The sequence below is a fragment of the Phaeobacter italicus genome (genome assembly GCF_001258055.1).
In the GTDB taxonomy this organism is placed as follows: domain Bacteria; phylum Pseudomonadota; class Alphaproteobacteria; order Rhodobacterales; family Rhodobacteraceae; genus Phaeobacter; species Phaeobacter italicus.
The window spans coordinates 111,040-166,424 of sequence record NZ_CVRM01000032.1 but is presented as its reverse complement, the minus strand read 5'-3'; the positions used below and the strand labels follow the sequence as shown (position 1 = coordinate 166,424).

56 protein-coding genes (2 of these 56 only partly in view) are annotated in these 55,385 nt (G+C 58.0%); 23 read left to right on the top strand and 33 right to left on the bottom strand.

The features are described from left to right. Positions 1-578, top strand: partial view of a peptide-methionine (S)-S-oxide reductase MsrA gene (gene msrA, locus NIT7645_RS14375; protein ID WP_037303022.1) — the 3' portion only. The gene continues 88 nt to the left of window position 1, outside the view; 578 of the gene's 666 nt are visible here — the last part of the coding sequence; its start codon lies beyond the left edge, outside the window; the stop codon is at positions 576-578. An 80-nt stretch (positions 579-658) separates the two neighbouring features. Here the strand turns inward: msrA and NIT7645_RS14370 are convergent, their stop codons facing one another. Next, complete coding sequence (locus tag NIT7645_RS14370; RefSeq protein WP_050687345.1) at positions 659-1,531, bottom strand: ribokinase; 873 nt, start codon at positions 1,529-1,531, stop codon at positions 659-661. A 4-nt stretch (positions 1,532-1,535) separates the two neighbouring features. Further along, on the bottom strand, positions 1,536-3,791 hold the full coding sequence (locus tag NIT7645_RS14365; RefSeq protein ID WP_008560909.1) for an NADP-dependent malic enzyme: 2,256 nt from the start codon (positions 3,789-3,791) through the stop codon (positions 1,536-1,538). 160 nt (positions 3,792-3,951) lie between these two features. Here NIT7645_RS14365 and mutS point away from each other — a divergent pair, with 160 nt between their 5' ends. After that, positions 3,952-6,570: a DNA mismatch repair protein MutS gene (gene mutS, locus NIT7645_RS14360; protein WP_173644440.1), complete on the top strand. Its 2,619-nt coding sequence runs from the start codon at positions 3,952-3,954 to the stop codon at positions 6,568-6,570. A gap of 113 nt (positions 6,571-6,683) precedes the next feature. Here the strand turns inward: mutS and NIT7645_RS14355 are convergent, their stop codons facing one another. Next, on the bottom strand, positions 6,684-7,247 hold the full coding sequence (locus NIT7645_RS14355; protein ID WP_008559732.1) for a nucleotide exchange factor GrpE: 564 nt from the start codon (positions 7,245-7,247) through the stop codon (positions 6,684-6,686). A gap of 9 nt (positions 7,248-7,256) precedes the next feature. Next, on the bottom strand, positions 7,257-8,321 hold the full coding sequence (gene hrcA, locus NIT7645_RS14350; RefSeq protein WP_037303021.1) for a heat-inducible transcriptional repressor HrcA: 1,065 nt from the start codon (positions 8,319-8,321) through the stop codon (positions 7,257-7,259). A 155-nt stretch (positions 8,322-8,476) separates the two neighbouring features. Between hrcA and rph the strand changes: the two genes are divergently transcribed. From rph to NIT7645_RS14330, 4 genes are read left to right on the top strand one after another with little or no spacing between them, the layout of a single operon-like run. Beyond that, a complete protein-coding gene (gene rph, locus NIT7645_RS14345) occupies positions 8,477-9,190 on the top strand; it encodes a ribonuclease PH (protein WP_050687341.1) in 714 nt (237 codons plus the stop codon). Beyond that, positions 9,187-9,801, top strand: coding sequence for an RdgB/HAM1 family non-canonical purine NTP pyrophosphatase (gene rdgB, locus NIT7645_RS14340; protein WP_050687338.1), 615 nt, complete (start codon positions 9,187-9,189; stop codon positions 9,799-9,801). Before rph ends, rdgB begins: the two co-directional genes overlap by 4 nt. Further along, positions 9,794-10,948: a radical SAM family heme chaperone HemW gene (gene hemW, locus NIT7645_RS14335; protein WP_050687336.1), complete on the top strand. Its 1,155-nt coding sequence runs from the start codon at positions 9,794-9,796 to the stop codon at positions 10,946-10,948. Before rdgB ends, hemW begins: the two co-directional genes overlap by 8 nt. 4 nt (positions 10,949-10,952) lie before the next feature. Next, positions 10,953-11,306 (top strand): YbaN family protein, encoded by a 354-nt coding sequence (locus tag NIT7645_RS14330; RefSeq protein WP_008560067.1) that lies wholly within the window; start codon positions 10,953-10,955, stop codon positions 11,304-11,306. Here NIT7645_RS14330 and NIT7645_RS14325 read toward each other — a convergent pair. From NIT7645_RS14325 to NIT7645_RS14295, 7 genes are all read right to left on the bottom strand, one after another. Next, the gene (locus tag NIT7645_RS14325; protein ID WP_037302621.1) at positions 11,296-12,189 is read right to left on the bottom strand and encodes a ParB/RepB/Spo0J family partition protein; all 894 of its coding nucleotides are present in this window, start codon (positions 12,187-12,189) and stop codon (positions 11,296-11,298) included. The two genes, NIT7645_RS14330 and NIT7645_RS14325, sit on opposite strands and share 11 nt — an antisense overlap. Positions 12,190-12,212: 23 nt before the next feature. Then, a complete protein-coding gene (locus tag NIT7645_RS14320; protein ID WP_046211461.1) occupies positions 12,213-13,022 on the bottom strand; it encodes a ParA family protein in 810 nt (269 codons plus the stop codon). Then, positions 13,015-13,629, bottom strand: coding sequence for a 16S rRNA (guanine(527)-N(7))-methyltransferase RsmG (gene rsmG / locus NIT7645_RS14315; protein ID WP_050687335.1), 615 nt, complete (start codon positions 13,627-13,629; stop codon positions 13,015-13,017). Before rsmG ends, NIT7645_RS14320 begins: the two co-directional genes overlap by 8 nt. After that, complete coding sequence (mnmG, locus tag NIT7645_RS14310; RefSeq protein ID WP_050687333.1) at positions 13,629-15,503, bottom strand: tRNA uridine-5-carboxymethylaminomethyl(34) synthesis enzyme MnmG; 1,875 nt, start codon at positions 15,501-15,503, stop codon at positions 13,629-13,631. The genes rsmG and mnmG overlap by 1 nt, the downstream gene beginning before the upstream one ends. 12 nt (positions 15,504-15,515) lie before the next feature. Continuing rightward, the gene (gene mnmE / locus NIT7645_RS14305; RefSeq protein WP_050687331.1) at positions 15,516-16,802 is read right to left on the bottom strand and encodes a tRNA uridine-5-carboxymethylaminomethyl(34) synthesis GTPase MnmE; all 1,287 of its coding nucleotides are present in this window, start codon (positions 16,800-16,802) and stop codon (positions 15,516-15,518) included. Between the two features lie 34 nt (positions 16,803-16,836). After that, positions 16,837-18,108 (bottom strand): transcription termination factor Rho, encoded by a 1,272-nt coding sequence (gene rho / locus NIT7645_RS14300; RefSeq protein WP_008562590.1) that lies wholly within the window; start codon positions 18,106-18,108, stop codon positions 16,837-16,839. 132 nt (positions 18,109-18,240) lie between these two features. Continuing rightward, a complete protein-coding gene (locus NIT7645_RS14295; RefSeq protein ID WP_050687330.1) occupies positions 18,241-18,696 on the bottom strand; it encodes a CopD family protein in 456 nt (151 codons plus the stop codon). A 405-nt stretch (positions 18,697-19,101) separates the two neighbouring features. Here NIT7645_RS14295 and NIT7645_RS14290 point away from each other — a divergent pair, with 405 nt between their 5' ends. Genes NIT7645_RS14290 through dnaQ form a run of 4 tightly spaced genes read left to right on the top strand, consistent with a single transcriptional unit; the run spans position 19,102 to position 21,848 of the window. Continuing rightward, positions 19,102-19,701, top strand: a complete 600-nt coding sequence (locus NIT7645_RS14290) for a Maf family protein (protein WP_046211457.1) — start codon at positions 19,102-19,104, stop codon at positions 19,699-19,701. Then, complete coding sequence (locus NIT7645_RS14285; RefSeq protein ID WP_037302620.1) at positions 19,698-20,531, top strand: shikimate dehydrogenase; 834 nt, start codon at positions 19,698-19,700, stop codon at positions 20,529-20,531. Before NIT7645_RS14290 ends, NIT7645_RS14285 begins: the two co-directional genes overlap by 4 nt. Next, entirely contained in the window at positions 20,528-21,121 is a 594-nt protein-coding gene (gene coaE, locus NIT7645_RS14280; RefSeq protein WP_050687319.1) for a dephospho-CoA kinase, read from the top strand. Before NIT7645_RS14285 ends, coaE begins: the two co-directional genes overlap by 4 nt. Next, entirely contained in the window at positions 21,114-21,848 is a 735-nt protein-coding gene (dnaQ, locus tag NIT7645_RS14275; protein ID WP_008562630.1) for a DNA polymerase III subunit epsilon, read from the top strand. The genes coaE and dnaQ overlap by 8 nt, the downstream gene beginning before the upstream one ends. Positions 21,849-21,919: 71 nt before the next feature. Here dnaQ and secB read toward each other — a convergent pair whose 3' ends face one another. Both secB and NIT7645_RS14265 read right to left on the bottom strand, forming a co-directional pair. After that, positions 21,920-22,414: a protein-export chaperone SecB gene (gene secB / locus NIT7645_RS14270; protein WP_046211454.1), complete on the bottom strand. Its 495-nt coding sequence runs from the start codon at positions 22,412-22,414 to the stop codon at positions 21,920-21,922. Between the two features lie 63 nt (positions 22,415-22,477). Continuing rightward, on the bottom strand, positions 22,478-22,984 hold the full coding sequence (locus NIT7645_RS14265; RefSeq protein WP_008560766.1) for an FxsA family protein: 507 nt from the start codon (positions 22,982-22,984) through the stop codon (positions 22,478-22,480). 115 nt (positions 22,985-23,099) lie between these two features. Between NIT7645_RS14265 and NIT7645_RS14260 the strand changes: the two genes are divergently transcribed. From NIT7645_RS14260 to NIT7645_RS14250, 3 genes are read left to right on the top strand one after another with little or no spacing between them, the layout of a single operon-like run. Further along, complete coding sequence (locus NIT7645_RS14260) at positions 23,100-23,756, top strand: Tim44/TimA family putative adaptor protein (protein ID WP_037302619.1); 657 nt, start codon at positions 23,100-23,102, stop codon at positions 23,754-23,756. After that, positions 23,756-24,808 (top strand): murein transglycosylase A, encoded by a 1,053-nt coding sequence (mltA, locus tag NIT7645_RS14255; RefSeq protein ID WP_050687318.1) that lies wholly within the window; start codon positions 23,756-23,758, stop codon positions 24,806-24,808. Before NIT7645_RS14260 ends, mltA begins: the two co-directional genes overlap by 1 nt. Then, positions 24,808-25,410 (top strand): Smr/MutS family protein, encoded by a 603-nt coding sequence (locus tag NIT7645_RS14250; protein ID WP_008560714.1) that lies wholly within the window; start codon positions 24,808-24,810, stop codon positions 25,408-25,410. Before mltA ends, NIT7645_RS14250 begins: the two co-directional genes overlap by 1 nt. A 2-nt stretch (positions 25,411-25,412) precedes the next feature. On the opposite strand, the gene NIT7645_RS14245 is transcribed toward NIT7645_RS14250, so the two are convergent. The 4 genes from NIT7645_RS14245 to hslV form a co-directional block, all read right to left on the bottom strand. Beyond that, entirely contained in the window at positions 25,413-26,561 is a 1,149-nt protein-coding gene (locus NIT7645_RS14245; RefSeq protein WP_370728693.1) for an alpha/beta hydrolase, read from the bottom strand. An 81-nt stretch (positions 26,562-26,642) separates the two neighbouring features. Further along, on the bottom strand, positions 26,643-27,953 hold the full coding sequence (hslU, locus tag NIT7645_RS14240; RefSeq protein WP_008560331.1) for an ATP-dependent protease ATPase subunit HslU: 1,311 nt from the start codon (positions 27,951-27,953) through the stop codon (positions 26,643-26,645). A gap of 13 nt (positions 27,954-27,966) precedes the next feature. Then, positions 27,967-29,037, bottom strand: coding sequence for a hypothetical protein (locus tag NIT7645_RS14235; RefSeq protein WP_050687315.1), 1,071 nt, complete (start codon positions 29,035-29,037; stop codon positions 27,967-27,969). A 1-nt stretch (position 29,038) separates the two neighbouring features. Beyond that, complete coding sequence (hslV, locus tag NIT7645_RS14230; RefSeq protein ID WP_008562653.1) at positions 29,039-29,602, bottom strand: ATP-dependent protease subunit HslV; 564 nt, start codon at positions 29,600-29,602, stop codon at positions 29,039-29,041. A 478-nt stretch (positions 29,603-30,080) separates the two neighbouring features. On the opposite strand from hslV, the gene NIT7645_RS14225 reads away from it, so the two are divergent. Then, entirely contained in the window at positions 30,081-30,275 is a 195-nt protein-coding gene (locus tag NIT7645_RS14225) for a DUF1127 domain-containing protein (protein ID WP_008562016.1), read from the top strand. Positions 30,276-30,333: 58 nt separating this feature from the next. Here the strand turns inward: NIT7645_RS14225 and NIT7645_RS14220 are convergent, their stop codons facing one another. From NIT7645_RS14220 to regB, 10 genes are all read right to left on the bottom strand, one after another. Next, complete coding sequence (locus tag NIT7645_RS14220; RefSeq protein ID WP_008561089.1) at positions 30,334-30,699, bottom strand: Lin0512 family protein; 366 nt, start codon at positions 30,697-30,699, stop codon at positions 30,334-30,336. Continuing rightward, positions 30,699-31,043 (bottom strand): Lin0512 family protein, encoded by a 345-nt coding sequence (locus NIT7645_RS14215; RefSeq protein WP_008559022.1) that lies wholly within the window; start codon positions 31,041-31,043, stop codon positions 30,699-30,701. Before NIT7645_RS14215 ends, NIT7645_RS14220 begins: the two co-directional genes overlap by 1 nt. A 91-nt stretch (positions 31,044-31,134) precedes the next feature. Beyond that, complete coding sequence (trxA, locus tag NIT7645_RS14210; RefSeq protein WP_008561412.1) at positions 31,135-31,455, bottom strand: thioredoxin; 321 nt, start codon at positions 31,453-31,455, stop codon at positions 31,135-31,137. A 61-nt stretch (positions 31,456-31,516) separates the two neighbouring features. Further along, on the bottom strand, positions 31,517-34,894 hold the full coding sequence (gene addA, locus NIT7645_RS14205; protein WP_050687313.1) for a double-strand break repair helicase AddA: 3,378 nt from the start codon (positions 34,892-34,894) through the stop codon (positions 31,517-31,519). Further along, the gene (addB, locus tag NIT7645_RS14200) at positions 34,891-37,824 is read right to left on the bottom strand and encodes a double-strand break repair protein AddB (RefSeq protein WP_008563107.1); all 2,934 of its coding nucleotides are present in this window, start codon (positions 37,822-37,824) and stop codon (positions 34,891-34,893) included. Before addB ends, addA begins: the two co-directional genes overlap by 4 nt. Continuing rightward, the gene (locus NIT7645_RS14195) at positions 37,814-38,482 is read right to left on the bottom strand and encodes a nucleotidyltransferase family protein (protein WP_050687311.1); all 669 of its coding nucleotides are present in this window, start codon (positions 38,480-38,482) and stop codon (positions 37,814-37,816) included. Before NIT7645_RS14195 ends, addB begins: the two co-directional genes overlap by 11 nt. 14 nt (positions 38,483-38,496) lie before the next feature. Further along, the gene (locus NIT7645_RS14190; protein WP_008563108.1) at positions 38,497-39,504 is read right to left on the bottom strand and encodes an aminoglycoside phosphotransferase family protein; all 1,008 of its coding nucleotides are present in this window, start codon (positions 39,502-39,504) and stop codon (positions 38,497-38,499) included. 1 nt (position 39,505) lies between these two features. Continuing rightward, on the bottom strand, positions 39,506-39,985 hold the full coding sequence (gene tsaE, locus NIT7645_RS14185; protein WP_008562478.1) for a tRNA (adenosine(37)-N6)-threonylcarbamoyltransferase complex ATPase subunit type 1 TsaE: 480 nt from the start codon (positions 39,983-39,985) through the stop codon (positions 39,506-39,508). 111 nt (positions 39,986-40,096) lie between these two features. Further along, the gene (locus NIT7645_RS14180; RefSeq protein WP_037303019.1) at positions 40,097-41,647 is read right to left on the bottom strand and encodes a PAS-domain containing protein; all 1,551 of its coding nucleotides are present in this window, start codon (positions 41,645-41,647) and stop codon (positions 40,097-40,099) included. A 92-nt stretch (positions 41,648-41,739) separates the two neighbouring features. After that, positions 41,740-43,137 carry a sensor histidine kinase RegB gene (regB, locus tag NIT7645_RS14175; protein WP_008558935.1) on the bottom strand — a complete coding sequence of 466 codons (1,398 nt, stop codon included), beginning with the start codon at positions 43,135-43,137 and terminating at the stop codon, positions 41,740-41,742. Positions 43,138-43,536: 399 nt separating this feature from the next. Between regB and NIT7645_RS14170 the strand changes: the two genes are divergently transcribed. The 3 genes from NIT7645_RS14170 (at position 43,537) to NIT7645_RS14160 (ending at position 46,011) form a co-directional block, all read left to right on the top strand. After that, on the top strand, positions 43,537-44,157 hold the full coding sequence (locus NIT7645_RS14170) for an SCO family protein (protein ID WP_008562086.1): 621 nt from the start codon (positions 43,537-43,539) through the stop codon (positions 44,155-44,157). Positions 44,158-44,235: 78 nt separating this feature from the next. Next, positions 44,236-44,790, top strand: coding sequence for an ActR/PrrA/RegA family redox response regulator transcription factor (locus NIT7645_RS14165; protein WP_008561662.1), 555 nt, complete (start codon positions 44,236-44,238; stop codon positions 44,788-44,790). Positions 44,791-44,796: 6 nt separating this feature from the next. Then, positions 44,797-46,011 (top strand): glycosyltransferase family 61 protein, encoded by a 1,215-nt coding sequence (locus NIT7645_RS14160; protein WP_008561090.1) that lies wholly within the window; start codon positions 44,797-44,799, stop codon positions 46,009-46,011. 7 nt (positions 46,012-46,018) lie between these two features. On the opposite strand, the gene NIT7645_RS14155 is transcribed toward NIT7645_RS14160, so the two are convergent. Continuing rightward, entirely contained in the window at positions 46,019-46,615 is a 597-nt protein-coding gene (locus NIT7645_RS14155) for an HD domain-containing protein (protein ID WP_050674275.1), read from the bottom strand. Positions 46,616-46,864: 249 nt separating this feature from the next. Between NIT7645_RS14155 and NIT7645_RS14150 the strand changes: the two genes are divergently transcribed. The 4 genes from NIT7645_RS14150 (at position 46,865) to NIT7645_RS14135 (ending at position 50,167) form a co-directional block, all read left to right on the top strand. Further along, positions 46,865-47,179, top strand: coding sequence for a hypothetical protein (locus NIT7645_RS14150; RefSeq protein WP_008559377.1), 315 nt, complete (start codon positions 46,865-46,867; stop codon positions 47,177-47,179). A gap of 149 nt (positions 47,180-47,328) precedes the next feature. After that, positions 47,329-48,717, top strand: coding sequence for an adenosylhomocysteinase (gene ahcY / locus NIT7645_RS14145; protein WP_037303018.1), 1,389 nt, complete (start codon positions 47,329-47,331; stop codon positions 48,715-48,717). A 228-nt stretch (positions 48,718-48,945) separates the two neighbouring features. Then, complete coding sequence (locus NIT7645_RS14140; protein ID WP_008563059.1) at positions 48,946-49,602, top strand: PRC-barrel domain-containing protein; 657 nt, start codon at positions 48,946-48,948, stop codon at positions 49,600-49,602. Positions 49,603-49,825: 223 nt separating this feature from the next. After that, the gene (locus NIT7645_RS14135; protein ID WP_008560250.1) at positions 49,826-50,167 is read left to right on the top strand and encodes a DUF2853 family protein; all 342 of its coding nucleotides are present in this window, start codon (positions 49,826-49,828) and stop codon (positions 50,165-50,167) included. Positions 50,168-50,453: 286 nt separating this feature from the next. Here NIT7645_RS14135 and NIT7645_RS14130 read toward each other — a convergent pair whose 3' ends face one another. The 5 genes from NIT7645_RS14130 to tsaD all read right to left on the bottom strand — a co-directional run bounded on the left by NIT7645_RS14130 (position 50,454) and on the right by tsaD (position 53,676). Further along, the gene (locus NIT7645_RS14130) at positions 50,454-50,849 is read right to left on the bottom strand and encodes a DUF1761 domain-containing protein (protein WP_008563217.1); all 396 of its coding nucleotides are present in this window, start codon (positions 50,847-50,849) and stop codon (positions 50,454-50,456) included. 74 nt (positions 50,850-50,923) lie between these two features. Next, entirely contained in the window at positions 50,924-51,346 is a 423-nt protein-coding gene (locus NIT7645_RS14125) for an EVE domain-containing protein (protein ID WP_037302616.1), read from the bottom strand. After that, entirely contained in the window at positions 51,346-51,618 is a 273-nt protein-coding gene (locus NIT7645_RS14120) for a YciI family protein (RefSeq protein ID WP_008558698.1), read from the bottom strand. The genes NIT7645_RS14125 and NIT7645_RS14120 overlap by 1 nt, the downstream gene beginning before the upstream one ends. A 1-nt stretch (position 51,619) precedes the next feature. Beyond that, complete coding sequence (locus NIT7645_RS14115; RefSeq protein WP_008560169.1) at positions 51,620-52,582, bottom strand: NAD(P)H-dependent glycerol-3-phosphate dehydrogenase; 963 nt, start codon at positions 52,580-52,582, stop codon at positions 51,620-51,622. Then, the gene (gene tsaD / locus NIT7645_RS14110; protein WP_050687309.1) at positions 52,579-53,676 is read right to left on the bottom strand and encodes a tRNA (adenosine(37)-N6)-threonylcarbamoyltransferase complex transferase subunit TsaD; all 1,098 of its coding nucleotides are present in this window, start codon (positions 53,674-53,676) and stop codon (positions 52,579-52,581) included. Before tsaD ends, NIT7645_RS14115 begins: the two co-directional genes overlap by 4 nt. A gap of 74 nt (positions 53,677-53,750) precedes the next feature. Between tsaD and NIT7645_RS14105 the strand changes: the two genes are divergently transcribed. Both NIT7645_RS14105 and NIT7645_RS14100 read left to right on the top strand, forming a co-directional pair. Further along, positions 53,751-54,476 (top strand): uroporphyrinogen-III synthase, encoded by a 726-nt coding sequence (locus NIT7645_RS14105; RefSeq protein WP_050687307.1) that lies wholly within the window; start codon positions 53,751-53,753, stop codon positions 54,474-54,476. A gap of 56 nt (positions 54,477-54,532) precedes the next feature. Next, a protein-coding gene (locus tag NIT7645_RS14100) for a COG4223 family protein (RefSeq protein WP_074964261.1) crosses the window boundary here: on the top strand, positions 54,533-55,385 show its 5' portion. It continues 470 nt past the right edge of the window; 853 of the gene's 1,323 nt are visible here — the first part of the coding sequence; it begins with the start codon at positions 54,533-54,535; the stop codon falls past the right edge of the window.

Below are 55,385 nucleotides of genomic sequence, written 5' to 3'. Positions count from 1 at the left end.
AGACCACAGAGACCCTGACTGTCGCAGGCGGGTGTTTCTGGTGTGTAGAAAGCGACTTCGAAGGCGTTGATGGCGTGCGCTCTGTTATTTCCGGCTACACTGGCGGCACAACCGAGTCCCCGACCTATAAACAGGTGACAGGCGGCGGCACCGGCCATTATGAGGCGGTCCAGATCCATTTTGATCCCACACAGGTCACCCGCGCACACCTGCTGAACCTCTTTCTGCGATCGGTTGACCCAACAGACCCTGGTGGTCAGTTCTGTGACCGTGGCGACAGCTACCGCACCGCCATATTCGTCTCTAACAAGGGCGAAAAGTCTCTTGCCGAAGCTGCAAAGGCTCAGGCGCAAGCGGATCTTGGGCAACCCATCGTGACCCCAATTCTGAACGCAGGCCGGTTTTATCCGGCAGAGGCCTATCACCAAGACTACTACAAGGGTACAAAACTGGTTTTCACCCGCTTTGGCCCGAAACGTCAGTCAGAGGCCTACAAACGCTATCGCGCAGCCTGCGGCCGTGATGCGCGCGTCGCGCAACTTTGGGGCGATGCCGCACCTTTTGCCAAAGGGCACTAAGAGCACCCGGAACAGTACCTGAAAGGGCGCGGTAAACCCGCGCCCTTTTTGGTGTGTTCATGTCTGGTTTTGGCTCTGCATCAGAACGTGGCGTCCTGGACCTCTTTCAGATCAGGGATCACATCTGCGGTCCCCTTGCGCGTTACCATCAGCGCCGCTGCACGGTTTGCCTGGGCCAACGCTTGCGCCATCGGCAACCCCCGATCCAACGAGGCAAGCACATAGCCCGTAAAGGTATCGCCTGCGCCGGTTGTATCCACTGGCGTCACCTTATGGGCCGCAACCTCCTGCATCGTGCCCGCCTTCGTGTCGTAGTGGCGCGCACCTTTTGACCCAAGGGTCACAATGACATCTGCCACGCCAAGCGCATCAGCTGTCTTGCCTGTCGCCTGCTGAAGCTGCTCTGCCTCGACCTCATTGAGAAACAGATAATCGAGATAGGGCAAAACAGCCTGCACCGCTTCAGCATTAAAGGGCGCCGCTGCATAGGCGACCTTCAGCCCCAGGTCCCGTCCCATCCGGGCCGCCTCGGCCTGCATGTTTGTTTCGTTCTGCATAACCAGAATGTCCCCGGCACTGGCACTGGACAAGGCGGCGCCAACCTGATCCTCGGTGATCTGACGGTTCGCGCCGGGAAACAGGATGATCTGGTTTTCACCGCTGGGATCAACAGCGATGATCGCGTGACCGGTCGGCACATCAAGCCGCGCGATATGGCGTGTATCCACGCCATATTCCAACATCCGCGTGACTGCCCAGGCCCCTTCGGGACCAATCGCCCCAAGGTGGCAGACATGACTGCCTGCGCGGGCGGCTGCGACCGACATATTCGCACCCTTCCCGCCCAGAAACTGCTCCAACCCATCCGCAGCGAGGGTTTCCCCCGGCTGCGGCATATGCGGCAGTGCATAGATCATGTCGGCATTGATAGAGCCCAGATTCCAGATTGCCATCAGTTCACCCGATATTGCAGGCGGCCAGAACCGCCATGTTCAGAATGTCATTTGCGGTCGACGTGGTAGAGCAGATCTGGATCGGCTTATCGACCCCTGACAAGATCGGGCCAACAACGGTCGCACCGCCCATTTCCTGCATCAGCTTGACCGAAATCGACGCTGAGTGGCGGGCTGGAACAATCAAAATATTGGCCGGACCGGTCAGGCGCTGGAACGGATATGCTTCCTGCGCCTTGGCATTCAATGCCACATCCACCGTCATCTCGCCTTCATATTCGAAATCAACGCCGCGCTGATCAAGCACGGTGGGCGCGATATGCATCTTTTCGGCCCGCTCAGATACCGGATACCCAAAGGTCGAGAAGCTGACAAAAGCCACGCGAGGCTCAAGCCCCATGTGGCGGGCAACACCGGCGGCATGTTCAGCAATGTTGGCCAGATCATTCTCATCAGGCCATTCGTGAACCAGCGTATCCCCGATCAACACGATACGGCCATTGTGCAGCAGCGCGGTCACGCCTGCAGATCCGTTATCGGCGTCGGCGTCAAAGACGTGGTTGATCCGATCCAGAACATGCGCCGACTTGCGGGTTGCACCAGTGACCAGACCATCCCCATGACCATGCGCCAGCATCAAGGCAGAAAACACGTGCCTGTCACGACCGACCAGGCGGTGAATGTCCTTTCGGTCAAACCCCTTGCGGTTCAGCCGGTTATAGAGAAAGTCCTTGTAGGTCTCGAAATGCTGGGTATTCGCAGCATTGACGATCTCCAGCTCGCGCACGGCATCCCCCATGCCGGCGGCGTCCAGTTTGCTGCGCACATCATCCGGACGCCCCACAACCAGCGCCTTACCAAAACCAGAGCGCTGATACATCACCGCCGCGCGCAGAACACGAGGATCATCTCCTTCGGCAAAAATCATCCGCGACTGCGCTGCCCGAGCACGGGCATTCAGGCCCCGCAGAACCGACTGCGTCGGATCCATCCGTCCCCGCAGACCATGTTCATAGGCATCCATATCGATGATTGGACGGCGTGCAACGCCAGTGTCCATTCCCGCCTTGGCAACGGCCGGCGGGATGCGATGGATCAGACGCGGGTCAAACGGGGTCGGGATGATGTAGTCCCGCCCAAAGGACAGGGATTTGCCATAGGCAAGCGCCACCTCATCCGGAACATCCTCACGCGCAAGACGCGCCAGCGCATGGGCACAGGCAATCTTCATCTCGTCGTTGATGGCGCGGGCATGGATATCCAGCGCCCCCCGGAACAAATAGGGAAAGCCCAGAACGTTGTTGACCTGGTTCGGATAATCCGACCGGCCGGTGGCCACGATGGCGTCAACGCGCACTTCATGCGCTTCTTCCGGGGTGATCTCCGGATCGGGGTTGGCCATGGCAAAGATCACCGGATTGTCGGCCATGGATTTCACCATGTCCTGCGTAACCGCCCCTTTGACCGAAACGCCAAGGAACACATCGGCATCCTTCATCGCCTCTTCCAGCGTGCGCAGCTCAGTCTTGACAGCATGGGCTGATTTCCACTGGTTCATACCCTCGGTACGGCCCTGGAAAATCACCCCTTTGGTGTCACAGACGATGCAGTTCTCATGCCGGGCGCCCATCGCTTTCAGCAATTCAATGCAGGCAATGCCGGCGGCCCCCGCACCATTGAGAACGATCTTCACATCCTCGATCTTCTTGCCGGAAATATGCAGCGCGTTGATCAAACCCGCCGCACAGATCACAGCAGTGCCGTGCTGGTCGTCATGGAAGACAGGAATATCCATCTCTTCCTTGAGACGCTGTTCAATGATGAAACATTCAGGCGCCTTGATATCCTCAAGATTGATGCCGCCAAACGTCGGACCCATCAAACGCACGGCTTTGATGAACTCATCCGGATCCTCGGTATCCAGCTCAATATCGATGGAATTCACATCGGCAAACCGCTTGAACAGGACAGATTTGCCCTCCATCACCGGCTTGGAGCCCAGCGCCCCCAAATTGCCAAGACCCAGAACAGCTGTCCCGTTGGAGATCACCGCAACCAGGTTGCCCTTGTTGGTGTAATCATAGGCTGTTTCGGGGTTTTCCGCGATCGCTTCGCAGGGGACGGCAACACCGGGGGAATAGGCAAGCGACAGATCGCGCTGCGTGGTCATGGGGACCGTCGCATTGATCTCCCATTTGCCGGGTGTTGGCTCCAGGTGGAAGGCAAGCGCCTCTTCGTTGGTAATCTTGGCTTTGGGCATCGGGGGTGGTGTCCTCTCTCTCTCCCAAGCGTCATAGCCCAGCGCGCGATCCTTCTCAACGAAGTTGCGTTTTCACCTTTCGTCGCAGTCGCCTGATTTGTAAGGTCGCGCCAATCAAATCCCCCACAAACGGAGCCGAACTTTGTCCACAGTCACGCCCATGATGGCCCAATACCTCGACATCAAGGCGCAGTACCCGGATGCTCTCTTGTTTTATCGCATGGGCGATTTCTACGAGATGTTCTTTGAGGACGCCGTAAACGCTGCCGAAGCACTGGACATCGCGCTGACCAAACGGGGCAAGCACGATGGCAATGACATCCCGATGTGTGGCGTGCCCGTTCATTCCGCCGAAGGCTATCTGCTGACCCTGATCCGAAAAGGATTTCGCGTCGCAGTTGGCGAGCAGCTGGAAAGCCCGGCTGAAGCCAAGAAACGCGGATCCAAATCGGTTGTGAAACGCGATGTGGTGCGGCTGGTCACCCCCGGCACCATCACCGAGGATTCCCTGCTGGAAGCCCGGCGGCACAACTTTCTCACGGCCTATTGCGAACTGCGCGATGAGGCGGCGATTGCCTGGGCAGATATTTCAACCGGTGCGTTCCACGTGATGCCTATCGCCCGCGTCCGTGTCTCACCCGAACTCGCCCGCCTCGCCCCGTCAGAGCTCTTGGTGCCGGACGGCCCCTGTCTCGACCAGCTGCGCCCGATCGCAGACGATCACCAGATCCCGCTCACACCACTCGCGAAATCCAGCTTTGACAGCACCGCAGCCGAGAAACGGGTCTGCGAGCTGTTCAAAGTGTCGACCCTCGAAGCGTTTGGCACCTTCAGCCGTGCTGAAATTTCCGCCATGGGTGCCGTGATCGACTATCTTGAGATCACCCAGAAAGGCAAACTGCCGCTGCTCCAGCCCCCAGTACAGGAAGCCGAAGACCGCGTGGTGCAGATCGATGCAGCCACCCGTCGCAATCTGGAACTGACCAGATCCCTTAGCGGGGGTCGGGCCGGCTCGCTGTTGTCGGTTGTGGATCGGACGGTCACACCGGCCGGCGCGCGGCTTTTGGAACAACGTCTCTCCAGCCCTTCCCGAAATCTGGATGTCATCCAGACCCGGCTGGCAGCCCTCGACTTTGCAGTAGAGCAGACCCAGCTCTCCTCTGATCTGCGCGCGGCGCTTCGCAAAACACCTGATCTTGATCGCGCGTTGTCGCGCCTCGCCCTGGAACGCGGTGGACCCCGCGATCTTGCAGCCGTGCGCAACACATTGATCCAGGCCGAGGCGATCTCTGACCTCTGCTCGGGTCAGAACATGCCGCCCCTTTTGCACGAGGCACTGACCGCGCTGACCGGTTTCGACGCGCTCCTGCCGCTACTTGATGCAGCCCTGATCGCAGAGCCACCACTCTTGGCCCGCGATGGCGGTTTCATCGCGGAAGGCTACGACAGCGAGTTGGACGAGGCCCGCACCCTGCGCGACGAAGGCCGATCCGTGATTGCAGCACTGCAAAAGAAATACTCTGATCACACCGGCATCACCTCATTGAAGATCAAGCACAACAACGTGCTGGGCTACTTCATCGAAACCACCGCCACACACGCTGAAAAAATGCTCTCTGCTCCTCTGTCAGAGACATATATCCACCGTCAGACCACGGCGAACCAGGTGCGTTTCACCACCGTAGAGCTGAGCGAGATCGAAACCCGGATCCTCAATGCTGGCAACCTTGCGCTTGAGATTGAAAAACGGCTCTACACAAGGCTTTCAGACGCTATTCTGGCCGAAGCGGGGGCTCTGAACGGGGCGGCGCGCGGATTGGCTGAACTGGATCTCGTTACGGCATTGGGTGATCTCGCCCGCGGTGAAAACTGGCAACGCCCGACTGTCGACAATTCCCGTGCCTTTGACATCACCGGTGGACGCCATCCAGTCGTGGAACAGGCGCTGCGCCAGCAGGGCGGCAACGCATTCGTGGCAAATGATTGTGGCTTGACCGCCAATGACGGTGCGGCCGCGGTCTGGCTGCTAACCGGTCCCAACATGGCTGGTAAATCGACCTTTCTGCGCCAGAACGCCCTGATCGCGCTTTTGGCTCAGATGGGCAGCTACGTTCCCGCCGACAAGGCCCATATCGGACTCATCAGCCAGCTTTTCAGCCGCGTTGGCGCCTCTGATGACCTTGCCCGCGGACGGTCGACCTTCATGGTCGAAATGGTGGAAACCGCTGCAATTCTCAATCAGGCAGATGATCGGGCCTTGGTTATTCTCGACGAGATCGGCCGTGGCACGGCCACCTACGACGGTCTGTCCATCGCTTGGGCAACGCTCGAACATCTGCACGAGGTCAACCGCGCGCGGGCCTTGTTTGCGACCCACTACCACGAACTGACCCAGCTCGCCGGCAAACTCGCCGGCGTGGAAAACGCCACCGTATCCGTCAAGGAATGGGAGGGCGAGGTGATCTTCCTGCACGAGGTCAAGAAGGGGGCCGCAGATCGATCCTACGGGGTGCAGGTCGCTCAGCTTGCCGGCCTCCCCGCCAGCGTCGTCGCCAGAGCGCGCGATGTGCTCGACATGCTGGAAGAAGGAAGCCGCAGCGGCGGCGGAAAAATCCAGATCGACGATTTGCCATTGTTTGCTGCCGCACCTGCGCCACAGCCTCGTCCGGCGGCAGGCCCCTCCCCCGTGGAAAAGCTGTTGTCGGAAATCCACCCGGATGACCTGTCCCCGCGCGAAGCCCTGGAAGCCCTGTACCGGCTCAAGGAAGCGATCGACTGATCCACGTTTGACACGAAAAAGCGGCCCCCCAATGATTTCGGGAGGCCGCCTGTCATCTTTCCATAAATACTCGCGCCGCAGGCATGGGCCATCAGGCCCATCTGCTACATCGATCAGCTTGCCGGGGTCGAGGACACGCCAACCTGCGCCGGGCGCAGCAAACGGTCGTGGAGCATGAACCCTTCGGCCGAAACCTGAATGATGTCGCCGGCTTTTGTGCCTGGCACCGGGGCTTCGAACATGGCCTCGTGAACCTGAGGGTCGAATTTGTCACCAACTTCCGGTGCGATCACCTGCATGCCGTGCTTTTCGAACACACCCAGCAGGGCGCGCATGGTCAGCTCGACACCTTCGATCAGCGCGGCAGAAACTTCGCGCTGTTCATCGGTGGCGGCCTCTACCGCGCGTTTCATGTTGTCATAGACCGGCAGCATGTCGCGTGCCAATTTGGAGCCACCGTATTGCTCTGCTTCACGGCGGGCCTTGTCGCCACGCTTGCGGGCATTTTCCGCATCGGCAAGCGCGCGCATGAAACGGTCTTTCAGCTCATCGCGCTCGGCACGCAGGCTGTCCAGCTCCAGCGCGACATCGTCGAATTCTTCAGTCTGCGCAGAGAGCTCTTCTGCTTCGGCTTCTGTGATGTCGTCCAAAAAATCGTCGTTCTTGGGCTCTGCCATATTTCACCTCTAACTCCGGTCGGAAAGCAGCTTCCCGACCAGTTGCGCCGTATAGTCCACAATCGGCACGATCCGGCCGTAATTCAGGCGGGTCGGGCCAATCACGCCCACCGCACCAATGATCTTTCGATCCGCGTTCATATAGGGAGAGACCACCAAAGAGGAACCCGAAAGTGAAAAAAGTTTGTTCTCTGAGCCGATAAAAATGCGCACACCTTCGCCATCTTCGGTCAGCTGAAGAAACTCTTCGATATCCCGCTTGCGTTCCAGATCATCAAACAGGTTCCGGATGCGGTCCAACTCTTCTGCGGCGCCTGCTTCGGCAAGCAGATTCGCCCGTCCCCGCACGATCAGACGCGCAGCATCTGTTCCCTCATCCTCCCAAGCGGCAAGACCACTCTCGATCATTTCACGGGCAAGGCCGTCGATCTGCTGCTGGCGCGCCTTGATTTCTTCCTGAATGACGCCGCGCACATCGCTGAGGGTGCGACCCTCGATCAGCGCATTCAGAAAGTTCGCTGCCTCACGCATAGAGCTGGGCGTCTGACCTGGTGGCGGCTTGAACAGCCGGTTTTCCACGTGGCCGTCGGAAAACACCAGGACGACCAGCGCCCGATCGTGGCCCAGGGTGACGAACTCGATATGCCGGATCTCAGCCTCGTGCTTCGGGGTCAGAACGAGGGAGGCGCCCTGTGTCACGCCCGACAAGGCAGCGCCGACGCGATCCAACATGCTGCCGACACCAGACGTATTTCCGCCCATCGTCTCGTCTATTTTCTGGCGGTCCTGCACGTTCAGATCGCCGACCTCAAGCAAGCCGTCCACGAACATCCGCAGCCCCATCTGCGTTGGCACGCGGCCGGCGCTGGTATGGGGACTGTTCAACAGGCCAAGATACTCCAGATCCTGCATCACATTGCGCACGGTTGCTGCGCTCACCTTCTCGTTCAGGGAACGTGTCAGCGTACGGCTGCCAACCGGGTCGCCATTTTCCAGATAGGACTCAACAACCGCGCGAAACACATCCCGCGAGCGGTCATTCAGGTCCTTGAGGATATCGGTCGTGTTGCTCATCGGCCTATATTTGTGGTCATCCGTCAGGTTCTGCAAGGGATCACGTCCCGCCCCGTTCCCCGTCATTAAAGAGCGCAGGACCAAAAGGTCAATCTTGCTTGCATCGCCATCCCTGCGGACGCTATCCCGATGGGTAAGCAAACAAAGGATGACCAATGCGACCCTCTGGACGAGATCTGAACCAAATGCGCGCCGTTTCCATCGAAACAGGCTTCACCAAACACGCCGAGGGATCCTGTCTGATCAAGATGGGTGACACCCACGTTCTGTGTACCGCCACCATCGAAGATCGTGTCCCCCCCTTTATCAAGGGCACCGGCCTTAGCTGGGTCACCGCAGAATATGGCATGCTGCCGCGCGCAACCAACACCCGCATGCGCCGCGAGGCCGCGATGGGCAAACAAGGTGGGCGCACCGTGGAAATTCAGCGCCTGATCGGCCGTGCCCTGCGTGCGGGAGTTGACCGTGTCGCCCTTGGTGAACGTCAGATCAGCATCGACTGTGATGTTCTGCAGGCCGACGGCGGCACCCGTTGTGCGTCGATCACTGGTGGTTGGGTTGCGCTGCGCCTTGCGGTGAACAAACTGATGAAAGCCGGCGACGTGACGATCGATCCGCTGGTTGATCCGGTTGCCGCTGTCTCTTGCGGAATCTACGCCGGCCAGCCAGTTCTTGATCTCGACTATCCTGAAGACTCCGAAGCGGGGGTTGATGGAAACTTCATCATGACGGGATCGGGCAAACTGATCGAAGTCCAGATGTCTGCAGAAGGCTCTGTCTTCAGCCGCGATCAGATGAACGAACTGATGGATCTGGCAACCAAAGGAACCGCCGAACTGGCCGAAATCCAGAAGGCCGCGTGCGCATGACCCGCAAGTTTGAGGGAGACCGGCTGCTGGTCGCGACCCACAACAAGGGCAAACTGGAGGAGATGACTCATCTCCTCCAACCCTTTGGAGTGACGGTTGTTGGTGCCGGTGAAATGAACCTGCCCGAGCCAGAAGAAACCGAAGATACCTTTGTCGGCAACGCACGTATCAAGGCCCACGCAGCGGCAAAGGCAACCGGACTGCCGGCCCTGTCGGATGACTCTGGCATCACCATAGATGCCCTGGATGGCGCCCCCGGCGTCTATACTGCTGACTGGGCAGAAACGGGCAATGGTCGGGATTTCATGATGGCCATGACCCGCGCCCATACCGAGCTTGAAGCCAAGAACGCGCCCTACCCGCGCCACGCACAATTTCGCTGTACGCTCGTCCTTGCGTGGCCCGATGGCCATGACGAAGTGTTCGAAGGCGTGATGCCCGGGCAGCTTGTTTGGCCCATTCGCGGAAAAGATGGGTTTGGCTACGATCCGATGTTCCAGCCCGACGGTCACGAACAGACCTGCGCGGAAATGGATCGCTGGGAAAAGAACAAGATCAGCCACCGTGGTCAGGCAGTGGCAAAATTCGTCGAGGCCTGTTTCGGTGGATGATTGGCGCAACGGGGGATTTGGGCTGTATGTGCACTGGCCGTTTTGTCAGGCCAAATGCCCCTATTGCGATTTCAATAGCCACGTCACAGCCCGGATAGACCAGACAAAATGGGCCGAAGCTTACCGCCGGGAACTGCTCCGTGCCGCACCCCAGCTGTCTGGCCGGGTGCTGAACACGATTTTCTTTGGCGGTGGCACCCCTTCCCTCATGCATCCCGACACAGTTGCGACTGTCATCGACGCTGCACGGGAAATATGGCCTTTTTCCAATGACATAGAGATATCACTTGAAGCAAATCCGACCTCTGTCGAGGCTGGTCGCTTTGTGGGTTATCGGGATGCCGGCGTAAACCGGATCTCTATGGGTGTTCAGGCCTTGAACGATGAAGATCTGCGCCGACTGGGCCGAATGCACAGTGTCTCAGAGGCGCGCGCAGCCTTTGATGTGGCTCGAAACTGCTTTGATAGGGTCAGTTTTGACCTGATTTACGCCCGCCAGGGTCAGACGATCGAGACCTGGAAAGCTGAGCTAAATGATGCCCTTTCGATGGCGATTGATCATCTGTCCCTGTATCAACTGACAATCGAAGCTGGCACCGCCTTTGGAGATCGCTACGAACGCGGCACCCTGCGGGATCTGCCAAGCGACGACAATGCAGCAGACATGTATCTGGCGACGCAAGAGATCTGCGAAGCACATGGCCTCCCTGCTTATGAAGTTTCCAACCATGCACGTCCCGGCGCGGAATCTCGCCACAACCTGATCTACTGGCGATATGGTGATTACCTCGGGGTCGGTCCCGGCGCCCACGGCCGTCTGACCCTGGGCGGAGACCGCTACGCGACCGAAACCTACCTCCAACCCGGCGCCTGGATGGAGGCTGTCATCTCGGGGAGTGGCGAGGCACAGCGCACCCTGCTGTCAAAGGACGATGCCAGCGCCGAATTCCTAATGATGGGGATGCGACTGGTTGAAGGACTGGATATGGGTCGTTACCGCAATATATCGGGTAAAGACCTACCTGCAGACCGAATTGCACATCTGGTGGACCTCGGGATGGTCGAAACACGCGACGACCGATTGATTGCAACAGATGATGGTCGGGCCGTTCTGAACGCGATCCTGCGCGAGTTGTTGGTGGAGTAGCCTCATGCGATACCTTTATGCCAGCCTCGGCCTGCTATGCGTTGGTCTAGCATTGCTTGGTATCGCTCTACCTCTCTTGCCAACTGTCCCTTTCCTTCTGCTGGCCAGCTTCTTTTTTGCAAAATCATCCGAGCGGATGCATAACTGGCTGATCAGCCACGCTATATTTGGCCCCATGATCCTGGATTGGCGCGAACACGGCGCCATTCGACCGGCCGCAAAAAAGGCGGCAACTGCATCAGTCGCCGCCGTATTCATGATCTCAGTTCTTTTCGGAGCCCCCAGCCACGTGCTGGTTATCCAGCTTGTGGTTCTTGGGGGTGTCATGGTTTTTATCTGGACCCGGCCTAACGGCTAAGACGTCCGCAAAGATCGTCCAGTTCATCCAAAGTCGAATAGCTGATCGTGACTGTGCCGCTTTCCCCGCCAGCGCGGTGGTCAATCGACACCTTCATCCGCAAAGCAGCAGAGAGGTCACCCTCCAGCGCCCTGGTGTCGGCGTCCTTTTCCGCCGGCTTTTTGGCAGACCGCGCCTGCGCTGTCTGAAGGCCCGCTGCGTCCTTCTTCACCAGCGCCTCGGTCGCACGCACAGACAGCCCGCCCTTGACGATCTTTTTCGCAAGATCGGACGCATTATCAGAAGTGATGAGGGCACGTGCGTGGCCGGCTGACAGCTTACGTTCCTGGACCAGTGTCTGAACATCATCCGGAAGATGCAGAAGGCGAACCAAGTTTGCGATGTGACTACGGCTCTTCCCAAGGGCTTCTGCCATTTTTTCTTGGGTGTGGCCAAACTTGTCCATCAGCTGCTTGTAACTCTGCGCTTCCTCCATAGCGTTCAAGTCAGACCGCTGAATGTTTTCGATGATGGCAACTTCCATCATCTCTACATCAGAATAGTCACGAATAATAACGGGGACTTCGTGCAGTTGCGCGCCCTGGGCGGCACGCCAGCGGCGTTCACCTGCAACGATCTCATACTGCCCACCAGGACGTGGACGGACGATCAGAGGCTGCAACACCCCCTTTTCCCGAATAGAGGCCGTCAGATCGTCCAGGTCTTCCTGCAAGAACTGGCGACGCGGCTGATCCGGGTTCGCGATAACTTTTTCAATTGGCACCAGAACTTCGGTGCTTCGGTTTGCCTGTTTTTCTGTGCTGACAGGTTCCGGGTTCACATCGGCCATTAGAGCTGACAAGCCTCTTCCCAATCCTCGGGGTTTGTTTTTCTTATCGGACATTACTGCGCCTCCAGATGCTGCTGTTAGGCTGCGAGTTTCTGATGTCTCGCAATCAGTTCTTCTGCCAGGGCACGATATGCATTCGCCCCCAGAGAGTTTGTGTCGTAGTTCAACACAGGCAAAGCGTATGAAGGCGCTTCGCTCACCCGCACATTGCGCGGGATCTTTGTTTCGAACACCAGCTCACCCAAATGGCTGCGGGCGTCCTGCTCAACCTGTTGGGACAGATTGTTCCGGCGATCAAACATCGTCAGAACAATCCCCTCAATTCGAAGGTTGGGGTTGGCTGTCTGCCGGACTTCGCGAATGGTCAGCATTAGCTGAGACACCCCTTCCAGTGCAAAAAACTCGCTTTGCAGCGGGACCAGAACGGAATGGGACGCGACCATCGCATTGACAGTCAGGAGGTTCAGAGAAGGCGGGCAATCGATCAGGACATAATCCCAGTCGTATTCGTCCATTGCAGGCTGACGCAGCGCATCGTGCAAAAGAAAGCTGCGCTTTTCATTGCTGAAGAGTTCAATATCAGCCGAGCTCAGATCGACGGTTGCCGGAATAATGCACAGGTCTTCAATTTCGGTCTCGCGAATGACATCTTGAAGAGCCACATCGCCAATCAGCAGATCATAGGTTGTGTTGGCGCGGTCGTTCGCCTCGATCCCCAAACCGGTAGAGGCATTCCCCTGCGGGTCCAGATCAACGACAAGTACGCGATATCCCAATTCAACCAGGCCAGCTGCAAGATTGATCGCGGTTGTTGTCTTTCCAACGCCACCTTTTTGGTTGGCAACTGCGATAATGCGAGGCCCAGTTGGCCGAGACAGATCAGACACGCGCTACTCCCTCAATCTTCAGAACAACCGCATCGGGTTCAGTCCAACTATTAGTGGATTCCAGCTCGAAACGCCATTGGCTCCTTGCGTTATCCACTTCTTTTTTCCACTGAACCCCTTTTGAAAACAGCGCGATACCATCCTTGGACAGATGTCTTTCTGCAAATTCCAACAGCAGACTAAGATCAGCAAGGGCACGGGCTGATAGAACCCCAGCACCCATCGGCGCAACCTTCTCAATCCGGTCGGAAATCACCCTGCCCTTAACCCCGCATTCGCGCAACGCGGTCCGAAGAAACGCACATTTTCGCTGATCGCTTTCAATGAGCGTCACTTGGCAGTCCGGCGCCTTTTCCGCAGCAATGATCGCGACAACGACACCAGGAAAGCCACCTCCACTGCCGATATCCACCCATGTCTCTGGGAAGGTAACCAGATCGCACACCTGGACAGAATCCACGATGTGGCGCTCCCATACGTCCTCAAGCGTGCTTTTCGCCACCAAGTTGATCTTGGGGGACCACTTCTGAACCAGAGATTCGTAGTGCTTCAGGCGGTCGTATGTTTCACGTGAAACATCCACACCCGCGATTTCAACTCGGTCCATTATGCAGTCTTCTCCTGACCCGCTGATGTACGCTTTCGCAAGCGGGCCAAAATCAAGGCCAAAGCCGCGGGGGTCATCCCATCAACCCGGCCTGCCTGAGCAAGCGTTTCGGGTCGAGCGCGTTCCAGCTTTCCTTTGAGTTCATTGGAAAGCCCCTCAAAATCATAAGAAAAGTCGCGCGGAATGTGGTGCCCCTCATCGCGCTTCAACGCCTCAATCTCGCGTTTCTGCCGGGTGATATAGTTGGCATAAAGCGCATCGCGTTCCAATTGGCGGCGAATGGGATCTTCACAGGTCGTCAACTCAGGCAGCAGCGGGAGAATGCCGTCAAATCCCACATCGGGGAACGCAAGGACATCGGTCGCAGTACGCTTATTTCCATCTTGGTTGACGGCAATACCTGCTGCATTCACTTCCTTGGGTGTGAATGTCCGAGCATCCATTACCGCGCGCGCAGCATCGAGTTTCTCCATTTTCTCAGAAAACTCCACCTTCCGCTGCTCTCCGACACATCCAATCTCGATGCCCAGTCCGGTCAGCCGTTGATCGGCATTGTCGGCACGCAGTGATAGCCTGAACTCGGCGCGCGAGGTGAACATGCGATAGGGTTCGGTCACGCCATTGGTCGTGAGGTCATCGATCATAACGCCAATATAGCTCTCCGACCTGCTGAAAGTCAGAGCCTCCTCCCCCTTCGCAAAGCGCGCGGCGTTCAAGCCAGCCACCAAACCCTGGGCGGCTGCTTCCTCATATCCTGTTGTCCCATTGATCTGGCCCGCAAGATATAGACCGGTATGGGATTTCAAGCCAAGGTCGAGCCCCAGTGCCCGCGGGTCGACGTAATCATACTCAATCGCATAGCCCGGCTGCAGGATCTCGGCCTTTTCAAGCCCAAAGATGGAATGGACATATGCCTCCTGAATTTCAACGGGAAGACTGGTAGAGATACCGTTCGGATAAACCGTGTGGTCATCGGCTCCCTCGGGCTCCAGAAAGATTTGGTGGCTTGTCTTATCCGCAAAACGGACAACCTTATCCTCGATCGATGGACAGTAGCGCGGACCTACCCCTTCAATATGGCCGCCATACATCGCCGATCGCTCAAGATTCTGGCGGATGATCTCGTGGGTTTTTTCATTCGTATGCGTGATTCCGCAGTCGACCTGGGGTGCGTACAGCTGGTTGGTCATAAAGCTGAAGAACGTCGGTTCATCATCGCCCGGTTGCGCGTCCAGCTGGTCCCACGCGATTGTGCGCCCATCAAGCCTGGGTGGCGTGCCTGTTTTCAGCCTGCCCAAGGGCAGCTCGAAGCTGTCCAATCTCTCCGCGAGACGGACCGAAGGCTTGTCGCCCATGCGCCCACCGGGCTTGGACACATCGCCGATATGAATGACCCCGCGAAGGAAGGTCCCTGAAGTCAGGATGACCGACTTCGCCGATATCTCGCTATCATCGGCCAGGCGAACACCATGGATGGTAGACTCGGTGATGAGGAAATCGACAACCTCTCCCGCAACAATGTCGAGGTTCTCCTGCGCTTCGGTCTCGGCAAGCATTTCTCTGCGATAGATCTTTCGATCAGATTGGGCGCGAGGGCCTTGCACGGCAGGGCCTTTACGACGGTTCAAAAGCCGAAACTGAATGCCGGCTTTATCCGCTACTCGACCCATCACACCGTCGAGTGCATCAATTTCCCGGACCAGATGCCCTTTACCCAATCCACCGATCGCAGGATTGCAGGACATCACACCGATGCCGTCCTTGGTTAGGGTGACCAGTGCAGTCCGCGCACCCATTCGGGCGGAGGCGTGTGCTGCCTCAGTTCCAGCGTGACCGCCGCCGACAACAATGACGTCGTAGTTCGGATGTTTCACGTGAAACACTCCTTATTTTCCCAAACAGAAACTCGAGAAGATCTCATCCAGGAGGTTCTCTACCCCCACCCGTCCGACCAACATTTCAAGCGATCTAATGGCGGAACGCATATCTTCTGCTGCTATATCATAGAACTCAGGTCCGCGTTTCAAGATTTCCTGAGCTGACATCAACCGGTCAGAGGCCGCCTTCATCGCATCGCGATGTCGTGCGCGTGTCGCAATTCCAGCTTTCCCAGCTCGGTCCTTGAGAATACGCCCGATTTCCCTGACCAGATCGTCCACCCCCTGCCCGGTTTTTCCGGAAATCGCACCCGGTACACCAGAGAGAAGATCGGCTTTCGGCTTCAACATGATATCCTGCTCCCGTATCGGAAGGTCGATATCGTTCCGGTCTTCCGCGAGGAATACACGGAGATCTGCGGTTTCTGCACGCTTTTTGGCCAACTCAATACCGATACCTTCAACATGGTCATCGGTTTCTCGCAGGCCGGCAGTATCCAGCAAGGTCACCGGCAAACCCGCAAGGTCCATGCGCACTTCGATCACATCGCGGGTGGTGCCGGCATATTCCGAAGTAATCGCGGCCTCGCGGCCGGCCAGAGCGTTAAGCAGCGTGGATTTACCTACGTTGGGCGCGCCAACAATCGCGACCTCAAAACCGCTTCGAATCCGTTCAGCGATCTGAACACCTGTGATCTGAGGTTGAAGATCAGAAACCACGCCGGCCAAGAGCGCCGTGACTTCATCGGTCACATCTACTGGCACTTCTTCATCGGCAAAGTCGATTGTCACTTCAATCAAGGAAGCGGCGCGGATCAGATCAACGCGCCAACGCTCGGCTAGCGCCCCCAACCCGCCGGCAAGGACAGTTTGTGCCTGAATGCGTTGGGCCTCGGTCTCTGCATCGATGAGGTCAGCGAGGGCTTCGACCTGTGACAGGTCGAGCTTTCCGTTCTCCAATGCCCGGCGCGTGAACTCACCTGGATCTGCAAGGCGCACCCCGTCAAATTCAGCCAACAACGCGAGCATTGCACTTACGACAGATGTGCTGCCATGTACTTGAAATTCAACAGTATCTTCGCCGGTAAAGCTGTTCGGACCTGAAAAGGTAAGAACAAGAGCTTCGTCAATGCGCTCGCCAGATTGATCCGACAAAACGCGCAATGCGCGGCCGGCGGTCGGGAGGTCGCCACCGCTGATTTTCGAAGCTGTCGGTAGCGCCTGAGGACCGGACAGCCGAATGACAGAAACGCCGGCCTTCCCTTGGGCGGAGGCCAGCGCAAAAATCGTGTCCATAAGATGACCTTCCTTTCGTGCCGGCCCGTCTGATTTAGGTATTCATGGAGTCGAAGAACTCAGAATTTGTCTTTGTTTGCTTCAACTTAGACAACAGGAACTCGATCGCGTCTGTGGTGCCCATCGGGTTGAGGATACGGCGCAGGACAAATGTCTTGGCCAGATCACCCTTATCGACCAGCAAGTCTTCTTTCCGGGTACCGGACTTGAGGATGTCGATGGCCGGGAACACGCGTTTGTCGGCAATCTTGCGATCCAGCACGATCTCGGAGTTACCGGTGCCTTTGAATTCCTCAAAGATCACCTCATCCATGCGCGAGCCTGTGTCGATCAGTGCGGTTGCGATGATCGTCAGTGAGCCGCCTTCCTCGATATTCCGGGCCGCACCAAAGAAACGCTTGGGGCGTTGCAGCGCATTGGCGTCAACACCACCGGTCAGAACCTTACCCGAGGATGGGACAACAGTGTTGAAGGCCCTACCAAGTCTTGTGATCGAGTCGAGAAGGATCACAACATCTCGTTTATGTTCAACCAGACGCTTTGCTTTTTCGATCACCATCTCGGACACGGCAACGTGGCGGGTGGCCGGTTCGTCAAAGGTAGAGGACACGACCTCCCCCTTTACCGAACGCTGCATATCGGTCACCTCTTCCGGGCGTTCATCGATCAGCAGAACAATCAGATAGCACTCTGGGTGGTTCTTTTCGATCGAATTGGCGATGTTCTGAAGGATGACGGTTTTACCAGTCCGCGGCGGCGCCACGATGAGCGAACGCTGACCTTTGCCGATTGGTGCCACCAGGTCGATCACACGGGCGGAACGGTCCTTGATGGTAGGATCTTCGATCTCCATCTTCAGGCGCTCATCCGGGTAAAGCGGTGTCAGGTTGTCGAATGCAATCTTGTGACGTGCTTTCTCCGGATCCTCAAAGTTGATCTTGGTCACGTTTGTCAGGGCAAAGTAACGCTCTGTCTCCAGCGGCGCCTTGATCTGCCCCTCAACCGTGTCACCGGTCCGCAGCGAATACTGGCGGATCATTTCGGGAGAGACATAAATATCGTCCGGACCCGGCAGATAGTTTGCTTCGGGCGAGCGCAGAAAGCCAAAACCGTCCTGCAGCACCTCAAGCACACCGTCGCCACCAATGTCCCAGCCTTCATCTGCGCGTTCACGCAAGATCTGGAACATCATTTCGCCTTTGCGCATGGTCGAGGCGTTTTCGATTTCCAGCTCTTCGGCCATAGCCAGGAGCGCCTTTGGGCTCTTCGCCTTCAGGTCAGACAGGTTCAGGGATTGTTCGGTCATAAATATACGGCCTTTTTCCTTCCCGCAGGATGGGGGAAGAGCTGTGACATATAATAAGGAAGATACGGAATCCCGGACGGGCCCGTTTGAGTCGATATGTAGTCGCTCACTTCTTCTGAGTCAAATCCGCACTCAGAACTTGAAGATGACCGAAATAACGATGACCACCATCAGCAACGTCGGGACTTCGTTCATCATCCGATAGCGTCGACCGGTTCGTGTATTCTCACCCGCTGCAAACTCTCTGTGACGGGCGAGAAGCCAGTGTTGGAACCAGGTCATGCCAAGAACGCTCAGACCCTTGCTCCAGGGCCACAGAGAGCTCCAGTCGACGATACCAGGGGTCAGAACCATAATCACCCCTGCCAGCCAGCTTACAATCATCGCTGGGCGCATGATGATGCGCAGCAGCTTCTCCTCCATCATGACAAAGATGGGGAGACTGTCAGGGACCTTCTGCGCCTGTTCCACGTGATAGACAAAGAGACGTGGCAGATAGAACAGACCTGCCATCCAACTGATCACCGCCATGATGTGCAGTGATTTGGCATATGGGTAAATTTCAAAGAGCAGGTCAGTCAGATCCATGGCTTTGCCTCTCGGTTCCCTCTCTCCCCTTAAAATAAAGGATTTTAAAAGGATGATGTTTTAGTAGAGCACCTGTTTTTCCGTGGATAAGTGACTCTTCCACTGGCTTATCCTCACTGTGGGAAACTTTCCAGCTTTACCCCCAAAACAAGATGCCCCTTGGCGTTGAGGTCATAAAAACAAGGAAAAAACACTGTGTTTTATTTGCGTTTTATTCGGGGATAACCTTGGGGTGAACTTGGGGTAAGTGACATATCCACTGATGAGAAGTTATCCCTATCCTCTCAGGGCGAATCTGCCGGCAAGCAAACCGAGATTTCAGACTTCTCCCCGGCTTGCGATATGGCGGAAATTTCATACAAACCATCCTGAGAACATCTTACTCTTGCCCACGGGGTTTTCCACATGGCTACCCACATCCTATTGGCTTCAGGTTCACAGATCCGGGCCGCTCTGCTTCGGCAGGCGGGGATACCGTTTGAGGTCTCTGTCGCCCGCATCGACGAGGATGCGATCAAGGCAGCCCTCCTTGCAGAGGAGGCAAGCCCCAGAGATATCGCTGACACATTGGCAGAGGCCAAAGCCCGCAAGGTCAGTTCGAAACATCCAGGCGTGTTGGTCCTGGGATGTGATCAGGTCTTAGACTTTGATGGAAAATTGTTATCAAAACCAAAAGATCCTGACGATGCTTTGCGTCAGCTCAAGGAAATGCGCGGTAAGCGGCACATGCTGTTGTCTGCTGCTGTGATCTATCGCGACGGAGAGCCGATCTGGCGCCATGTCGGTCAGGTTCGCTTGCGGATGCGGGCCAGTTCGGATGCCTATCTGCGCAGTTATGTTGATCGCAACTGGGAGAGCATCCGTCATGCGGTGGGCGGCTATAAACTGGAAGAAGAAGGTGTTCGCCTGTTCACGCAGGTTGATGGCGACTACTTTAATGTCCTGGGGCTGCCGTTGCTGGAGCTCATCAACTATCTCGCCCTTCAGGGAGTAATCGAACAATGAGTGATGCAAAGATCCCTTTGGCTGGAGTGATCGGCAATCCGGTGGCGCATTCCCGTTCGCCCCTGGTACATGGCCATTGGTTGAAGAAGTACGGCATCGCCGGCCACTATGTGCCGCTGCATGTCGAGACCACAGAATTGGAACAAGTGCTGCGCACACTGCCCAAAATGGGATTTGTCGGCGCCAATGTCACCATTCCGCACAAAGAGCAGATCATGGAAATTGCCGATCAGGTTACCGATCGGGCGACATTGATCGGGGCGGCCAATACGCTGATCTTTCGTCCGGATGGTTCGATCCTTGCGGATAATACGGACGGCTATGGCTTCCTTACGAACCTGCATCAATCCGCACCTGACTGGGATCCTGCATCGGGGCCTGCGGTTGTCTTTGGGGCCGGCGGGGCCAGCCGTGCTGTCATTGCCTCCCTGCTCGAAGCGGGGGTGCCTGAGATCCTTCTCAGCAACCGTACCCGCGAACGCGCGGATCAGTTCCGCAACGAATTTGGCTCTCGTATCAAGGTGGTTGATTGGGTGCAGGTCGGCAATGTGGTGGAACAGGCGGCGCTTTTGGTGAACACCACGTCCCTGGGCATGGTTGGCAAACCCCGCTTGCGGGTTCCACTTGATGGTTTGCGCAAGGATACGGTTGTTACCGATCTGGTATACACCCCCCTCAAGACAGAAATGCTGCAATGGGCAGAGGACGTTGGCTGCACAACGGTTGATGGCTTGGGCATGTTGCTGCATCAGGCGGTTCCGGGATTTGAACGCTGGTTCGGCACCCGTCCTGAAGTGGATGACGACACGCGCGAAGCGGCGCTGGCATGAGCTTTTCACTTGGCCTGACCGGGTCCATCGGCATGGGCAAAAGCACGACAGCCACCCTGTTTGCAGAGCAGGGCTGCGCAGTTTGGGATGCGGATGCCGCTGTTCACCGTCTATATGATGTCGGCGGAGCCGCGGTTGAGCCGCTGGCGGCGGCCTTTCCGGATGCGGTGGTCTCGGGCGCGGTAGACCGTGGCCGGCTGCGTCAGGTCGTTGTCGGTGATGCCGCAGCCCTGCCCCGGATCGAGGCGATCGTTCATCCGCTTGTTGCGGCGGATCGCGCGATATTCCGGAAAACTGCAGATCGGCCCGTGCTGGTCTTTGACATCCCACTTCTTTTCGAAACCGGTGGCGACACAGAGATGGACGCTGTTGCCTGTGTGTGGATCGATGCGGAAACGCAGCGTCAGCGGGTTCTGGATCGTGGCACGATGACGGTTGAGCAATTCGAGCAGATCCTGCAAAAACAGATGCCAATAGCGGACAAAAAAGCCCGATCCGACTATCTGATCGAAACCGACACGCCCGAGCACGCCCGAGAACAGGTGCGTGAAATCTTGCGGGACATCGAAAGGCAGATGCAGAATGCGTGAAATCGTACTGGATACAGAAACAACGGGCTTTGATCCGTTTTCAGGCGACCGGATCGTGGAAATTGGTGCGGTTGAACTGCTCAACCACATGCCGACAGGCGAAACCTTTCATGTCTACATCAACCCTGAACGGTCGATGCCGGCGGAAGCGTTTGGCGTTCATGGCATCGGTCCCGATCTGTTGGAGCCGCCGCAACAACCTGCGCCCGGCGCTGTGACGCTGCGGGACAAGCCGGTTTTTGCCAAAGTTGGCAAGGCGTTTGTCGATTTTGTGCGTGATTCCAAGATGATCATTCACAACGCCTCCTTTGACATGAAGTTCTTGAACTACGAGCTGGAGCGCATGGGGCTGGCAGCACTGCCGATGGATCAGGCCGTCGATACGCTGGCAATTGCCCGCAAACGCTTCCCTGGTTCGCCGGCCACGCTTGATGCACTGTGTCGACGGTTCAATATCGACAACAGCAACCGGACATTGCACGGGGCGTTGCTCGACTCTGAGATCCTGGCAGATGTCTATCTGGAGTTGATTGGCGGTCGCCAGCCGGACTTTGGCCTGTCCACCGCCAAGAGCGAAAAATCCAGCACTGTACAGGTTGATGATTGGCGGCCTACTGCCCGGCCAAGCCCCCTGCCCCCGCGGATCACGGAGCAAGAGAAAGAGGCACATGCCGCGTTTGTCGCCAAAATGGGCGAAGGTGCGCTTTGGAATGGGGCCGGCGACTGACGCCAGCGCCGGCAAGGCAAAAGAAAAGCGCCGCTGATTTCAGCGGCGCTTTTTGTCGTCTTACGACCAGATTACTGCTGCGGCTGCTCTGCCGCGCTCGCCTGCTGGCGACGGGCCAGCTCGTTGCGATAGATCGCCACGAAATCGATGTTGTCCAGGTTAAGCGGCGGGAAGCCACCGTCGCGGGTCACGTCAGATACGATGCGACGCAGGAACGGGAAGAGCATGCGGGGGCATTCGATCAGCAGGAACGGATGCAGCTGGTCTTCGGGCACGCCGGCAATGTTGAAGATACCGACATATTCCAGTTCCAGAACAAACAGAACGACGGAGCCGTCTTTGCTCTTGGATTCAATGTTCAGCTTGGTGATGACTTCATACTGGTTTTCAACCGAACGCTTTTTCGCGTCGAGTGCAACCTGCACGCTGACGTCGGGCTGAACATCTGCACCAACGCCTTTTTGCGCCATCACGTTTTCAAACGACATATCGCGGATGAACTGACCCAGAACGCTCATCTGGACCTGTGGCTGCTGTACGCCTTCGGGTGCGCCGTTTTCGGCCATGAAGCTACTCCTAAAATAAGTTTCGCCTGTGCTTAGCAGCTTGGAGAGCGTATCTCAACGGTGTCAGCGTGGGCCATCGACCCAACCAGAAGGACCACTGCGGGGCCGTTCTGTATTGACCTCTTCATATTCACCATCAATCACATCTCCGCGGGGATCGCGGCGTCCGTCACCGGGATAGCTGCGTCCGTGCATTGTGCCCGGCCCCATCTGAAACTTGGCCACCGTCACCTTTGAACGCAGGTAACGATAGACCGACATGCGGACCTGCGGGATCAACAGGGCAAACCCGACCGCATCGGTGAAAAAGCCCGGCGTCAGCAGAAGCGCGCCGGCGACAAGGATCATGGCACCATGGGCCAGGGGCTCTGTCGGGTCATTCAGCTGTTCAAACGATGAACGCAGCTGGCCAAGGGCAAGCCGCCCCTGTGTCTTGACCAGCCAGGTTCCCAGAACAGCCGTCAGAACAACAATAGCCAATGTCGGCCAAAGACCAATGGCACCCCCCACCTGAATGAACAGTGCGATTTCGATGATGGGAACCATCAGGAAAGCGAGAAAAAGATACATGCGGGGTTTCCTTAGAACTTTTGCGGCAAGGTGGACTTGGCCCTGCCCGTCACCTACATAAGGTTGGAACGTCTTAGTTTCAAACGAAGCATGAACATCTACCGTAGAGGTCCGAATGGAGTCGCCTGTGATTCAGCTGTTGGTATTGGCGGGTATCGCCGTCTTTTTGATCCTGCGCCTGAAGAGCGTCCTGGGCACCCGTGAGGGGTTTGAGAAGCCGATCGCGCCGCCTGCCGAACGTCCGTCGAAACGGCCGGAGTTCGAAGTGATCGAGGGTGGTCCTGATCAGGACATCACCGATTACGTTCCCGAAGGTAGCGCGCAGGCCGAAGATCTGGCGGCAATGAAGAAAGTTGAGCCGTCGTTTCAGGTCCGTGACTTCGTGCAGGGCGCGCGCGGCGCCTATGAGATGATCCTGATGGCATTCGAGCGCGGCGAACTGGATGATATCCAGCCCTATCTTGCGCCCGACGTATTCGACAGCTTTGTCACCGCAGTTGCGCATCGTGAAGATCAGGGGCTGACCATTGAGGCCGATTTCATCGGCGTGCGTGAAACGACCCTGACCGATACCAGCTATGACTCTGTGACCGGAGAGGCCCAGATCACCATGCGGTTTGTTGCGGAGATGACTTCTGTTGTGCGCAATAGCGCCGGCGAGATCGTCGAGGGGGACCCCAAGGCCATCAAGCGCCAGAAGGATACATGGGTCTTTGGCCGCACCATGGGCAGCTCTGATCCGAACTGGTTCCTCGTCGCTACGGACGCGTGATGTTCGGGCTTTGGCGGGCACTCTGTGCGCTGGTCATCTCGACTGGCGCATATTTGTTTCCGCAGGGCGGAGCGGCAGAGACGACATATACGATGCTGTCATTTGATCAGCTTGATGGCTGGGAAGATGACAACCACGAGGCGGCCTTGGCCGCCTTTCTGCAGACGTGCCGTGACCTTGATGACCCGGATTGGCGTGCGTTGTGCGCTATGGCTGCTGCCCAAGAGACCACGGCGGCCAAGGGATTTTTCCAGCTGTTTTTCCGGCCTGTCCTGATCGAGGACGGCGCGCCCGCCCTGTTTACCGGCTATTTTGAACCTGAATTGTCAGGTGCCCGGCGCCCCAGCGCTCGCTATCGCTATCCGGTCTACCGCCTGCCGCCCGAAGCCCGCAAGGTCAGCCAGTGGCTCAGCAGACGAGAATTGCTGACCAGCGGCGTGATGGAAGGCAGAGGTCTGGAGATTGCTTGGGTTGATGACCCGGTTGAGCTGTTTTTCCTCCAAATTCAGGGATCTGGCCGTATTCGACTGCCTGATGGATCTTCAATTCGCGTCGGCTATGGCGGTGCAAATGGGCACGAGTATCGCTCTATTGGCACAGAGCTGGTCAGGCGCGGCATCTACAACATCCATCAGGTCAGCGCCGCTGTCATCAAACGGTGGGTCCGGCGCAACCCTGTCGCCGGCGAAGAACTGCTGATGCATAACCCGTCCTATGTGTTTTTCCGGGAGGTGAGCCGCGTTCCGGCTTCTGCGGGTCCCTTGGGGGCGATGAATCGCTCTGTGACAACACTGCGCAGTCTTGCTGTTGATCCGCGCTACACCCCCCTCGGAGCGCCAGTATGGCTCGAGAAGGATGGGGCCAAGCCAATGCGGCGCCTGATGATCGCTCAGGACACCGGGTCGGCCATCAAGGGAGCGCAGCGGGCCGATGTTTTCTTTGGGAGCGGAGATGAGGCTGGGATCGAAGCTGGTAAGCTGCGCGATCCGGGCCGCATGGTGGTTCTGCTGCCCATACAACGCGCATATGCTCTCTTGCCGGAGGATTACTGATGACCCGGCGCAAATTGACATCCGGTGAGATCGAGCTTTGGCATCGCGTCGCAAAGCAGACAGAGCGGCTCCATCCCGAGGCACGGCCATCGCCGGCGACCAATCCCCTGCCCAAACCCAAGCCGAAAAAATCGCCTCCCGTGCCGTCAGAGCGTTTCAAACCTGAGATGTTTGAATTGGGCGCCCACGCCAAGCCCAAGTCAGCCCGGCATGATCTGAAACCCACAGTGGCCAGCGGTTTGCGGGCTGCTCCGGTGCAGATGGATGGCAAGGCCTATCGCAAGATGACGCGTGGCAAATTGAAACCAGAGGGTAAACTGGATCTGCATGGTATGCGCGTAGACAGTGCACATCCTGCGCTGGTGCGGTTTGTCATGTCGGCTCACGCGTCGGGCAAGCGGTTGGTTCTGGTGATTACCGGCAAGGGTAAGGACCGTGATGAGCCGGGCCCCATGCCCGTTCCACGTGGTGTATTGCGCCATCAGGTGCCGCAATGGTTATCGCTGCCCCCGCTCGCCAACGTCGTGCTTCAGGTGACACCCGCCCATGTCAGCCACGGCGGTGGCGGTGCCTACTACGTCTACCTGCGTCGGCACCGCTGAATTCAGCGATTTTCAGAATTGTAGCTTGCCCACTGACTGCCCTTCTTCAAGGCTACTGAGGTCGCAGAAGAACCATGATCAATCACCAGTCGGCCCGGCAAAATCCGCTGCAACGGATTGGTTTCCCTGTCAAAGGCCGCCGCGCTCTGGCGGGCGGATTTCAGGATGGACAAAACTGCCGGCGAGGTCGCAGCAACAAAATGGCCAGATTCTGCCGTATCGGCGTAGTCGGTTGTATCAACCACCTGAATGGGCAGATCGGACACTTCCTCTAGGGAGGCGATATTGCCGAGCCGGCCGCGGTTATGGGTGCCACGCAGCCGTTGAGAGAGATTCAGCACGCCATCCTTTCGTGACACCATGACGATGAACGGCTCTGGCGGTGGGTCGATACGGTTCATCTGGCTACGAAACACCTCAACATCCAGATCGGGCGACATCAGCACAACCGCGCCAAGGGTTTTTTTGCTCCAGCCCGGTGTCTTGATTTCGATTTGGCGCAGGGTCTCCATGACCAGTTGCGATCCCATCGAGTGGGCCACTAGGACAATGCGGTTGGATTGACCGGGCCGCAGGTTTCTAAGCAGCTGTTCCAACCCATCACGGGCAAAGAGCACGCTGTCCCCGTCATAGGCGTAGCCGAGCGGATTGCCCTGGCTGGGCCATGAATAGATGATGGTCGCACCCGGTATGCCAATGTCGTTGCTAAGCTGCGCCGCACGAAATGCAGTTTCGGCTTGGGTGGAATTGAACCCGTGCACAAAGACGGTGATATCCCGTTCATTCGGTTTGTAATCCGCCAGCTCGCCGGCAACGCGGCGATTGAGGTCGCCCATGTTTGCCAGCATTTGCCGGCCTGCCATCGTGAATTCCGAGCTTGGATCCGGATTGGCATAGCCAAAATCCAACTGTCCCGGCTGGTGATCGGGGGGAATGGAAACGGTCAACTCCAGCAAATCCAGCCGGTCAGACCGCTCTGGCCCGTAGTTGCCATTTTCCAGTCGAACGCGGGTGGTGGCGGCGAAAATGGTCTTTGGTTGACCGATGTCCAGGGCTTCGGGGACGGTGGGGCTAAAGGACCGGTCCGTGCAGCCAGCCAGAATAAAAACCGCCATGAGACAACAGGAAATCGCGGGAGACAGACGCATCATGGCACCGTTCAATAAAAGAATGGCGGCAAGCTACTGATCGCTTGCCGCCATGTCCAGCTAGCACGGATTTGCCGGCGATGATCAGAGCACGTAGCGGCTCACATCGGCGGATTTCGTCAATTCGCCCAGGTTTTTGCGAACGAAATCCGCGTCGACTTTGATCTCCTCGCCGGCCCGGTCTGGGGCAGAAAAGGACAGTTCCTCAAATACGCGCTCAATCACGGTATAGAGCCGGCGGGCACCGATGTTTTCAACGGTTTGGTTCACTTCTGCCGCGATCTTGGCGAGAGAGGCGATCCCGTCTTTGGTGAAGCTGACAGTCACGTCTTCAGTGCCCAACAGGGCCGTGTACTGCAGCGTCAGCGCGTTGTCGGTTTCAGTCAGAATACGAACGAAATCGTCCTCGCTCAGCGCGCGCAGGTTGACACGGATTGGCAGGCGACCCTGCAGTTCGGGCAACAAATCAGATGGTTTGGCGATGTGGAAGGCGCCGGATGCGATGAACAGGATATGGTCGGTTTTGACGGGGCCATGCTTGGTCGAGACGGTGGTGCCTTCGATCAGAGGCAGCAGGTCGCGCTGCACGCCTTCGCGACTGACATCACCGCCCCGGGCATCCTGGCGCGCGCAGACCTTGTCGATCTCGTCGAGAAAGACAATGCCGTTCTGCTCGACCGATTCCAGAGCCGCCTTTGTCACGGTTTCATCATCCAGGAGCTTGTCAGCCTCTTCCCCGATGAGCACGTCATAGCTTTGTGCGACCGTCATTTTCTTGCGGGTGGTGCGCCCACCCATCGCTTTGCCGAACAGGTCGCCCAGGTTCATCATGCCCATGTTTCCACCAGGCTGTCCCGGAATTTCAAACATGCCACCCATCGGGTTGGACGTGTCAGTGATATCCAGCTCAATAACGGTATCGTCCAGCTCGCCGGCTTTCAGTTTTTTGCGGAACATCTCGCGGGTCGCATCACGGGCATCTTCGCCGGCGATGGCGGTCAGGACGCGGTCCTCGGCAGCAGTGCGCGCCTTGGCCTTAACATCCTCGCGCATGTGTTCACGCGTCTGCACGATGGCGACATCCACCAGGTCGCGGACAATCTGTTCAACATCGCGCCCGACATAGCCAACTTCGGTAAATTTTGTGGCCTCGACCTTGATGAAGGGCGCACGCGCCAGTTTTGCCAGCCGGCGAGAGATCTCGGTTTTACCAACACCGGTGGGCCCGATCATCAGGATGTTCTTGGGGTAGACCTCATCGCGCAGGTCGTCACCCAGTTGCTTGCGCCGCCAGCGGTTTCGCAGGGCAACGGCGACTGCACGCTTGGCATCGGTTTGCCCGATGATAAAGCGGTCCAGCTCCGAAACGATTTCGCGGGGGGTCAGATCAGTCATTTGATTTTCCATTTCAATGGGCGGGCGGAAGCCGATCCAGCGGCAACACCCGGGAAAGTGGAGAGAGAAGCAGGGCCCGGATCCGCGCCCAAAAGGCGCCGAGGATCACCAGGAACAGGCCCAGAATGAGAATGGTCATCGCCGCACCTTCGCCGTCAAAGACGGTTGCAGCCAAGGTTACGCTGTAGCCGATTGCTGCAATGAGAAATGACCTGCGGTCGATGATGATTGCCACAAGAGCAAAGGCAACAAGCACAGCCATCAGCATCATGTTTGCATCGGAGGTGCCGCGCTCAAGCAGGCTGAGTGCGATGGTGTTGACCAGTGCCGGCGCCGCCACCACGTGCAGCCAAAATCCCTGTGCAGACCGCCGTGTGACGCGGTGTGGATCGCTTAGATCAAACATCATCGCAACTGCGAAAACCGCGGCACCGACCAGTAGGGTGACCCAGGCAAACGGGCCGGATGCGGAGAACAGGAACAGATCCGCAAACCCATCCGGGCTGCCGGCCTGCTGTGCTGCCAGCATCAGGGCAATCGCAAAAACACCCAGCGCCATCAGCGCCATCGCAAAAGGCACGCGGAACCGCAACCAGAACACCCCGATGGTCGCGGTGGTCAGGGCCATCGGCAAAGGCAGGCTGGAATAGTCGTTTTGCATCAGCATGAAGACCTGAGAGAACTCGGCCGTCATCCCGATCGAAGCGTTGATCGTCCATAGGATAGATAGTGCAATCGCAGGCGCCACCATTCGCCGGCGACGAATGAAATACTCACTCAACACCCACAGGATTGCCGCGCCGATCAGGGACCACATCGTGGCCTTTTCCAACACGCCCCCCAAATTGCCAGCAACGGAGAGACCAGTCACCGCCCCCCATCCGGTGGCGAGAATGATCAGCCCGATCACGATGAAGATTTCATTGAAGCCGCGGAACAGCTCAAACGGTTCATCTCCGGGTGCCAGGTTCTCTCGCGCGCCGTGGCGGCTATGTGCCAAAGCAGTCAGCGACGCGGCTTGCGCCTCGCTCAGCAGGCCAGAGCCAACAGCCGCGCGAATATCATCCTGGGTGATCTGGCTCATCTCAGTCCTTTCGGCTGATACTTTCGACGGTCAGGCGGCCGTTGGTATAAACGCAGATATCGGCGGCAATGGCCATTGCATCGCGGGCCACGGTCTCGGCGTCGCGGTCACTGTCCATCATGCCCCGCGCCGCAGCCAGGGCAAAGTTGCCACCGGATCCGATAGCGGCCACGTTGTGTTCGGGTTCCAGCACGTCGCCGGCCCCAGTGATAACAAACATATCGCTGCCGTCGGTCACGATCAGCATCGCTTCCAGTTTTTGCAGGTATTTATCGGTGCGCCAGTCTTTGGCGAGTTCCACACTGGCCCGGGCTAGCTGCCCTGGTGTGGCTTCCAGTTTGGCCTCCAGTCGTTCCAGCAGGGTAAACGCATCGGCGGTCGAGCCGGCAAACCCAACCACAACATCAAACCCGCCGGGGGACAGGCGACGTACCTTGCGGGCTGTTCCCTTGATCACCGTTTGGCCCAGGGACACCTGACCGTCGCCGGCGATGACGACCTCATCGCCCTTTTTCACGCCGATGATGGTTGTGCCATGCCAACCTGGGAATTGATCGTCTGCCATCGTGTTCTCCTTGTTTGCAGGCCTATATGGGCACTTGGCTTTTCCACCTCAAGCGGGTGCTATCCGTTGGGGGTGGCGGGGATCAAGGCAATAGCCGTGAAATCGGCATCAATGTGCAGGGGATTTCGTTGTTCTTGTCGGAAAATGGATTGGTTGCCCGGGCATCAATGTGGCTGCCATGTTCTGGCTGCAACGAAAGGTCGAAATCACGTCGCCCATGATGGCGGTCCGAACTCTCCGTCGATGTCCCGTCGATGGCAACGAAACGGAAAGACCACCTGAAAACCAGCCTTTCGACAGAAAAACGGTCTGATTTCGCGGGATTTGCCCCAAATCTGGGCGAGCTGCCCAAAAAATGGGCCATGCATAAACTGCAATACGGGGCTGTCGAACCGGCAATTGTGAGACTCAGCCCGCCATCCTAAATGAAGCTCACAACCGACACGGGGTCGGCTGGTTCTCATTAAGGAATGCGCCAATGGCTACCACCGCAAACATCCATGCGCCGCTCGGAGCAGTCACCGTACTCCGCCTGGTGGATGCAGTCTACAACGTCAAATCTTCTTTCCTGGCATGGAAAGAAGCGCGCGAAACCCGCACCGCTCTGTCCGTTCTGACGGACACCCAGCTGGAAGACATCGGTCTGACCCGCGCGGATATCGCAAAACTCTGAGAGCTGTCTCTCACCCAATGATGATTTGGCCGCTCGTTCAGGGCGGCTTTTTCTTTTTTCAGCGGTCGCTGAGGCGATAATTGGCCGCCTGATCCGGTAGCCAGGCCTCGACTGCAGCAGTGGCAACAACATGTTTGCTGTCTGCTCCGTCGTGAACGTCCAGACCGCCAAGGACAGCCCGGACAGTTGCGCGTCCGCGGGGCAAATCAGCTGCAACCAGATCACAATCCACTTGATCCGGCTGTTGAACGCCAATGGTCACGTCTACCCGCATTTCGCTGTGATCAATGCCGAGTTTGGCGAACAGGGTGATTGAGGAATGATGCAGTGCGTCCTGCACGGCGCGGCGGGCAGCTTTGGTATAGTCCTGACCATACAGGTCATTGCCGGTGCCCATTTCCAGAATAATACGTTTTTCAGCCATCAGACCGGCTCCATATCAAAGGAAACAATGATTGCGGCGTTGGCGATCACTGTCTGACCTCCACCTTCCTTGGTGATATCCAATCCACCCTTGGTGACGTGGATTTCGGGCTGCCCATAGGGAAAAATCTCTAGCAGCGCGTCGCGATCTACCGCGTCGGGATCCTGCACCCCAACTTCGGCGCGGATCTGCATCGCATCTTTCGGAAAATCAAACAGCTCTGCCACGTTTACAGAGTTGTGCCAGAGCGCATCCCTGATCGCCCGTTTCGCAGCCTCGGTATAGTCCCGGCGCCGCAGCGACGTGCCCATCCCGAACTCGACCAGAACCCGTGTTTGCGCCATATATCCCCTCCCTCGTTTCTTTTCAGGCTTATGAACGGAAAAGGCGCCCCTCTGGGACGCCTTTCCTATGTTTCAATCCGGCCTTGGCGGATCAGATGGATTCGTCGATCCAGCTCTGCAGCGCGGCTTTGGGGGCTGCGCCGGAGCGGTTGGATACAACCTGACCGTCCTTGAAGATGAACAGCGCCGGAATGCCGCGCACGCCCATGGCAGCAGCAGAGTTCGGGTTGCTGTCAACGTCAACCTTGGCAATCTTCACCTTGTCGCCGTATTCGGCTGCCAGCTCTTCCAGAGCCGGGCCAATCTGCTTGCAGGGGCCGCACCATTCGGCCCAGAAGTCGACCACAACGGGGACTGCGGAATTTTTCACTTCGGCGTCGAAGGTATCATCGGTTACGGCAACGGTGGACATTGGAATGTCTCCATAGAGTGTGGCAGTTGGGGTCAGAACCTATGAACGGCTTAACAGATCGTCAAGGTATCTGGCGTCGTTCAAGTGCGGATGACACAAGATCGTGTGGAAGCCACATCAACGATGCTGTGCGCGTCCACAAAAGCCCGGTTTCGATGCGATGGTCGGGGTATAATTGCGCCAGGGCATGGGCATAGGCGCCCATCTGACGCAACAGTCCCTCGGGGCATTTTTGCGGCGACGCGGGCACTGTTGCGTTGGATTTGAAATCGATGGCTCGCACCGTTTCATTCGTGATGATCAGCCGGTCAATCACCCCGTGCAACCGCGCGCCATTGAGATCGGCGGAAATCGCAACCTCGGCAAGGGTGTCGCCGGCGAAAATGTGGGACAACTCTGGTGCGGTCAGGACGGCCGTGGCTTCGGCCACAAGATCATCTGTCTCTTCGTGGCCGGCCAGAAGGTTGCGCGCGATCTCTGGCCAGGTTGTGCGGTCTGCGATTTGGGGCAGGTGTTCGAGCAACAGGTGCAGCCGTGTTCCGCGGGCTTTTGCGGCCTCCTCATCCTGACCCAGATCCCCAGGGAGCGCCTTGGCTCCACCAAGATCAGATGGGCTGAGGGTCGCAACCGGTGCCACGTAGGCCGGAGGCTGTTTCAAAAAGACATCGGGCAATTCCGGTGTAACGACTTCGACCGGTGGCTCGCTATGAAATGGCAACCCATCCCAATCACCATGCTGCAAACGCAGGCCGGTGCCATGGCCGGTGTCGTACTCCTGAGCGCCTGCCTCTTGCAGGGCTCGCTCGACCATCTGATACCAACTGTCACCATCTTTGGACAGCTCGCCGGCAGATGCAACGATCAGCCATTTTTCCGCCCGTGTCAGAGCCACATACAGCAGCCGCAACCGCTCGTTGCGCTGTTTGTCCTGGGCATGATCGCGAGCGGCTTGCATCACTTGCGGCATCTGTGCGCTGGGCAGTTTCCAAACAGGCCCGCCCTCGGCCCGCATGATTTCCTCATCTCGGGGAGGACGCCGTTTCGCGGTGTCGGGCAGGATCACAATGGGCGCTTCCAGTCCTTTCGATCCATGAACCGACATCACGCGGATCATATTGCCCGCCGCCCCCATCTGCCGTTTGATTTCCAGATCATCGGTCTGCATCCAGACCAGAAACCCTGTGAGGCTCGGGATATCACTGCGCTCGTAGGCGAGGGCCTGGCTGAGCAGGGCGTTGATGCCATCCTCGGCTTCTGGTCCCAAACGACCGAGCAGGCGCTGGCGACCGCCATGACGGGTCAGGATGCGCTCGATGAGATCATAGGGCCGCAGGAAATCGGTCTGACCGCGCAGATCATCCAGAATTGCCATCGTGTCGGGGAATTCATCTGCGCGGTCTCGCAGGGCTTTCCACAAATGACTGCCCCCGTCTCGGCGGTGGGCGAGATCGAACAGCATCTGTTCGGTCCAGCCAAACAGCGGCGATTTGAGCGCGGCAGCCAGCGACAGGGAATCTTCTGGTGTAGAAAGAAAGGACAGAACCGCCGCCAAATCCTTGACCGCGAGCTCTGCCCCAACCTTCAGACGGTCGGCGCCGGCGATCGGCAGGCGCGCAGCCTTGCAGGCGCGAATGATCTCCGAAAACAGCTCTGACCGGCGTTGCACAAGGATGAGAAAATCCCCCGGTTGAACCGGACGCCTGCGAAAGCTACCCCGCTCTGGGCCATCTTCGGGGATTGTGACCTTGGTATCGATCATGTCCTTGATCGATGCGGCGATACGTTCCGCGAGAATGACGGTATGGTGACGTGCACCAGGGCGGTCGACAGGATCTGTCCAGTCGCGTTCCTCCTCGGTGTCGACTTTCTCAACCACTGGCCAAAGATCGACGCGGCCTGGCAGTTCTGCCTTGAATGCGCGGTGTAGGGCATCCTTGTGAAAACCTGCCGCTTCGCTGTCCTTGAAAACCAGGTCGACCAGACGAAGGACCGCGGCAGAAGAGCGGAACGAAAACTCAAGCGCGGCATTTTGCAGACCTGCACCTGTTTCGTCGAGACGGGTGGAGAATTCGGCCTGCATCCGATCAAAGGCGTCGGGATCCGCGCCCTGAAAGGAATAGATTGACTGTTTCTTGTCACCCACCACGAAAATGGTGCGCTCGACCTCTGATCGCGCGCCCTCGCCGGCGGTGAATTCCTGCGCAAGTTTTTCAACCACGTCCCATTGGACCGGGCTGGTGTCCTGCGCCTCGTCCACCAGAATATGGTCGATCCCACCATCCAGACGATACAGCACCCAGGCGGCAACGGCCGGATCATTCAGAAGCTGCCGCGCCTTCAGGATCAGATCGTCGAAATCCAGCCATCCGCGAAGTTGCTTGCGCCGCTCATATTCCGGAAGGAATGCCGCAGCGAACCGGTGCAGGATCTCCGACTTTTCTACGGCAACGAGAGCCAAGCGCAGGGCGCGGGCCGCTTCGACCCGCCGCATCAAAGGCTCAAGCTGGTCCATCAGCTCCACATTGGCTTCGCGCAGCTTTTTGGTTGGAAAGCCGTTGATCTTTGCGGTGAACGGTTCCTTGGCGCTTGCGCCTGTCAGAAAGACCGATTCCAGAACCGGCAAATCTGCAAGAGTAGGCTCTTTGATCTGGGACAGCTTCTCTGCCGCCTTGCCGTCATTCGCGCCCCCCTGCAGCAGCATCGCGCGGGTGCGGGCCAGCAGATCTGCCTCTCCTCCGAGAAAGACCAACTGTTCCAGTGCGGTGCGGTCGAAATCGGCGGGTAGACCAAACAACCGCAAAAGGCCGCTACGATCCAGCGGCGTCTCAAAGTCGGCCCGGCGCTGGCAGATCGCGGCTGTCAGCGTATCAAAGTCGCTGTCTGTCACGACCCGCGCCAGCTGTGCGATCAGTTTTGCTTCTTCGGCATATCGGTCATCACCCTGGGCGAAGTCCTCGACTATTTCCGCCCGCAACAGCATCGCGGCCCGGTCTTCCATCTCTGAAAACTGCGGACTGACCCCTGCCTCAAGCGGGAAACGGCGCAGCAGGGAGGCGCAAAATGAATGGATGGTTTGAATTTTCAGACCACCGGGGGTTTCGATCGCGCGGGCAAACAGAGTGCGGGCCTGCGCCATGCCTTCGGGTGAAATGATCGCCCCCTCGCCCAGTTCTGTCAGCGCAGAAGTGAGCGCGTCATCGCCCAGCATCGCCCATTCACCCAGCCGTTTGAACAGGCGGTTCTGCATCTCGCTTGCTGCGGCCTTGGTATAGGTAAGGCACAGGATGTGCTGTGGCTGAACCCCTCGCAGCAGCAACCGGGCCACCCGGTCGGTCAGTACCTTTGTCTTGCCGGAACCGGCATTCGCAGCCAGCCAGGTAGAGGCATCCGGACGCGCAGCGCGAAACTGCGCCTCTGATGCGGCATCGCGGGCGGTCATGTCAGTGTCTCCGGGTTTGCTGGGGCGCTGCGATCCCATTCGCCGTAGCGGGCAAGGTGGTCGTAGTCACCAATTTGAGAATCCTGAAACACCATGCGGCGACTGCTATAGCCTTGCTCAGGTTCAAAATAGGCGCCGATCAGTTTGCTCAACTCTTCCCAAACCTTTGCCGGTGGTTCGTCCTGCAGGGGGGCGGGAACCTCTTTCAGCGGGGCCTTGAGCCCGAGAAAAAGCGCACGCTCCACCCTGCCCTCTCCATAGGTTTCAAAGGCACCGTGTTCGGCCATGGCGGCTTCGATCAGCAGCTGTTTCTCAAAGGCCTTTTGTTGGTTTTCAGACGGCGGGTCGCCGGTTTTATAGTCAAACAGATGCAACCCGCCCCGTTCGTCGACGTCGATCCGGTCTGCCGTACCCGCAATTTCGAAATCATGCGGTGTGACACGCACCTTACCGGATACTTCAAATCCAGATGGGCGCGCGCGGGCCTGGCGGTTGCGTTCGCCGGCAATGAAATCCTCTGCGATGCGTTCAAGCCGGGCCTGCCACAGGGCGCGTGCGACGGGCCAAGGCACTTGTGCCTCCAGTTGTTCGGCTGCGCAGGTCAGGAAATGGTCCACCGTCAGGGTTTTGGGATCTTCTAACGTGCCTTTGACAAAATCTTCGAGGATCTTGTGCAACACGATGCCGCGCAACAGGGCGTCGGGTTCCTGAACCAGCGGGTCCAGAGGACGCAGGCGCAGCACATGTTTGGCGTAAATTGCGTATGGATCCCGGATCAACCTAGGGATCTCGGTAATCGTCAACCGTTTGGGTCTCGCCGCAATCGGTGGCCGCGGCGCAGGGCGCTGGGCTGGGGCGAGCGGCTTTGGGGCCTCCAGGGCTTCGGCGCGGCCAAGCCACATCTGACCCCGCGCTTTCATTGCAGACAAGGCGCCTGGCCCGCCCTGATCCGGCAGACCAGACAAAAGGTTTGTCATCCGGTTCAGCCAACGGGACGGAACAGTGTCTGCCTCATCTGTGCGTTCTGCCCGTGTCAGCCAGACCTCTGGCGCGGCAATCGCCTGTTGGAAGTCATGCGCTGACAATCCGATCCGTCGCTCTGGCAGCAGAAGTCCTGCCTTGTGGCGCAGCTGACGGTTCAGCCACGGATCAGGGGCGGCGGCTTCGGGCCAGGTGCCTTCGTTCAGACCGCCAAGGATAACCAGGTCGGCCCCTTGAACACGCGCTTCAAGCGTCCCCCAGATCAGGATGGAGCCGTAGGGAGCATCCCGGTCCCTGACCTCTCCCTGAGACAGCAAAGCCCGCAGGAGGTCAGCGAAATCGCGGGCTGTCATGGCGCCACCATACGGCGCCTCTGCCTGCAGGTTTTCGATGACTTTCAATGCCTCGCGACCAGCCTTCTTGTCCCAAAGCCCGCCTGCTTCGGCGGGCTGGCTGCCCTTGCTGATGGTCTCTGCCAGGTCACGCAACTGGCTGACCCATTCACTCAGATGACGTTCGCCCTGAGTGGTTTTGTCGGCAAAACAGCTGGCCAGCCAGTCGGTCCAACCGGGCATAAGATCCCGACCCACGGCAAAGGCCGCAAAGCTGTCGTGGTCGGGAAATGGAGGACCATAGCGGCGCAGGCGCAGTTCCAGATCGCGGGTGTGGCGCAGATGATCGCCCCGCCCTGCCCCGTCGTGGCATAGCGGATGTTTGAGCAACGTCAGCAAAGCGTCAGTCTGAAGAGGTTTGCAGAAAAGTTCTGCCACATGGCGAAGGAAACGGCCGGGCGGGGAAAGCTGCAGCGGCTGACCCGCGGAATCGTCAGGAAGGATGTCCCAGCGATCCAGCGCCGCAGACACCTGCCGGGTCAGCATCCGATCTGGTGTGATAAGGGCGGCAGTCTGTCCATCCTCTGCCGCCTGACGCAGCCGCAACGCAATCGCGAGCGCCTCGGCACGCGGCCCCGGTGCCTCAACCAGCGTGATTTCGGAAGTGGCACTGTCGATATCGCGCAGCTGTGGGCCCTCGCGCATCCAGGCATCGGTTACCGGCGCTGGGCGCAACGCCAGCGAAACCAGACGATTGCGTGGCGTCGAAGCGGGGTTGGCGTCTGTCCAGCGTCGAACGTCACGCGGCCCCATTTCAAGATCCTGCATCAGTTTGAAAAACCGATACTGCGGATGGTCCTCTGAACTCAGCGCATCGCTTAGGGTTTGCCAGACATGATCGGGCTGATCCTCGTCGAATCCGGGCAACACCACGGCCCCCTGGGGTAGTTTGGCGATCGCCTCCATCAGCAACAGCGTCGTGCCCCTGGATCCGGTCGAACCAGCAAGGATGATCGGATGTTGCGGTGGTGTTTCGTCCCATTCCGCGATCAGGTCCAGAACGGCCTGCCGCTGGCGTTCCTGCGGGTCCATCGCGTTTTCGTGGGTGGTGGCAAAGTCATCTGCAATGGCGATGAACTGCTGCGCGCGCGCCCAATGTCCAGACATGTCCGAAACATCAAGCGCGCGAATGGTGTCTGTGCTGACCCCCTCGCCCTGCATCTCGTCAAACAGCGCTGCAAGGCTGTCAGACAGATCGTATAGCGATGATCGAGCCGCCAGATCAGGTTGCGCTTCTAGCAGCTTGGCAACCAGTTGTGACAATTCCAGCCGGCGCCGCAGCGGCGGCAATGCAGGTGGCAGGCCCCGCAGAGTGGCGCGCAAATCGAGATCGGTGAGCAGCGAAATCTTTGGCAGCAATACCGAAGGCCCGCGATCAAACAGATCCCGCACGCGACGTGCCATGCGGGAGGTGTTCACGATCAGCTCGGCTTTCGCCAGCGCTTCGGGGGGCTGTCCGGATGCGCGCTCGATCATTCCCTGAACAAGCGCGCGGGGAAAATCGACACCGCAGGGAACGGAAAACAGACGCGGTGTGTCCTGCGGCTCAAATTGCATCTTGGGCCATCAGCTCCTCTGCCTGTGCGATCCCTTCTGGTGTGCCGACATCACACCAGAACCCAGGGTATTCCATGGCGTAGAGCCTGTTTTTTGCAGCCATCTTGTCCCACAGGAGGTTCAGGGAAAACGCCGCATCCTCAATATCGTGCAACCCGTCTGTCCGCAGGATCTGAACACCGCCATAGACAAGTTCGCCCCCTCGCCCAACCCGGCCCTCGGCATCTGTGTGAAAGTCGCCGTTGCCTTTCCGTCCGACAGTTCGAGAAAGCGGAACGCAGGCCAAAAGCGCATCCATCCGGTCTGGATCCCAGTTCTGTGTCAGCAGTGTCAGCGGATTTGGTCCCTTCCAGATGACGTCTGGGTTGACCGTGAAAACGGGGTCACGTCCCAACATCGGGAGGGCGTTGCGCATACCACCGCCGGTGTCGAGAATGTCGGGGTGTTCGTGGCTGATTGCGACGTCCTGACCGCCAAGATGCTGATGCAGAACCTCTGCCTTGTAGTGCGTGTTGATGACGATGGTTTGCGGCGAGACAGCGCGCGCCAGATCCAGAGCATGATCGATCAGCGGCACGCCAGCCACAGGGATCATCGGCTTTGGGCGGTCTGCTGTCAGGTGGCGCATCCGCGTGCCAAACCCGGCGGCAAAGATCATGACAGATGGATTTGTCATGTGCTTTGGCCACGCAGGCGGCTTAGGACGTCTGGCGTCGGGGTTGGCATTTCCCGCAGCAGGAAATCCGCCAACGGGGCCATCGCCGGATGGTCGAGCCCCCGGCGGAAATGGTCCCAGACACGGGGGATCAGATCGACATATTGTGGCTTGCCATAGTCGCTGCCGAGGCGCGCGAACACGCCAAGAATTCGCAGGTTCCGCTGAACGCCAAGCACGGTATAGGCAGCGCGAAAGCTGCTGTCGTCAACGCCTGTCGCAGCGATGTAGCGGTCAATCATTTGCATCTCGACAACGGCAGGCACATCGCGGCGCGCGTCCTGCAACATGGAGACGAGATCATAGGCGCGATGCCCTGCGCGCGCGGCCTGAAAGTCGAGAAGCCCCACCCGCGCGACGCCTTCGCGTTCTGGCAGCCAAAGCAGATTTTCAGCGTGATAGTCTCGCTGAACCAACACTGTATCCCCTTTGACGGTACTGCGCAGAATGTCTTCGAACTGATCTGTGAAACGGGTCAAAAGTTCCGGCGCGGGTTCTTCCAGGATCACGTCCCGATATTTTGCAAATGCAAGGCTCGACAATTCTGCCATCAGGCGTGCACCCAATGGCTCCAGTTCGGGCAGCGGTGCGTTGTGCAGCGTGACGAGAACATCAGTAGCAGCCTCGTAAAGCGGTCTTTCTTTCTCCGGCTCTCGCTCCATCACGCGGGCAAAAAGATCATCGCCAAGATCCTCGATCATGAGAAAGCCGTTTTCGCGGTCTTCCGCCAGGATCTCAGGCGCGCTTAGTCCTTGCGCGCGCAGGTAGGTGGCAATCTGGATAAAGGGAATGACGTCCTCACCCTTGTCCGGCGGGGCATCCATGAGGACAACACTGTTGCCCTGGTCATTTCGCAGCCGTTCATAGCGCCGATTAGAGGCATCACCGGCGAGTGGAGCACGATGCCAATCTTGCCAGGGAGAGGCGGACAGAAAATTGGTGATGAGTGTGGCACGATCAGTCATGTCAGCTCTTGGCAATTTGTTGCATCAGGGAGGTCCAGCGGGGATCAGTCCACCGCAAAGTCGCAAATCTGCCTTCCAGCGCGTCCTGATCCAGTTCAAGCGAAATATGGAGCGCTGAAGGCGGTGTCAGCTCGGCCAGTTTGTCGGGCCATTCGATGAGACAAATCGCTGTTTCCAAAGCAGAAGTTAGGCCCAGCTCTTCGATCTCATCCAGAGAGGACAACCGATATAGGTCGGCATGCCACAGCTCGGCCTGTGGCAGGTCGTAGGTCTGTATCAATGTGAACGTAGGAGAGGGGACATCCTCAGGCACGGGCATCTGTGATTGGATCAGGCTGCGGGCAAAATGGGTTTTGCCGGCCCCGATCACACCCTCAAGAAGCAGGCAATCGCCAGCCGTCAGGTGCTGACCGATTTCGGCTGCAAGTGCGGCGGTCACATCAGGTGAGGGAAGGGGGATCTGAAGGGAATGGGCTGTCATGATGCGACAATGCCGCCCCGCGCCGGGCGCTGCAAGCTGGAACGAAAAAAGGCCCGGCAGTGCCGGGCCTTAATAAGCGGGGATTGGCTGTTATCCCCGTCGGAAGAGAGCCTATTTGTCCTGTTTGGCGATGGCAAAGCGTTGCTGATCGGCTGGCGCTGGCGCAGGTTCGGGAGAACGGAAGCTGACCATGGTTGCACCGTTCTGGATGGCGCTGACCTTGCAGACGAGCGGCGTGCCGTTGCGCAGCTGGACATTGGCCCACCAGGGGGTGCGTCCATCGCCACCAGCAACGAAGTCACGGATCTCACCCCATGCCGGCGTTGCTGCGCACATGTTCTGCCAGACACGGCTGGAGTCCATGATGGTGACCTTGGCAAAGCTGGCGTCGGGATCCATCTGCCACAGTTCGTGATAGGCCGCGTTCGAGAATGTCATGCTGCCGTCGTTTGCGAAAACGGCGATGGCGTCGTCCATCTGGTCCATGATCGATTGACCCATCTCCAGCTCGGACCGGAACTGACGCGTGAGGGTGATTTCGGCGGTGATGTCTTCAAAAAGGAAGGCGATTGCACCATCGGGGTGGGGGCGGCCGGACACGGAATAGACAGACCCTGAAGGAAGCGACCATGTTTCCTGATAGCGCCCTTCGGATGCGGCCTCCAGCAGGTCGGCCATCTGATGGCGCCAGCTGGAATAGTTCTTTGGCTCGGGCATCATGCGCTGATCGCGCAGGCGGTCAAAGAAGGTCATCATGTTCGGGCGCGAGCTGAGGAAATTCGCGGGCAGGGCGGTCAGGTCGATCAAAACCGGGTTGAACAGCACCAGCTGACGATTGCGGTCAAAGATCGCAAGACCGATGGATAGCTGGGCGAATGTCTTGGCCAGCGTCTGAACAAAGTTGCGCTGCGCGATCTCGGCGTCGACCACGGCATTCACGTCAACAGCGTGACACAGCCAGCCGGATTCCGTCTCCGTGGTCGAAATATTGTACCAGAGCTTCTTTTTGCTGTCGGGCAGAGGAATAGAGATGCGCTCGGGTTTGCCGCTTGCCATCGGATCATCAAGATCGGTGAACAGGGGTTCCGAGAAATCGACGTTGCGGCCACGGATCTTCTGGCTCAGATCGTCATAGGCGAGGTTTGACCAGGTAACGGCACCATCGTCTGATTGCAGCCAGACGGGGTAGGGCGCCTGATGCACCGCAGAGCGCAACGTGGTCAGTTCCTGATCGATAGAGTGGTTCTGCTCTTGGGTGTTGCTGCTGCGCAGCTGGACGCGCGTCACACCGTCGATCCATTCACACAGGGCTTCGCGGCTTTCTGCGTTTGCCGTGCCGGACAGAACCAGCGGCCCCACATCCTTCAGGAAACCGGGAGACTGGGGAAGGCCGGGATAGCTGCGTGCGAGTTGGTCGCGCAGGTTGGCCCAGCTGAAATTTTCGGCCTGTTCGCCAATGAAGCGGCGTGCGCCAGAGGACCAGCCGATCAATGTGGTGTCATCAAACAGAAAGACGGCGTCGGATTGTCCGTCGCCTTGCAGCAGATCCTGTTCAAACCCTTTGGGTTTGGGATTGGGTGTCAGCCACCAGACAGCCGCAGCCGCGGTCGCCGCACAGAGTGTTGCCAGTACCAGCCAGTCGATCGAAAGGAGTTCCTGCATGATGTTCATAACCCGCTCGTGTGTCGCTCTCTTGGCCAGTTTGTCCCGATAATGGTTAAATGAAGTTTAATTGGTTTCCCAAAAGTGAATATCTAAATTTCTATACGTTTATTTTCCCCGATGGGAACGGCATTTTCGCCGGTGATCGCATCAATCTTGGACCGTGGCCATTTCACCCTAACAACTGCGCCTCTGCGTTCGGGGTCGCGCATGATGTTCTGGTTGGGGTCCGTGCCGTTGGTAAAGCTCAGCTGGGCACCGCTGCGTTCCAGAAGGGTCTTTGCAATGAACAGACCAAGGCCCATGCCTTCGTATTCAGGGCGCTGTTTGCGGTCGCTGTCGCTGCGCCGTCGCCGCACGAACGGATCCCCGATGCGGCCCAAAAGATGCGAGGGATAGCCGCGCCCGTCATCGCTGATGATGAGGGTGATGGTATCGTCGTTCCATGTCGCATCTATCCATACCGTGCTGCGGGCAAAATCCACCGCGTTCTGCACGAGATTGCGCAGCCCATGAATGATCTCGGGTTGGCGCAGGATGGTCGGATGCAGCGGATTGCCGTCCTTTGCCGGACCTTCTTCGAATAGGACGGTTTTGCCGCGATACATATGAGGCTCTGCAGCCTCATTTATGACGGTGGACAACGGGGCCTGCCGCAGGTGCAAGTCATCCTTTCCGGCACGGCCCATGCTTCGCAGGATATCGCGGCAGCGATCCGCCTGTTCGCGGATCAGCGCTGCATCCTCCTTCAGATCGGGCCTATCATCCAGTTCATCGATCAACTCTGCACTGGCCAGTTTAATGGTCGCCAAGGGCGTTCCCAGTTCATGCGCGGCTGCGGCCACCACGCCACCCAGGTCGGTGAGTTTCTGTTCACGCGAGAGTGCCATCTGGGTCGCGGCAAGCGCATCGGACATGGATCTGATTTCTGCGCTGATGCGATAGGAGTAGGCGCCAATAAACAGAACGGCGATGACGATGGCAGTCCAATTTCCAAACACAAAGATATCCGGCACCCGCAACATGAAACCCTGCGAGGTGCGCAGTGGCAGGTGGAATTCAGCCAGCAGCGTAACCAGGATGATCGCTGTCGCGCCGATGATCAGCGTGGATCGCAGCCGCATCATGGAGGCAGAGATCGTCACCGGCCCCAAAACCAGGAGCGCAAACGGATTGTTCAGGCCGCCGGTGAGGTAAAGAAGGAAGTTCAGCTGCAGCAGGTCAAAGAGAACCATCAGAAAATTCTCGAACTCTGACAGGCGTTTGTTTTGGGGAAACAGGATGATGGCGATCAGATTGCCCAGAACGGAAATGCCGATTGCGATGTAGCACAACACCAGTTCCAGCTGCAGATTGTACAGGCGCTGGGCCACGGTGATTGCGGTGATTTGCCCGACAATGGCAACCCAACGCAGCAGGATAAGGGTGCGCAGGCGGATCCAGTGGCTTCGTTCCTGACCGCTCAGCAAATTGATGTTTGTCGGGCTCATGTCCTACTCCGCTGCTGGTCTTACCATGACCGTTTTGGGCGTTCCTGTCATCTGCCGGGCTGTCACAGCTTACCCCGCGCCACAAGCGGGAATGTTGCCGACCAATTGAGGCTGGAAAGCGCAGCTACACAGACATTTGATCTGCATCGCCCGGCAAGAGGCAGACGTGAATTTTCCTGCGTTTTCCGACCTCTCTGCAAGAGGCATATGTCGTATGTACCTTTCCTGCGCTGTTTTGTCCGTCTGGCATTTGGTCGATGGACTGGGGTAGCAGAGGCATCGACGGCGACAGACCAGCTACGTTGGACAAGTGCGATTGCATCCCCTCAGATTGCTGATAGGTCTGGCGCAGAACACAGTTCGCAATACCGATTGATGCCCTTAGAAAAGGTGTGCCCGATGAACCCGATTATCCCAGCCGCTGCCGTAGTCGCCGTTGCCGCCACCCTTGGGGCAACCTGGTTCGTGACGCGGGGCGGGTCAGACAGCGATGCATTTGCACAGTGCCGCAGCAGCCAGATTGCGGGCGGCGCGGACACAATTGGCGGACCTTTTGAACTTCTGAATGCGAAGGGCGAGACCGTTACCGACAAGGATGTGATCACCAAGCCGTCTCTGGTATATTTTGGCTATACCTTCTGCCCGGATGTGTGCCCGCTGGATGTGTCACGCAACGCGGAAACCATCGACGTGCTGGATGAGCGTGGCTACGACGTGACGCCGGTCTTTATTTCTGTAGATCCAGCGCGAGACACACCAGAGGTGGTTGGGGATTTTGCCGCCAACCTGCACGAACGGATGATCGGCCTGACCGGATCCGACGAACAGGTGCGTGCGGCGAGCAAGGCCTACAAGACATATTTCAAACGTCACGAAGATGACGGTGACTACTATCTCGTGGATCATTCGACCTTCACCTATCTGGTGTTGCCAGAGCAGGGGTTTGTTGAGTTTTTCCGCCGAGACGAGACACCGGAACAGATTGCCGACAAGGTTGGCTGCTTTGTCGACAACATCTGAGTGCCCTGAAGATTTGACGTTTCCCTGCCGAGACGTAATATCTTCTTTAACCTGAAGTCAGTGCAGGAGACCGACAGAATGGGCGAAGCTGCTTTGCAGGAGATTGGACCGGACAAAACACTGTTGCTGGTCGATGATGATGAGCCCTTTCTGCGGCGGTTGGCAAAGGCGATGGAAAAACGTGGTTTCGAAGTGGAAACCGCCGGTTCCGTTGCCGCAGGCAGCGCTATTGCAACGGCACGTCCACCGGCCTTTGCTGTTGTTGATCTCCGGCTTGAAGATGGCAATGGGCTGGATGTTGTCGAAATCCTGCGAGAGCGTCGCCCGGATAGCCGTGTCGTCGTTCTGACCGGCTATGGCGCCATCGCAACCGCTGTGGCAGCGGTGAAAATCGGAGCGACAGATTACCTGTCCAAGCCTGCAGATGCCCAGGACATCATGAATGCCCTTCTCGCCAATGAGGAAGAGCTGCCGCCACCACCGGAAAACCCGATGAGCGCGGACCGGGTGCGTTGGGAACATATTCAGCGTGTTTACGAACTGTGTGATCGCAACGTTTCGGAAACGGCCCGGCGCCTGAACATGCACCGCCGGACGTTGCAGCGCATCCTGGCCAAACGCAGCCCAAAGTAGTCCGCCGTGCGCGCACCTGGCGGCGGCTCTGCGCCTGATATCGATCCAACTGGTCCTGATAGCCAGCCGCTGCCACAAGGCGGCTGGTCCGAGGAAATCGTGACCCTTGCTGATGCGATTGCGGTTCCGCCCACAGACAGTGCCTTGGTGCAAAAGGCAGGTCTGCTCTATTCAGATGGCAGTTATTGCGCACATGGGGCGCTGTGGCGCAAACACCGGCCGATCACCATCGCGCCGGATGCGCCGGACAGCATCAACCAAACTCTGACAGGACGGTGGCTATGGGGCGGGGTGCTTTGGGCGCATTTTGGCCATTTCCTCGTGGAAAGCAGCGCGCGCCTCTGGGCTCTGGCACATCTGAAATCGCAGGTCGACGGTGTTCTGTTCATCCCGAAACGGCCTGACGTCGGCGAGGAAACCCGCGGGTTTCAGCGAGAGTTTCTGCGCCTGATGGCGGGTGATCTGCCAATGCGCGCTGTTGCTGAACCGACGCGGGTGGAGGAATTGGTCGTTCCCGGGCAGGGGTTTGGCCTCGGCAAGATCACCGCTGGGACACCGCGCTTTCGCAATGCGATCCACAGCCGATTTGCACGAGAGATCCGCCCGGATGGACCCGAAAAGATCTATATCTCCCGCTCGCGGTTGGGTTTGCGAAAGGGCGGTCTTTTGGGAGAGGAGCAGCTGGAGGCGCTTCTGGTGCGCGAAGGCTATGAGATCTACCACCCGCAGGAGCATTCGCTGTCAGACCAGCTGGCACGCTACAAGGCCGCAAAATACGTTGTCGCCGCTGACGGGTCTGCGTTGCATCTATTTGCGATGGTGGGGCGCCCGGATCAGAAAGTTGCGATGGTCTTGCGACGCCAATCCGGAGCAAACAACCTTCTGGCGGCCAATGTGGCCAGCTTTTGCAAGAACCAGCCGCTTGTGATTGGTGGTCTGCGAACCGAGTGGGTGCCCGTCAGCAAGCCCAAGTCCAGCAGGCTCAGCTTTGGTGAATTGAACCATTCGGTTATCGGTAAGGCCCTGACAGAGGCGGGTTTCGTCCAAAACGGCATAGAATGGCCCACGCTGAGCGAAGAAGAGCGTGCCCAAATCCTTGCTGACAAGGGCCTGACAGGCCGCAACGCATTCATCGAGTCGCCGGAGTTCAAGAAAAAGCGTGTTCGCGCGATGCGGCAGGCCCGCCGGGCCGAGCGTGAAGCGCGCCAAGACGTGGACTAGGACAGGGTCAGAGCTGGGCCAGCAGCTCTTCATGGCGGGCAACAAAATCCTGTCTGACCTCTACGGGCGGACGCAGATGGATGCTCAATCCGTCGATGATATCTGGGTTCGGTTTGCCAAAGAGCCGGTTTGCCTCGGTCACTGAAAAGCCGGCAATTTGGGTGGCTTCCATCCACGCACTGACCTTATCGGCCTTCTTGATCTGCGCCTTTACCGTTTTCGGAAGCGCCGCTGGCAGCCCAAAGCGGATGTGAATCGCTGCGGTCAATCGTTGATCCAGTTCGCCGTATCCGGCGCCAACGGCATTTTTGACCGGCGAAATCATATCCCCGATCACATATTCCGGCGCATCATGCAGCAGGGCCGCGAGCTGCCAGGCGACAGGCGCTTTGGGCTGCATACGGGTGAACAGCGTTTCCACCAACAGGGAGTGTTCTGCCACGGAGTAGGCGAAATCCCCCTTGGTTTGCCCGTTCCAGCGCGCCACGAACGCAAGCCCATGCGCAATGTCGTCGATTTCCACATCGACGGGGGTCGGGTCCAGCAGATCCAAACGACGACCAGAGAGCATCCGTTGCCATGCGCGAGGGGGGGTGGGGGGCATGATCTGTCCCTTTCTGTCACGATCACCTTGTGAGTAGCGGACCAGAGAAGGTGGTGCAATCTCAGGATCTGAACAGGAAGGTTGGGCGGCCAAATATCGGGCAAGCACACGATTGGGCCACGAACAGTTGAGAGGGGTTTATTTGAAAAACACCGGCTCTGACCCCATATTTATATAGACGACAGGGGCTCTTGCCCCAATTTGGCAAGCCTCTTTCGTGGCACTTGGCACATACGAAAGGAGTTCGCCATGTTTAAACGTCTTGTCTCAGTTTCGCTCATCTTTGGAATGCTCGCGACTGCGCCGCCTGCTGTGGCCTCTGCCTGCACTCCCCGTGATGATCTGATCGAACGGTTGCAGTCGTCCTATGCCGAGCGTTTGACCGCCGGAGGGCTGCAGGCCAGTCGCCCCGTATCCACTGTGATCGAATTCTGGGCGTCTGATACGACCGGAACCTTTACGGTTCTGGTTTCCCATCCCAACGGGCTCAGTTGTGTGGTGGCATCGGGCACCGGCTTTTTCCAGGTGATGGAAGAGGTCAAAGATCCGGGCACACCCAGCTGATTTTGGTCCCCCCGAAACCGTTGGGGGTCGGGGCGCGCGGCGGCAAGTCGCTGCGCCCCGGCTTTCATCTGGGGCATCTTCGTTGCTTATAAACCATTGCAGTGCTACCTCGTGCGGTAAGTGAACATGAAACCTGAATGGAGCAAGCAATGCCCGGTGATTACATCGTCAAGGATATTGCGCTGGCCAGCTTTGGCCGCAAAGAACTCGACATCGCTGAAACGGAAATGCCGGGCCTGATGGCGCTGCGCGAAGAGTACGGTGAAAGCAAGCCGCTGAAAGGCTCGCGCATCGTTGGTTCGCTGCACATGACCATCCAGACCGCGGTTCTGATCGAAACCCTCGTGGCGCTGGGCGCAGACGTGCGTTGGGCATCCTGCAACATCTTCTCCACCCAGGATCACGCTGCGGCGGCGATTGCTGAAGCGGGTATTCCGGTCTTTGCGATCAAGGGCCAGAGCCTGGAGGAGCACTGGGACTATCTTGATCGCTCCTTCCAGTTCCCGGAAGGCGCAAACATGATCCTGGACGATGGCGGCGACGCGACCCTTTATGTGCTGCTTGGTGCCCGCGCCGAGGCAGGCGAAGACATCATTCCCGTTCCGCAGTCCGAGGAAGAAGCGGTCATCAAGGCCCAGATCAAAAAGCGGATGGAACAATCCCCGGGTTGGTTCACCAAAACTCGCGACGCGATCAAAGGCGTATCCGAAGAAACAACCACTGGCGTTCATCGCCTTTACGAACTGGTCAAAGAAGGTCAGCTGCCCTTCCCCGCGATCAACGTGAATGATTCCGTCACCAAGTCGAAGTTCGACAACAAATACGGCTGCAAGGAATCACTGGTGGACGGTATCCGCCGCGCAACAGACGTGATGATGGCCGGTAAGGTTGCGGTTGTCTGCGGTTATGGCGACGTTGGCAAAGGCTCTGCTGCTTCGCTGCGCGGCGCTGGCGCCCGTGTGAAAGTCACCGAAGCCGACCCGATCTGCGCCCTGCAGGCGGCGATGGACGGTTTTGAGGTCGTGCTGCTGGAGGATGAAGTCGCCTCTGCGGACATCTTCATCACCACCACCGGCAACAAAGACGTGATCCGCATCGAGCATATGCGCGAGATGAAGAACATGGCCATCGTTGGCAACATCGGCCACTTTGACAACGAAATTCAGGTGGCGAACCTCAAGAACCACAAGTGGACCAACATCAAGGACCAGGTGGACATGATCGAGATGCCGTCCGGCAACAAGATCATTCTGCTGTCTGAGGGCCGTCTGCTGAACCTTGGCAACGCCACTGGTCATCCGTCGTTTGTGATGTCTGCGTCTTTCACCAACCAGGTTCTCGCCCAGATCGAGCTGTGGACCCGCGGGGAAGAGTACAAGAACGACGTCTATATCCTGCCCAAGCATCTGGATGAGAAGGTGGCCCGCCTGCACCTTGACCGCATCGGCGTGAAACTGACCCAGCTGAGCCCGGAGCAGGCCGCCTATATCGGCGTCACTCCCGAAGGCCCGTTCAAGCCAGAGCACTACCGCTACTGATCGAATTGCTCTGACAGGCGATTTGGAAATTCCGAACACCCCGCACGTCGTGTGGGGTGTTTGCTTATGTAATTGATATCAAACTGACATATTGTCTGTGCGATGCGCGCCAAACGCTGTGCACGTAGAAAATGTTCCGAGAAAAAAGCGACGAAAAACTTGGAACGTTCGGCTCTTGGGTGTCGTTTCTCTGCCGTACATCAAATGATGAAATGATGGAGAAAACGAATGACCGATCTGAAAGCCAAAACCCGTATCCTCGCTGGTGTGACTGCTGCAGCTTTGATGGCTGGTGCAGGCGCTGCTCAAGCAACTTCGGTGCCGCGTGGTGAGTACAAGGCCCAAGGCGAAGTCGAAACCGTTGGCGGCCAAAATGAAACTGGCAGCGCGTCCATCGATACTACAACCGGCACCACCGTGCCGCGCGGCGAATACAAGGTCGACAGCGGTGTTGAAACCGTGAATGACCAGACCCCGGCCTTTGGCGACGAGAACGTGAACGATACAGCTGAAGCGGCAACAACCGTCCCGCGTGGTGAATACAACAAATCAGATGCTGCTGGCGACAAAACGCCACCGAAATCAGAACTGACTGTGGCCGATCTTGTCGGCACCAATGTTCTGGGTGCCACCGGCAAAGATGTCGGCGAGATCGACTATGTGATCGAACAGGATGGTGAAATTGCAGGCGTTATCGGCGTGGGTGGTTTCCTTGGCCTGAACGAGTACACGGTAGCTGTTCCGCTGTCCGACATGGAATTTACCCGGAATGGTCAGCTGCAGTTGGACGCTCGCACAGAAGCCTCGCTGCGCTCTATGCCAGAGATCGAAGAAGATGCGATCATCCCGCTGGCTGACAACCTGATCGTCGGCGACCAGGTATAACTCGCCAGTGATTTACGATGACTTTGGCGCCCTCATTCGAGGGCGCCTTTGTCTTTTGTGGCGTTGGTTTTCGATGCTTTGATGGCTGGAAATGATCCGACTGTGGTGAAATTCCCAGTTCACTTGTGCGTTCCAGCGGTTAAGCTGCCAGCAATAAACAGGTTCGGGCATTGATATCCGGGCCGATTTAATGAGTTCCACGACGTAGAATGGGAGAGAGACTTTGGGTAAACGCGACGACCTGATCGAACAATACGCAAGCGATCTGAAGAACAAATGCGGCATGGATCCAGACATGGATCTGCTGACAAAAGTGACGATTGGCTGTGGTCCGGCAATTTATGATGCGGATGCTTCTACCGTGGCGTCGAGCCAGGAAAGCGAGCTTGAAACCGTCAAGAACAACTTTCTGATCAAGAAACTGGGTCTTGCAGATGGTCCGGAGCTGATGGAAGCGATCAACTCTGTGGTTGAAACCTACGGCAAGTCCGAGCGTAACAAATACCGCGCGGTGGTTTACTACATGCTGACCAAGCATTTCGGAAAAGAATCCGTCTACGGCTAAGCCGCCGACGAGAGCAGATCCAAACCCGCTGGTTTCTCCGGCGGGTTTTTTCGTGGGTTCACGATGATCAGCCCAATCTGCATTTGTCTTTGATTTTACAGGTATTGGCTTTGCGGAATCATTACGGTCCGGCCTAATGTGGTCTTACCGGTCAGGATGGCCAGGATCATAGATTTCGAACACGTGTGGTGGAAGTGGAGCACGTGGGGTGAAAGGGAAGATCCTGCCATTTGGGCATGGTCTTCCCTTTTTTATTTTTGCGATCGCATCTGCCCAGAAGCGCTGTTCAGAACAGCGTCAGCACCAAGCCGATCGCTGCACAGGCCAATGTTGCATAGCCCCCGTCGATCAGTGACAGGCGCAAGGGGCGCGCGGCGTAAAGATTGTTGATCATGATCCAGGGGCTGATGAAAAACAGGCCAATTCCCAGCCCGCCAATCAGCCCGCCGCCCAATGTGTCGATGCCGGAAAGCGCAAAAACATGACGCATCATTCCCGCGACAACCAACTGCAGAACAAAGGTGCCGGCATATAGCAGTGGGTTCTGGGCATTGATGGGTTTGCCGCTCGCGTCGCGCGGGACTTTCGCAGCTTGCATCCAAGGTTCGGCCAAGAGCCCGTACCAGACGGCGCCAAGAGCAAAGCCCGCAACAGCAGCTGCCAGAACATTCAGGATTTCCATTTGACCCTCCCAAGGTGCAGGTTCCCTTGCAAGAGCTTGGAGGACACCGATGGGGTGGGTCAATCCGGGTCAGGTTATTCCGGGTCGGTGTTGCCCAGGGCGCAGACGATTTTCCATTCCTCAGCCGTCACCGGTTGCACCGACAGACGCGAGCTTTTGACCAGGGCCATATCGCTCAGTCGGGGATCTGCCTTGATCTGTTCCAGCGTGACAGGCGTGACAAAGCTGCGGATCGCTTTGATGTCCACGCATTCCCAGCGCTCGTCATCGGTTGAGCTGTCGGGGTGGCTCTCCGCGCAGATTTCAACGATGCCGACCACGGATTTTTCCTTTTGCGAATGGTAGAAGAATCCGCGATCGCCCAGTTTCATGTCCCGCATGAAGTTGCGGGCCTGATAATTTCTTACGCCGTCCCATTCCTCGCCCGCATCACCTTTGGCTTGCTGGTCATCCCAGCTCCAGGTTGAAGGCTCGGATTTGAACAGCCAATATGCCATCAGCCGACGACCTTTTTCCAAGTGATCAGTTCAACCGCTTCAAACAGCCCAGCTTTTGCGTAGGGGTCGTTGTCGGCCCAGGCTTGCCCTGCTGCCATGTCCTCGACGTCCAGAATGATCAGCGATCCAACCATGCCACCGTCCTGATCCAAAAGAGGACCGGCCTGGGCAACGCAGCCAGTGGAGTCGATATAGGCCAGATGTGCAGCGCGGTTGTCCATGCGGGTTTGAAGATGGTCGGGTTTGTCCCGCGCAATCAGAGCGATCAGCATATCATTCCTCTTTCAATGGTCGTGAGAGCAGTTGAGCCGCGGCATCGGCAATGGTCAAGCGTTGATCCAGCAGCGCAACCACGATTGCAGTAATCGGCATATCAAGTTTCCGAGATTGGGCCTCTTCATGAACCGCGCGGGCCGTTGCAGCGCCTTCGACCGTCACCGAGGGGTCAAAAGGTTCTGCGCGGCCAATCGACAGGCCGAGACGGTAGTTCCGAGACAATTCGGAACTGCATGTCAGGGTAAGATCCCCAAACCCGGAAAGACCGGCCATTGTCTCGGCGCGTGCACCACTGGCAATCGCCATCCGCTGCATTTCGGCATAGCCGCGTGTCATGAGCGCTGCGCGCGCGCTATCGCCAAGCCCGGCGCCAATGACAGCGCCACAGGCAATCGCCATCACATTTTTCAACGCCCCGCCGAGTTCGGCCCCGATGGTATCGGTCGTTCGATACAGGCGAAGATTGGAGGTCGTCAGTTGCTGTTGCAGCACCTTGCCCTGTGCTTCGTCCTGGCAGGCCAATGTCAGCGCAGTTGGCAAGCCAATCGCGATATCGGCAGCAAAGCTGGGTCCGGTCAACAGGGCAGAGGTCGTCTGTGGCAGGCACTCGCGGAGAACCGCGATTGGGCCCAGGCCACTGTTCAGTTCGATACCTTTGCAGCAGGCGACAATCGTGCGTTCGCGCAAAAGATCGGCATTCTCTGATACCACCTGCCGCAGTTTCTGCATCGGTACGGCCAGCAAAACCACGTCAGCCTGCGTTGCCCGGTCCAATTCGGCAGTTACTGTCAGGGCATCTGGCAAAACGGCCCCCGGCAGGCGTCTGGAGTTTTCGCGACTGTTTTGCATGTCGCGGGCATGATCTGCGTCGCGCGCCCACATCGTGACAGGGCCCTCATTGGCCAGCGAGATCGCCAATGCGGTGCCAAAAGCGCCCGAACCAAGAACTGCGACGCTCATGCTTTGGCACCTTTTTTGCCGCTGCCCAACATGGCTGGGCTTGATTGATCGAGCGGCCAGCGCGGCCGTGCAGATAGGTCCATGCCATCACGGGCGCCGATCTCGAACCGTTCAATACCGGCATAGGCAATCATCGCAGCGTTATCGGTGCAAAGCGCCAGTGGGGGGGCGGTAAATTCTGCCCCCGCTTCGGCGCATACCGTCTCTAACGCGGCGCGAATGGCAGTATTTGCAGCAACACCGCCTGCAACAGCGACGGTTGGACAGGCCGGATTTTCCGCCATGTAGATACGCAGCGCACGGCGGGTTTTTTCGGACAGGACATCGGCGACAGCCGCTTGAAACCCGGCGCAGAGATCAGCACGATCCTGACGGGTCAACCCGCCCTTTTCCGCGACGATCTGGTCGCGCATCCGCATCAGTGCCGTTTTCAGGCCCGAGAATGACAGGTTGCAATCCGGCCTGTCCAAGAGAGGACGAGGAAAGCGGTATCTGCGCGGATCGCCGTTCTCTGCTTCTGCCTGAACCGATGGCCCACCTGGCTGGGGCAGACCCAGCAGCCGGGCGGTTTTGTCAAAGGCTTCGCCGGGGGCATCGTCGATGGTTCCGCCCAAACGGCTAAAATCTTCGGGGCCGCGAACAATGAGATATTGGCAGTGGCCGCCGGAAACCAGCAGCATGAGATAGGGGTAGGTGACGCCGTCGGTCAGCCTGGGTGTCAGGGCGTGGCCTGCAAGATGGTTCACACCAACAAGCGGCAGGCCGGTTGCTGCCGCGATCCCCTTGGCACACATGACGCCAGATATCACGCCACCAATCAGACCTGGGCCTGCGGTCACTGCGACAGCATCAAGATCTGCAAGCGTCACTTCAGCTGCATCAAGTGCATCGCGCACGCAATGGTCCAGTTTCTCGGCGTGGGCGCGGGCGGCGATTTCCGGCACCACACCTCCGTAGGCGCTATGCAGGTCAGTCTGGCCAAATACGATGGACGACATCACCGTTGCCGATCCGTCCATTTCGCGACGTACCACAGCGGCGGCAGTGTCATCGCAGCTGCTTTCCAGTCCCAGAATGGTGAGGCGTTGTGTCATGGCGTTACCGTTGCATCATTGTCGTGCCGGGGCTACCACCTAAGTCAGTGGCGAACAATCCCGAGGGGCGAGAGATGGTCGGCCTGCTGATGACACGGCCCCAGATGGCGGCACGGCGGTTCGTTGAAGAACTGGACCCTGCCACGCGGGCCAAGGTCACGCCGATCTTTGCGCCATTGATCGAACCGCGGCCCGTTGCTCATGATCTGGGGGATCCGTTTTCCGGGGATGTGATCTTTTCCTCTGCCAATGCGGTTGCCTTTGCGCCAACGCCTGCCGATCCATCGCAGCGCGCCTATTGCGTTGGTGCCCGCACAACCTCGGCCGCAGCCCAGATCGGGTGGACGGCCAATTGCGCGGGCCAGGATGCGGATGGGTTGGTTGCCAACCTGATTGAGCGTCGCCCTGACCGGCCTTTGGTCCATCTACGGGGTATTCATAGCCGAGGTTTCATAGCGCAGCGGCTGCGGGATGCGGGTGTTTCCTGCACTGAGACAGTGATTTATGACCAGCCTGCCCTAGGTTACGAGGCAGACACAGAACGGGCGATGGATGCGCAAGATGTGATGATCGTGCCGCTTTTTTCACCGCGGACCGCTGCGCAATTCGTCAAATTGGCACCATATCGCGCGGAACTCTGCCTACTGGCCCTGAGTGATGCCGTCGCGGAACCATTGAAACGCTTGAATTGCAAAGACTTGCAGATATGTAAGGCTCCAACTGGAGAGCATATGCACATACTGGTCCGTGATGCCGCAGCCCGTCTGGCGCGGGTTGAGGGTGGACCATCGGCACAGTAAGTTTGATGCCGAGTTGATGTATTGAGATTTTTTGAAGAATCGAGGGGGGCGTCGGCGTGGCTGACAAGAAGCAATCCGAAGAGACGAAGGTGGATATTGCCGATACGTCTGTTGCGGAGACGGACACCGAGACCAAGGCGACAGACACCCTGACGGAGCCTGTTGACGCCGAGATCGCAGAAGCGAAGCCGGAGCAGTCCGGGGATTCACCTGACCCGGAACAGGAGGTGCAGGTTGAGACCGATGCATCAGCGGACCCCGAAGTTGTCGCTGAGGCGGATCAACCTGTTGATGATGAACAGCATGATGAAGCTATCGTTCCCGAACAAACGGCGGAGCCATCATACGCTGAACCCCCGGCACCTGAACCGCAACAGGTTATTGAGCGACGCGGCGGATTTGGGGCTGCCTTGTTGGGTGGTGTCGTGGCCGCGGGCCTTGGGTTCGTTGCAGGGCAAACAAATGTACTTAATGAATTCCTGCCCCCCTCCTGGCGCTCTGCTCCCGGTGTGGATGCAGCGCAGCTTGAGAGAGTCGAGCAAGAGCTGAATGCAAAAATTGCTGAGCTTGAGGCGCGGCTTTCCGAAACAACTGCCCCGTCACTGGATCCGATTGAGACGCAGCTAAATGCGCTGACGCAGGAATTGGATGCGCTCCGCTCGGCTGGTACCTCTTCTGGGACGGCTGACGTGACCGATGCGCTGGACCTTCTTGCGCAACGTGTCGATGCGTTGGAAAGCCGCCCCATCACAGATGCAGCGAGCCCTGAAGCGGTCGCCGCCTTTGAGGCAGAGCTGGCAAAGCTGCAGGACAATCTGGCAGCGCAAAGCGCAGAGATCGAACAAAAACTGGCAGAGGCCAGTGAAATGGAAATCGCCAGCGCCGAAGCTGCGCGTTTGGCCAGTGCGC

What these genes read in the sequence shown, in the direction of transcription:
- NIT7645_RS14180 (WP_037303019.1), bottom strand. Translation starts at nt 41,647, where the DNA reads ATGCAGGAACTCCTTTCGATCGACTGGCTGGTACTGGCAACACTCTGT.
- hrcA (WP_037303021.1), bottom strand. Translation starts at nt 8,321, where the DNA reads ATGAGCAACACGACCGATATCCTCAAGGACCTGAATGACCGCTCGCGG.
- rph (WP_050687341.1), top strand. Translation starts at nt 8,477, where the DNA reads ATGCGACCCTCTGGACGAGATCTGAACCAAATGCGCGCCGTTTCCATC.
- NIT7645_RS14250 (WP_008560714.1), top strand. Translation starts at nt 24,808, where the DNA reads ATGACCCGGCGCAAATTGACATCCGGTGAGATCGAGCTTTGGCATCGC.
- NIT7645_RS14235 (WP_050687315.1), bottom strand. Translation starts at nt 29,037, where the DNA reads ATGAGCCAGATCACCCAGGATGATATTCGCGCGGCTGTTGGCTCTGGC.
- NIT7645_RS14170 (WP_008562086.1), top strand. Translation starts at nt 43,537, where the DNA reads ATGAACCCGATTATCCCAGCCGCTGCCGTAGTCGCCGTTGCCGCCACC.
- NIT7645_RS14330 (WP_008560067.1), top strand. Translation starts at nt 10,953, where the DNA reads ATGCGATACCTTTATGCCAGCCTCGGCCTGCTATGCGTTGGTCTAGCA.
- secB (WP_046211454.1), bottom strand. Translation starts at nt 22,414, where the DNA reads ATGGCCGAAAACGGCGCACCCGAAGGCGTACAGCAGCCACAGGTCCAG.
- NIT7645_RS14215 (WP_008559022.1), bottom strand. Translation starts at nt 31,043, where the DNA reads ATGGCGCAAACACGGGTTCTGGTCGAGTTCGGGATGGGCACGTCGCTG.
- NIT7645_RS14260 (WP_037302619.1), top strand. Translation starts at nt 23,100, where the DNA reads ATGGAGTCGCCTGTGATTCAGCTGTTGGTATTGGCGGGTATCGCCGTC.
- addB (WP_008563107.1), bottom strand. Translation starts at nt 37,824, where the DNA reads ATGCAATTTGAGCCGCAGGACACACCGCGTCTGTTTTCCGTTCCCTGC.
- addA (WP_050687313.1), bottom strand. Translation starts at nt 34,894, where the DNA reads ATGACCGCCCGCGATGCCGCATCAGAGGCGCAGTTTCGCGCTGCGCGT.
- mltA (WP_050687318.1), top strand. Translation starts at nt 23,756, where the DNA reads ATGTTCGGGCTTTGGCGGGCACTCTGTGCGCTGGTCATCTCGACTGGC.
- NIT7645_RS14325 (WP_037302621.1), bottom strand. Translation starts at nt 12,189, where the DNA reads ATGTCCGATAAGAAAAACAAACCCCGAGGATTGGGAAGAGGCTTGTCA.
- NIT7645_RS14165 (WP_008561662.1), top strand. Translation starts at nt 44,236, where the DNA reads ATGGGCGAAGCTGCTTTGCAGGAGATTGGACCGGACAAAACACTGTTG.
- NIT7645_RS14220 (WP_008561089.1), bottom strand. Translation starts at nt 30,699, where the DNA reads ATGGCTGAAAAACGTATTATTCTGGAAATGGGCACCGGCAATGACCTG.
- NIT7645_RS14365 (WP_008560909.1), bottom strand. Translation starts at nt 3,791, where the DNA reads ATGCCCAAAGCCAAGATTACCAACGAAGAGGCGCTTGCCTTCCACCTG.
- hslV (WP_008562653.1), bottom strand. Translation starts at nt 29,602, where the DNA reads ATGGCAGACGATCAATTCCCAGGTTGGCATGGCACAACCATCATCGGC.
- NIT7645_RS14225 (WP_008562016.1), top strand. Translation starts at nt 30,081, where the DNA reads ATGGCTACCACCGCAAACATCCATGCGCCGCTCGGAGCAGTCACCGTA.
- NIT7645_RS14105 (WP_050687307.1), top strand. Translation starts at nt 53,751, where the DNA reads ATGGTCGGCCTGCTGATGACACGGCCCCAGATGGCGGCACGGCGGTTC.
- NIT7645_RS14155 (WP_050674275.1), bottom strand. Translation starts at nt 46,615, where the DNA reads ATGCCCCCCACCCCCCCTCGCGCATGGCAACGGATGCTCTCTGGTCGT.
- NIT7645_RS14140 (WP_008563059.1), top strand. Translation starts at nt 48,946, where the DNA reads ATGACCGATCTGAAAGCCAAAACCCGTATCCTCGCTGGTGTGACTGCT.
- NIT7645_RS14290 (WP_046211457.1), top strand. Translation starts at nt 19,102, where the DNA reads ATGGCTACCCACATCCTATTGGCTTCAGGTTCACAGATCCGGGCCGCT.
- NIT7645_RS14125 (WP_037302616.1), bottom strand. Translation starts at nt 51,346, where the DNA reads ATGGCATATTGGCTGTTCAAATCCGAGCCTTCAACCTGGAGCTGGGAT.
- NIT7645_RS14355 (WP_008559732.1), bottom strand. Translation starts at nt 7,247, where the DNA reads ATGGCAGAGCCCAAGAACGACGATTTTTTGGACGACATCACAGAAGCC.
- rho (WP_008562590.1), bottom strand. Translation starts at nt 18,108, where the DNA reads ATGACCGAACAATCCCTGAACCTGTCTGACCTGAAGGCGAAGAGCCCA.
- NIT7645_RS14285 (WP_037302620.1), top strand. Translation starts at nt 19,698, where the DNA reads ATGAGTGATGCAAAGATCCCTTTGGCTGGAGTGATCGGCAATCCGGTG.
- dnaQ (WP_008562630.1), top strand. Translation starts at nt 21,114, where the DNA reads ATGCGTGAAATCGTACTGGATACAGAAACAACGGGCTTTGATCCGTTT.
- NIT7645_RS14130 (WP_008563217.1), bottom strand. Translation starts at nt 50,849, where the DNA reads ATGGAAATCCTGAATGTTCTGGCAGCTGCTGTTGCGGGCTTTGCTCTT.
- mutS (WP_173644440.1), top strand. Translation starts at nt 3,952, where the DNA reads ATGATGGCCCAATACCTCGACATCAAGGCGCAGTACCCGGATGCTCTC.
- coaE (WP_050687319.1), top strand. Translation starts at nt 20,528, where the DNA reads ATGAGCTTTTCACTTGGCCTGACCGGGTCCATCGGCATGGGCAAAAGC.
- rsmG (WP_050687335.1), bottom strand. Translation starts at nt 13,629, where the DNA reads ATGGACCGAGTTGAAATCGCGGGTGTGGATGTTTCACGTGAAACATAC.
- NIT7645_RS14370 (WP_050687345.1), bottom strand. Translation starts at nt 1,531, where the DNA reads ATGGCAATCTGGAATCTGGGCTCTATCAATGCCGACATGATCTATGCA.
- NIT7645_RS14115 (WP_008560169.1), bottom strand. Translation starts at nt 52,582, where the DNA reads ATGAGCGTCGCAGTTCTTGGTTCGGGCGCTTTTGGCACCGCATTGGCG.
- NIT7645_RS14195 (WP_050687311.1), bottom strand. Translation starts at nt 38,482, where the DNA reads ATGATCTTTGCCGCCGGGTTTGGCACGCGGATGCGCCACCTGACAGCA.
- trxA (WP_008561412.1), bottom strand. Translation starts at nt 31,455, where the DNA reads ATGTCCACCGTTGCCGTAACCGATGATACCTTCGACGCCGAAGTGAAA.
- NIT7645_RS14245 (WP_370728693.1), bottom strand. Translation starts at nt 26,561, where the DNA reads ATGATGCGTCTGTCTCCCGCGATTTCCTGTTGTCTCATGGCGGTTTTT.
- NIT7645_RS14265 (WP_008560766.1), bottom strand. Translation starts at nt 22,984, where the DNA reads ATGTATCTTTTTCTCGCTTTCCTGATGGTTCCCATCATCGAAATCGCA.
- regB (WP_008558935.1), bottom strand. Translation starts at nt 43,137, where the DNA reads ATGAGCCCGACAAACATCAATTTGCTGAGCGGTCAGGAACGAAGCCAC.
- ahcY (WP_037303018.1), top strand. Translation starts at nt 47,329, where the DNA reads ATGCCCGGTGATTACATCGTCAAGGATATTGCGCTGGCCAGCTTTGGC.
- tsaE (WP_008562478.1), bottom strand. Translation starts at nt 39,985, where the DNA reads ATGACAGCCCATTCCCTTCAGATCCCCCTTCCCTCACCTGATGTGACC.
- tsaD (WP_050687309.1), bottom strand. Translation starts at nt 53,676, where the DNA reads ATGACACAACGCCTCACCATTCTGGGACTGGAAAGCAGCTGCGATGAC.
- NIT7645_RS14295 (WP_050687330.1), bottom strand. Translation starts at nt 18,696, where the DNA reads ATGGATCTGACTGACCTGCTCTTTGAAATTTACCCATATGCCAAATCA.
- NIT7645_RS14150 (WP_008559377.1), top strand. Translation starts at nt 46,865, where the DNA reads ATGTTTAAACGTCTTGTCTCAGTTTCGCTCATCTTTGGAATGCTCGCG.
- hslU (WP_008560331.1), bottom strand. Translation starts at nt 27,953, where the DNA reads ATGACTGATCTGACCCCCCGCGAAATCGTTTCGGAGCTGGACCGCTTT.
- NIT7645_RS14120 (WP_008558698.1), bottom strand. Translation starts at nt 51,618, where the DNA reads ATGCTGATCGCTCTGATTGCGCGGGACAAACCCGACCATCTTCAAACC.
- NIT7645_RS14190 (WP_008563108.1), bottom strand. Translation starts at nt 39,504, where the DNA reads ATGACTGATCGTGCCACACTCATCACCAATTTTCTGTCCGCCTCTCCC.
- rdgB (WP_050687338.1), top strand. Translation starts at nt 9,187, where the DNA reads ATGACCCGCAAGTTTGAGGGAGACCGGCTGCTGGTCGCGACCCACAAC.
- mnmE (WP_050687331.1), bottom strand. Translation starts at nt 16,802, where the DNA reads ATGGACACGATTTTTGCGCTGGCCTCCGCCCAAGGGAAGGCCGGCGTT.